This window comes from Vreelandella malpeensis, assembly GCF_020622355.1.
In the GTDB taxonomy this organism is placed as follows: Bacteria; Pseudomonadota; Gammaproteobacteria; order Pseudomonadales; family Halomonadaceae; genus Vreelandella; species Vreelandella malpeensis.
Genome location: NZ_WHVL01000003.1, coordinates 282,232 through 338,343, shown reverse-complemented (window position 1 = coordinate 338,343; position 56,112 = coordinate 282,232). Strand labels below are relative to the sequence as shown.

The 56,112-nt window shown below is 65.3% G+C and carries 53 protein-coding genes (2 of these 53 cut by a window edge); 29 read left to right on the top strand and 24 right to left on the bottom strand.

What is annotated here, in order from left to right; genetic code table 11:
- The 4 genes in view from GEV37_RS09815 to glyA are tightly spaced (at most 46 nt apart) and all read right to left on the bottom strand, a layout consistent with a single transcriptional unit that may run on beyond the window.
- Positions 1-2,779 carry the 5' portion of a sarcosine oxidase subunit alpha family protein gene (locus GEV37_RS09815; RefSeq protein WP_227390055.1) on the bottom strand. 275 nt of this gene lie to the left of the window's left edge, so the window shows 2,779 of its 3,054 coding nt (coding positions 1-2,779); its start codon is at positions 2,777-2,779; its stop codon lies beyond the left edge, outside the window.
- Positions 2,776-3,165 (bottom strand): sarcosine oxidase subunit delta, encoded by a 390-nt coding sequence (locus GEV37_RS09810; protein ID WP_227390054.1) that lies wholly within the window; start codon positions 3,163-3,165, stop codon positions 2,776-2,778. Before GEV37_RS09810 ends, GEV37_RS09815 begins: the two co-directional genes overlap by 4 nt.
- 11 nt (positions 3,166-3,176) lie before the next feature.
- The gene (locus tag GEV37_RS09805; protein WP_227390053.1) at positions 3,177-4,427 is read right to left on the bottom strand and encodes a sarcosine oxidase subunit beta family protein; all 1,251 of its coding nucleotides are present in this window, start codon (positions 4,425-4,427) and stop codon (positions 3,177-3,179) included.
- A gap of 46 nt (positions 4,428-4,473) precedes the next feature.
- Positions 4,474-5,799, bottom strand: coding sequence for a serine hydroxymethyltransferase (glyA, locus tag GEV37_RS09800; RefSeq protein WP_227390052.1), 1,326 nt, complete (start codon positions 5,797-5,799; stop codon positions 4,474-4,476).
- Positions 5,800-6,176: 377 nt separating this feature from the next.
- Here glyA and fdhA point away from each other — a divergent pair, with 377 nt between their 5' ends.
- Positions 6,177-7,364 (top strand): formaldehyde dehydrogenase, glutathione-independent, encoded by a 1,188-nt coding sequence (gene fdhA, locus GEV37_RS09795; protein WP_227390051.1) that lies wholly within the window; start codon positions 6,177-6,179, stop codon positions 7,362-7,364.
- 197 nt (positions 7,365-7,561) lie between these two features.
- Here the strand turns inward: fdhA and GEV37_RS09790 are convergent, their stop codons facing one another.
- Positions 7,562-8,668, bottom strand: coding sequence for an FAD-binding oxidoreductase (locus GEV37_RS09790; RefSeq protein ID WP_227390050.1), 1,107 nt, complete (start codon positions 8,666-8,668; stop codon positions 7,562-7,564).
- Between the two features lie 365 nt (positions 8,669-9,033).
- Between GEV37_RS09790 and GEV37_RS09785 the strand changes: the two genes are divergently transcribed.
- A complete protein-coding gene (locus tag GEV37_RS09785; RefSeq protein WP_227390049.1) occupies positions 9,034-10,326 on the top strand; it encodes an aromatic ring-hydroxylating oxygenase subunit alpha in 1,293 nt (430 codons plus the stop codon).
- 55 nt (positions 10,327-10,381) lie between these two features.
- Here the strand turns inward: GEV37_RS09785 and GEV37_RS09780 are convergent, their stop codons facing one another.
- Complete coding sequence (locus GEV37_RS09780) at positions 10,382-10,621, bottom strand: hypothetical protein (RefSeq protein WP_227390048.1); 240 nt, start codon at positions 10,619-10,621, stop codon at positions 10,382-10,384.
- A 195-nt stretch (positions 10,622-10,816) separates the two neighbouring features.
- Here GEV37_RS09780 and GEV37_RS09775 point away from each other — a divergent pair, with 195 nt between their 5' ends.
- Both GEV37_RS09775 and GEV37_RS09770 read left to right on the top strand, forming a co-directional pair.
- Positions 10,817-12,394 (top strand): BCCT family transporter, encoded by a 1,578-nt coding sequence (locus GEV37_RS09775; RefSeq protein WP_227390047.1) that lies wholly within the window; start codon positions 10,817-10,819, stop codon positions 12,392-12,394.
- A 120-nt stretch (positions 12,395-12,514) separates the two neighbouring features.
- Positions 12,515-13,399 (top strand): DMT family transporter, encoded by an 885-nt coding sequence (locus tag GEV37_RS09770; RefSeq protein WP_227390046.1) that lies wholly within the window; start codon positions 12,515-12,517, stop codon positions 13,397-13,399.
- A 58-nt stretch (positions 13,400-13,457) separates the two neighbouring features.
- On the opposite strand, the gene etfB is transcribed toward GEV37_RS09770, so the two are convergent.
- The 7 genes from etfB to gbdR form a co-directional block, all read right to left on the bottom strand.
- Positions 13,458-14,267 (bottom strand): electron transfer flavoprotein subunit beta, encoded by an 810-nt coding sequence (gene etfB / locus GEV37_RS09765; RefSeq protein ID WP_227390045.1) that lies wholly within the window; start codon positions 14,265-14,267, stop codon positions 13,458-13,460.
- Complete coding sequence (etfA, locus tag GEV37_RS09760; RefSeq protein ID WP_227390044.1) at positions 14,257-15,537, bottom strand: electron transfer flavoprotein subunit alpha; 1,281 nt, start codon at positions 15,535-15,537, stop codon at positions 14,257-14,259. The genes etfB and etfA overlap by 11 nt, the downstream gene beginning before the upstream one ends.
- On the bottom strand, positions 15,534-17,546 hold the full coding sequence (locus GEV37_RS09755) for a (Fe-S)-binding protein (protein ID WP_227390043.1): 2,013 nt from the start codon (positions 17,544-17,546) through the stop codon (positions 15,534-15,536). The genes etfA and GEV37_RS09755 overlap by 4 nt, the downstream gene beginning before the upstream one ends.
- Positions 17,547-17,628: 82 nt before the next feature.
- The gene (dgcA, locus tag GEV37_RS09750; RefSeq protein ID WP_227390042.1) at positions 17,629-19,701 is read right to left on the bottom strand and encodes a dimethylglycine demethylation protein DgcA; all 2,073 of its coding nucleotides are present in this window, start codon (positions 19,699-19,701) and stop codon (positions 17,629-17,631) included.
- 10 nt (positions 19,702-19,711) lie between these two features.
- Complete coding sequence (locus tag GEV37_RS09745) at positions 19,712-20,245, bottom strand: DUF5943 domain-containing protein (RefSeq protein ID WP_227390041.1); 534 nt, start codon at positions 20,243-20,245, stop codon at positions 19,712-19,714.
- A gap of 65 nt (positions 20,246-20,310) precedes the next feature.
- The gene (locus GEV37_RS09740) at positions 20,311-21,288 is read right to left on the bottom strand and encodes a dipeptidase (protein WP_227390040.1); all 978 of its coding nucleotides are present in this window, start codon (positions 21,286-21,288) and stop codon (positions 20,311-20,313) included.
- A gap of 212 nt (positions 21,289-21,500) precedes the next feature.
- Complete coding sequence (gene gbdR, locus GEV37_RS09735) at positions 21,501-22,640, bottom strand: choline metabolism transcriptional regulator GbdR (RefSeq protein WP_227390039.1); 1,140 nt, start codon at positions 22,638-22,640, stop codon at positions 21,501-21,503.
- Between the two features lie 343 nt (positions 22,641-22,983).
- Between gbdR and mscL the strand changes: the two genes are divergently transcribed.
- Entirely contained in the window at positions 22,984-23,493 is a 510-nt protein-coding gene (mscL, locus tag GEV37_RS09730; protein ID WP_227390038.1) for a large-conductance mechanosensitive channel protein MscL, read from the top strand.
- Positions 23,494-23,581: 88 nt separating this feature from the next.
- Here mscL and GEV37_RS09725 read toward each other — a convergent pair whose 3' ends face one another.
- From GEV37_RS09725 to hemC, 5 genes are all read right to left on the bottom strand, one after another.
- Entirely contained in the window at positions 23,582-23,896 is a 315-nt protein-coding gene (locus GEV37_RS09725; RefSeq protein WP_227390037.1) for a hypothetical protein, read from the bottom strand.
- Positions 23,897-24,244: 348 nt separating this feature from the next.
- Positions 24,245-25,504: a heme biosynthesis HemY N-terminal domain-containing protein gene (locus GEV37_RS09720; RefSeq protein WP_227390036.1), complete on the bottom strand. Its 1,260-nt coding sequence runs from the start codon at positions 25,502-25,504 to the stop codon at positions 24,245-24,247.
- On the bottom strand, positions 25,501-26,922 hold the full coding sequence (locus GEV37_RS09715; protein WP_227390035.1) for a uroporphyrinogen-III C-methyltransferase: 1,422 nt from the start codon (positions 26,920-26,922) through the stop codon (positions 25,501-25,503). Before GEV37_RS09715 ends, GEV37_RS09720 begins: the two co-directional genes overlap by 4 nt.
- Before the next feature lie 13 nt (positions 26,923-26,935).
- Positions 26,936-27,730 (bottom strand): uroporphyrinogen-III synthase, encoded by a 795-nt coding sequence (locus tag GEV37_RS09710; RefSeq protein WP_227390034.1) that lies wholly within the window; start codon positions 27,728-27,730, stop codon positions 26,936-26,938.
- A gap of 1 nt (position 27,731) precedes the next feature.
- A complete protein-coding gene (gene hemC / locus GEV37_RS09705; protein WP_227390033.1) occupies positions 27,732-28,676 on the bottom strand; it encodes a hydroxymethylbilane synthase in 945 nt (314 codons plus the stop codon).
- Between the two features lie 127 nt (positions 28,677-28,803).
- Here hemC and GEV37_RS09700 point away from each other — a divergent pair, with 127 nt between their 5' ends.
- The 8 genes from GEV37_RS09700 (at position 28,804) to GEV37_RS09665 (ending at position 36,977) form a co-directional block, all read left to right on the top strand.
- Positions 28,804-30,873: a putative bifunctional diguanylate cyclase/phosphodiesterase gene (locus GEV37_RS09700; RefSeq protein WP_227390032.1), complete on the top strand. Its 2,070-nt coding sequence runs from the start codon at positions 28,804-28,806 to the stop codon at positions 30,871-30,873.
- Between the two features lie 115 nt (positions 30,874-30,988).
- Positions 30,989-32,392 (top strand): argininosuccinate lyase, encoded by a 1,404-nt coding sequence (gene argH / locus GEV37_RS09695; protein WP_227390031.1) that lies wholly within the window; start codon positions 30,989-30,991, stop codon positions 32,390-32,392.
- Positions 32,389-32,502, top strand: coding sequence for an LPS translocon maturation chaperone LptM (gene lptM / locus GEV37_RS09690; protein ID WP_227390030.1), 114 nt, complete (start codon positions 32,389-32,391; stop codon positions 32,500-32,502). Before argH ends, lptM begins: the two co-directional genes overlap by 4 nt.
- Positions 32,502-33,773, top strand: a complete 1,272-nt coding sequence (gene lysA / locus GEV37_RS09685; RefSeq protein ID WP_227390029.1) for a diaminopimelate decarboxylase — start codon at positions 32,502-32,504, stop codon at positions 33,771-33,773. Before lptM ends, lysA begins: the two co-directional genes overlap by 1 nt.
- Positions 33,773-34,606, top strand: coding sequence for a diaminopimelate epimerase (gene dapF / locus GEV37_RS09680; protein WP_227390028.1), 834 nt, complete (start codon positions 33,773-33,775; stop codon positions 34,604-34,606). Before lysA ends, dapF begins: the two co-directional genes overlap by 1 nt.
- 16 nt (positions 34,607-34,622) lie before the next feature.
- The gene (locus tag GEV37_RS09675) at positions 34,623-35,333 is read left to right on the top strand and encodes a DUF484 family protein (protein WP_227390027.1); all 711 of its coding nucleotides are present in this window, start codon (positions 34,623-34,625) and stop codon (positions 35,331-35,333) included.
- The gene (locus GEV37_RS09670) at positions 35,326-36,234 is read left to right on the top strand and encodes a tyrosine recombinase XerC (protein WP_227390026.1); all 909 of its coding nucleotides are present in this window, start codon (positions 35,326-35,328) and stop codon (positions 36,232-36,234) included. Before GEV37_RS09675 ends, GEV37_RS09670 begins: the two co-directional genes overlap by 8 nt.
- The gene (locus GEV37_RS09665) at positions 36,231-36,977 is read left to right on the top strand and encodes an HAD family hydrolase (protein WP_227390025.1); all 747 of its coding nucleotides are present in this window, start codon (positions 36,231-36,233) and stop codon (positions 36,975-36,977) included. The genes GEV37_RS09670 and GEV37_RS09665 overlap by 4 nt, the downstream gene beginning before the upstream one ends.
- Here GEV37_RS09665 and yihA read toward each other — a convergent pair.
- The gene (gene yihA, locus GEV37_RS09660; RefSeq protein WP_227390024.1) at positions 36,974-37,609 is read right to left on the bottom strand and encodes a ribosome biogenesis GTP-binding protein YihA/YsxC; all 636 of its coding nucleotides are present in this window, start codon (positions 37,607-37,609) and stop codon (positions 36,974-36,976) included. The genes GEV37_RS09665 and yihA overlap by 4 nt on opposite strands.
- A 323-nt stretch (positions 37,610-37,932) precedes the next feature.
- Between yihA and GEV37_RS09655 the strand changes: the two genes are divergently transcribed.
- The 6 genes from GEV37_RS09655 (at position 37,933) to dtd (ending at position 42,759) form a co-directional block, all read left to right on the top strand.
- Positions 37,933-38,565, top strand: coding sequence for a thiol:disulfide interchange protein DsbA/DsbL (locus GEV37_RS09655; protein ID WP_227390023.1), 633 nt, complete (start codon positions 37,933-37,935; stop codon positions 38,563-38,565).
- A 14-nt stretch (positions 38,566-38,579) separates the two neighbouring features.
- Positions 38,580-39,395: an endonuclease/exonuclease/phosphatase family protein gene (locus GEV37_RS09650; RefSeq protein WP_227390139.1), complete on the top strand. Its 816-nt coding sequence runs from the start codon at positions 38,580-38,582 to the stop codon at positions 39,393-39,395.
- A gap of 127 nt (positions 39,396-39,522) precedes the next feature.
- Positions 39,523-40,071: a TRAP transporter small permease subunit gene (locus tag GEV37_RS09645; protein WP_227390022.1), complete on the top strand. Its 549-nt coding sequence runs from the start codon at positions 39,523-39,525 to the stop codon at positions 40,069-40,071.
- Between the two features lie 20 nt (positions 40,072-40,091).
- Positions 40,092-41,483 (top strand): TRAP transporter large permease, encoded by a 1,392-nt coding sequence (locus GEV37_RS09640; RefSeq protein WP_227390138.1) that lies wholly within the window; start codon positions 40,092-40,094, stop codon positions 41,481-41,483.
- 9 nt (positions 41,484-41,492) lie between these two features.
- Complete coding sequence (gene thiD, locus GEV37_RS09635) at positions 41,493-42,314, top strand: bifunctional hydroxymethylpyrimidine kinase/phosphomethylpyrimidine kinase (RefSeq protein WP_227390021.1); 822 nt, start codon at positions 41,493-41,495, stop codon at positions 42,312-42,314.
- A gap of 4 nt (positions 42,315-42,318) precedes the next feature.
- On the top strand, positions 42,319-42,759 hold the full coding sequence (gene dtd, locus GEV37_RS09630) for a D-aminoacyl-tRNA deacylase (protein ID WP_227390020.1): 441 nt from the start codon (positions 42,319-42,321) through the stop codon (positions 42,757-42,759).
- Positions 42,760-42,785: 26 nt separating this feature from the next.
- Here dtd and GEV37_RS09625 read toward each other — a convergent pair whose 3' ends face one another.
- Positions 42,786-44,729 (bottom strand): ABC-F family ATP-binding cassette domain-containing protein, encoded by a 1,944-nt coding sequence (locus GEV37_RS09625; protein WP_227390019.1) that lies wholly within the window; start codon positions 44,727-44,729, stop codon positions 42,786-42,788.
- A 29-nt stretch (positions 44,730-44,758) separates the two neighbouring features.
- Between GEV37_RS09625 and GEV37_RS09620 the strand changes: the two genes are divergently transcribed.
- The 6 genes from GEV37_RS09620 (at position 44,759) to GEV37_RS09595 (ending at position 50,618) form a co-directional block, all read left to right on the top strand.
- Positions 44,759-45,328 carry a TIGR02444 family protein gene (locus tag GEV37_RS09620; protein WP_227390137.1) on the top strand — a complete coding sequence of 190 codons (570 nt, stop codon included), beginning with the start codon at positions 44,759-44,761 and terminating at the stop codon, positions 45,326-45,328.
- Positions 45,329-45,487: 159 nt separating this feature from the next.
- Positions 45,488-46,549: a TRAP transporter substrate-binding protein gene (locus GEV37_RS09615; protein WP_227390018.1), complete on the top strand. Its 1,062-nt coding sequence runs from the start codon at positions 45,488-45,490 to the stop codon at positions 46,547-46,549.
- Positions 46,550-46,755: 206 nt separating this feature from the next.
- Positions 46,756-47,334, top strand: a complete 579-nt coding sequence (locus GEV37_RS09610; RefSeq protein WP_227390017.1) for a TRAP transporter small permease — start codon at positions 46,756-46,758, stop codon at positions 47,332-47,334.
- A gap of 29 nt (positions 47,335-47,363) precedes the next feature.
- Positions 47,364-48,647 carry a TRAP transporter large permease gene (locus GEV37_RS09605; RefSeq protein WP_227390016.1) on the top strand — a complete coding sequence of 428 codons (1,284 nt, stop codon included), beginning with the start codon at positions 47,364-47,366 and terminating at the stop codon, positions 48,645-48,647.
- Positions 48,648-48,870: 223 nt separating this feature from the next.
- Entirely contained in the window at positions 48,871-49,581 is a 711-nt protein-coding gene (locus GEV37_RS09600; RefSeq protein WP_227390015.1) for a BamJ family beta-barrel-assembly machinery protein, read from the top strand.
- 8 nt (positions 49,582-49,589) lie between these two features.
- Positions 49,590-50,618 (top strand): alpha/beta hydrolase family protein, encoded by a 1,029-nt coding sequence (locus GEV37_RS09595; RefSeq protein WP_227390014.1) that lies wholly within the window; start codon positions 49,590-49,592, stop codon positions 50,616-50,618.
- Between the two features lie 9 nt (positions 50,619-50,627).
- Here GEV37_RS09595 and GEV37_RS09590 read toward each other — a convergent pair whose 3' ends face one another.
- Entirely contained in the window at positions 50,628-51,242 is a 615-nt protein-coding gene (locus tag GEV37_RS09590; protein WP_227390013.1) for an SCO family protein, read from the bottom strand.
- 3 nt (positions 51,243-51,245) lie between these two features.
- Positions 51,246-51,746: a hypothetical protein gene (locus GEV37_RS09585; protein ID WP_227390012.1), complete on the bottom strand. Its 501-nt coding sequence runs from the start codon at positions 51,744-51,746 to the stop codon at positions 51,246-51,248.
- 127 nt (positions 51,747-51,873) lie between these two features.
- On the opposite strand from GEV37_RS09585, the gene GEV37_RS09580 reads away from it, so the two are divergent.
- The 4 genes from GEV37_RS09580 to GEV37_RS09565 all read left to right on the top strand — a co-directional run bounded on the left by GEV37_RS09580 (position 51,874) and on the right by GEV37_RS09565 (position 55,020).
- Complete coding sequence (locus tag GEV37_RS09580) at positions 51,874-52,791, top strand: AEC family transporter (RefSeq protein ID WP_227390011.1); 918 nt, start codon at positions 51,874-51,876, stop codon at positions 52,789-52,791.
- A 274-nt stretch (positions 52,792-53,065) separates the two neighbouring features.
- Complete coding sequence (locus tag GEV37_RS09575) at positions 53,066-53,203, top strand: DUF2256 domain-containing protein (RefSeq protein ID WP_227390010.1); 138 nt, start codon at positions 53,066-53,068, stop codon at positions 53,201-53,203.
- A 183-nt stretch (positions 53,204-53,386) separates the two neighbouring features.
- Positions 53,387-53,911 (top strand): TetR/AcrR family transcriptional regulator, encoded by a 525-nt coding sequence (locus GEV37_RS09570; protein ID WP_227390009.1) that lies wholly within the window; start codon positions 53,387-53,389, stop codon positions 53,909-53,911.
- Positions 53,908-55,020, top strand: a complete 1,113-nt coding sequence (locus tag GEV37_RS09565; protein WP_227390008.1) for an MFS transporter — start codon at positions 53,908-53,910, stop codon at positions 55,018-55,020. Before GEV37_RS09570 ends, GEV37_RS09565 begins: the two co-directional genes overlap by 4 nt.
- On the opposite strand, the gene trmB is transcribed toward GEV37_RS09565, so the two are convergent.
- Positions 55,017-55,769: a tRNA (guanosine(46)-N7)-methyltransferase TrmB gene (trmB, locus tag GEV37_RS09560; protein WP_227390007.1), complete on the bottom strand. Its 753-nt coding sequence runs from the start codon at positions 55,767-55,769 to the stop codon at positions 55,017-55,019. The two genes, GEV37_RS09565 and trmB, sit on opposite strands and share 4 nt — an antisense overlap.
- Positions 55,770-55,845: 76 nt before the next feature.
- Positions 55,846-56,112 carry the end of a thiazole synthase gene (locus GEV37_RS09555; protein WP_227390006.1) on the bottom strand. The gene runs 528 nt beyond the window's last position, so the window shows 267 of its 795 coding nt (coding positions 529-795); the start codon falls outside the window, past its right edge — the gene reads right to left on this strand; it ends in the stop codon at positions 55,846-55,848.

Here is a 56,112-nt window from a genome sequence, read left to right as displayed (position 1 = left end):
CAACGAACTGCTTGCGATCGCCACGCAGGGTGTCGGGGCGGCTCAGCGCGCGCTTGCCGATCCACGGGAAGGGCTTGTCGTAGCCGATCGCCCACTGCATGCCCAGATCTTCCGGGGTGACCGAACCGTCGGTGTCCTGACCGACGATGATCAGACCCTTCTCGGCGCGCAGCACGTGCATGGTTTCGGTGCCGTAGGGCGTGAGATCGTACTTCTCGCCGTGCTCGAAGAGCTTTTTCCAGACGTGCAGCGCGTAGTTGGCCTGCACGTTGATCTCGAAGGCAAGCTCCCCGGTGAACGAGATGCGGAAGATGCGCGCCGGCACGTCAGCCACGGTGGCGTCGCGCCAGTCCATGAACTTGAACGACTCTTTATCCAGATCCAGGTCGGTCAGCTCGGACAACAGCTTGCGCGCGTCCGGGCCGGTCACGGTCATGGTCGCCCAGTGATCGGTCACGGAGTTGAAGTAGACCTGAAGCTCCGGCCACTCGGTCTGGTGCCAAAGCTCCAGCCATTCCAGCACGCCCGCCGCACCGCCGGTGGTGGTGGTCATCAAGAAGTGGTTGTCGGCGAGGCAACTGGTCGTGCCGTCGTCCATCAGCATGCCGTCGTCCTTGCACATCAGCCCATAACGCACGCGGCCCGGGGCGAGCTGGGCCCACTTGTTGGTGTAGACGCGGCCCAGAAACTCCCGCGCATCCGGCCCCTGAATGTCGATCTTGCCCAGCGTCGAGGCGTCCAGAATGCCGACCTTCTCGCGCACTGCCAGACACTCGCGGGCGACGGCTTCATGCATCGTCTCCATACGCTCTTGACCATTGTCGCGGCGCTTTTTTGGAAAGTACCAGGGGCGCTTCCACTGACCCACGTCCTCGAACTCGGCGCCGTTTTCCATGTGCCACTGGTGAAGCGCGGTGTAGCGTTTCGGGTCGAACAGCTCGCCGCAGTGGCGGCCAACGATGGCGCCAAAGGTGATCGGCGTGTAGTTGGGGCGGAACACCGTGGTGCCGACGTCCGGAATCGAGCGGTCGAGGCAGCGCGCGGCGATGGCCATGCCGTTGATGTTGCCAAGCTTGCCCTGGTCGGTACCGAAACCGAGCGCGGTGTAGCGCTTGACATGCTCGATGGACTCGAAGCCCTCGCGAGTGGCGAGTTCGATACCGGCGGCGGTCACGTCGTTTTGCAAATCGACGAACTGCTTCGGTGCGCGCAGCGCGGTTTTTTCGTGCGGTACCTGGTAAAGCGCGCAAGCCTTGCCGTCGCGGCGAGCGCGGGTGGCGGGCAGGGTGATCGCCTGGGCGTTCTCGAAACCCGTGGCCTTGGCGGCCTGGCGGCCGGCGCGTTCGCCGTCGGCCAGCGTCTCATCAAGCCCGAAATGACCGGCCACACCGCCGGCCGAGATCATGCCTTTCACCTCGCCGGGCAGAAAGCACAGCAGCTCCTCGTTCCACTGCGGCCGCGTGCCGGTGTGCGAAGAAAGATGCACCACCGGGCTGTAGCCGCCGGAGCTTGCGATGGTGTCGCACTCGAGCTCCTCGGTCTTGCCGGTGACCACGAAGCGCTCGAGGTCGATCGCGCAGACCCGGGCACCGGTGACGCGCTGGCCGCCGCGCGCTTCGACCACGGCGCTACCCGTGATCACGCGAATGCCGCTGTCGCGGGCCTGACGCACCAGGTCACCGTCCGGGTTGGCGCGCGCATCGACGATGGCGATCACTTCACGGCCGGCCTCTTTCCAGTCAAGCGCAGCGCGGTAGGCATGGTCGTTGCTGGGGGAGAGCACCAGCTTCTTGCCCGGCACCACCGCGTAGCGGCGGATATAGGTCGAGACCGCCCCGGCGAGCATGTTGCCCGGAAGGTCGTTGTTGGCGTAGACCAGCGGGCGCTCGTGGGTGCCGCTGGCGAGAATCACGGTGCCTGCGCGCACGCGGTGCAGCCGCGCCCGCGCCTGACCGGCAAAGCCGGCCTCACTGGCGGTATCGGCCAGGTGCTCGGTGCGGCGTTCGTGCAGGGTGACGAAGTTGTGATCGTGGTAGCCGTTGGCGGTGGTGCGCGGCAGAAGCGTCACGTTTTCAAGGCTTGCAAGCTCCTTGACGCTCGCCTCGACCCAGCGCGCCGCCAAGACGCCGTCCAGCGTCTCGCGGCTGTCGAGCAGCGACCCGCCCATCTCTTCCTGTTCGTCGCAGAGGATCACGCGGGCGCCGGCGCGGGCCGCCGACAGCGCGGCAGCCAGGCCCGCCGGACCCGCGCCCACGACCATCACATCGCAGTGGTGGTGCATGTGGTCGTAGATGTCCGGGTCGGACTCGTGGGGGGCGCGGCCAAGACCCGCGCCCTTGCGGATGTATTTCTCATACGTCATCCACATCGAGGCCGGGGCCATGAAGGTCTTGTAGTAGAAGCCTGGCGGCATGAAGCCGCCACCCAGCCGGCCGACCCAGCTCATCACGTCGCGCTGAACGTTCGGCCAGCCGTTGGTGCTGCGCGCGACCAGGCCCTTGTAGAGCGCCTGCTGGGTGGCGCGCACGTTGGGCACCTGGGTCTCTTCCCGGGCGCCGAGCTGGACCACCGCGTTGGGTTCCTCGGCGCCGGCGGCGACGATGCCGCGGGCGCGCGAGTACTTGAAGCTGCGGTTGACGATGTCCACGCCGTTGGCAAGCAGAGCCGAGGCCAGGGTATCGCCCTTGAAGCCCTGGTAGCGCTGACCGTTGAAGGTGAATTCGAGCGTCTGAGAGCGATCGACATGTCCGCCGGCATTGATACGATGGGTCTGCGTCATGACGAGGTCTCCTCGTTCAAGGCTCTGGAGTCCGGCTGGGCACCGATGGTCTGCCAGCCGCCGTCGGCGGTTTGTACGCCCTGTTCCTTGCGAAGCTTCTCCGTTTCGGCGGTGATGCTCGGCTGCTCGCCCATCCGGTAGGTTTCGAGGATTTCGTAGGTCACCGTGTTGCGGGTGATGTTGAAGAACTTGCGACAACCCACGGAGTGGACCCACAGCTCGTGGTGGATACCGCGCGGGTTCTGGCGAAAGAACAGGTAGTCGCCCCACTCCTCGTCGGTGGCGTTGTCCGGATCGGTCGGGCGCATCAGGTGAGCCTCGCCGCGCGGATGGAACTCCTCTTCCTCGCGGTGCTCCTGGCAGTAGGGGCAGTGGATATAGAACATGTCAGCTCTCCTCAGTGCGCAACGCCGGCGGCGCCGTGTTCGTCGATCAGCGCACCGGTGTGGAAACGGTCGATGGAGAACGGCGCGGCGATCGGGTGCATCTCGCCCTTGGCCAGACTCGCCGCGAACACGTGGCCGGAGCCCGGGGTGGCCTTGAAGCCGCCGGTGCCCCAGCCGCAGTTGAAGTAAAGGCCCTTGACCTTCGTTTTCGAGAGGATCGGGCAGGCGTCCGGGCAGGTATCGACGATGCCGCCCCACTGGCGGTTCATGCGCACCCGCGAGAACATCGGGAACATCTCGACGATCGCCTGCAGCGTGTGCTCGATGGTCGGGTAGCTGCCGCGCTGGCCGTAGCCCAGATAACCGTCGATGCCCGCGCCGATGACCAGGTCACCCTTGTCGGACTGGCTGATGTAGCCGTGCACGTGGTTGGACATGGTGACGGTGTTGAGTACCGGCTTGAGCGGCTCGGAGACGAGCGCCTGCAGGGGGTGGGACTCGAGCGGAAGCCGGATACCCGCCATCTTCGCCAGCACCCCGGAGTTGCCTGCCGCCACGCAACCCACCGTATTGGCTTCGATGTCACCACGGTTGGTGTGAACGCCAAGCACCTTGCCGTCGCGAATCTTGAAGCCGGTGACCTCGGTGTTCTGCAGAAGGTCGACGCCGAGGGCGTCAGCGCCGCGGGCAAAGCCCCAGGCCACCGCGTCGTGGCGGGCCACACCGGCGCTCTTCTGCCAGGAAGCGCCCATGATCGGATAGCGCGCGCGGCTGGAGATATCCAGCGCCGGCTCGATCGCCTTGATCTGCTGCGGCGTGACCACTTCGCTGTCGATGCCGTTCAGGCGGTTGGCGTGAACGCGGCGCTGGATGTCGCGCATGTCCTGCAGCGTGTGGCCCAGATTCAATACGCCGCGCTGGGAGAACATGACGTTGTAGTTCAGATCCTGTGAGAGCCCCTTCCACAGGTCCAGCGAGTGGTTGTAAAGGCGAGCAGCCTCGTCCCACAGGTAGTTGGAGCGCACGATGGTGGTGTTGCGCGCCGTGTTGCCGCCGCCGAGCCAGCCCTTCTCGACCACGGCGACGTTCTTGACGCCAAACTCCTTGGCCAGATAGTAGGCGGTGGCGAGCCCGTGGCCGCCGCCGCCGACGATGATGACGTCGTAGCGCTTCTTGGGCGTGGGATTGCGCCACTGGCGCTCCCAGTTCTCGTGATGCCCGAGCGCGTGTTTGACCAGTCCGAAGCCGGAATAACGTTGCATGAAATCTCTCCTGAATCGGCGCCGCAAAGCCCGCAGGCGGCGCTGGTTACGCGACGGTGGCGTTTTCGACTGGCGTGGCCTGGGTGTGGGCCTGACCGTAAACCGGGTAGTGCGCACACAGATCAGCGACGTGGTCGCGCACCCGGTTTTCGATCTCGGTGGTGTCCTGCTTATCGGCCAGCACGTCGAGAATGTCGCAGATCCAGCCGGCGAGCTGCTCGCAGTCCGCCTCGACCAGCCCGCGCGTGGTTACCGCCGGGGTGCCGATGCGAAGGCCAGAGGTGACGAACGGGCTCTGCGGGTCGTTGGGCACGCTGTTCTTGTTGACCGTGATGTGAGCGCGGCCAAGGGCGGCATCCGCATCCTTGCCGGTCACGCCTTGCTTGATCAGGGAGAGCAGGAACAAATGGTCGTCGGTGCCGCCGGAGACAACGTCGAAGCCTCGCTCGACGAACACGCTTGCCATGGCGCGCGCGTTCGCGATCACCTGGCGCTGGTAGTTGACGAAGTCCTGGTTCATCGCTTCCTTGAAGGCCACGGCCTTGGCGGCGATGACGTGCATCAAGGGGCCACCCTGCTGGCCCGGGAACACCGCGCCGTTGAGCTTCTTGTAGAGCGTCTCGTCGCCATCGGCGGAAAGGATCAGGCCGCCTCTAGGTCCGCGCAGGGTCTTGTGGGTAGTGGTGGTGACCACGTGGGCGTAGGGCAGCGGGCTCGGGTAGAGGCCGGCGGCGACCAGCCCCGCGACGTGGGCCATATCGACCATGAAGTAGGCGCCCACTTCGTCGGCGATGGTACGAAAGCGCCGCCAGTCGACCACCCGCGAGTAGGCGGAGAAGCCGGCGATGATTATCTTCGGCTTGTGCTCGCGGGCCAGCCGCTCGACTTCCTCGTAGTCGATCTCGCCGGTGTCCTCCACCAGGCCGTACTGAACGGCGTTGTAGTGCTTGCCGGAGAAGTTCGGCGCCGCACCATGGGTCAGGTGGCCGCCGTGGGCCAGGCTCATGCCGAGAATGGTATCGCCGGGGCGGACCAGCGCCATGAACACCGCCGCGTTGGCCTGGGCGCCGGAGTGCGGCTGCACGTTGGCGTAGTTGGCGCCGAACAGGCTGCAGGCGCGCTCGATGGCGAGTGCCTCGACCTTGTCGACGAATTCGCAGCCGCCATAGTAGCGCTTGCCCGGGTAGCCTTCGGCGTACTTGTTGGTCAGTTGCGACCCCTGGGCTTCCATCACCAGTTGACTGGTGTAGTTCTCCGAGGCGATCAGCTCGATGTGGGCTTCCTGGCGCGTGGTTTCCTCGGCGATGGCCGAGGCGAGCGCCGTGTCGTAGTCGGCCAGGCGGGCGTTGGATGAAAAATTGTTGTGAGCCATCTGCTTCTCCAGGCTAGTCGCGTTGTTGGATGTCTTCGAGCGCCGGTCGCACTACGGAATGGACGCTATCTTGTCGCGATAGTATCGCCGTGCCTGCCCCCCAAGATGCTTGCTGGCGTCATCGCTCGGCGTATTTGCGACATCCGATGGCGATTCGTCTCGCTCCGTCAAACAGGTCGCTCCTTTACTGTTGGGTGTCGCCCATGGGCAATTTCATGCGCGCGTTATCGACCATGCTGGGCAGCGGGTCTATGCCTGTCCGGCGACATCGCTTGCCGGGCAGCGCCTCTATCGAGCGCCCGCTCGCGCCAGTTCATTCAAGAATAACGACGCGGCGCGACCCGCCGGGTCACGCCGCCAGCCAGAGAGGATGTCGCATGTCAAACAATCGTGGTGTCGTATACATCGGTGACGGCAAGGTCGAGGTTCAGGACATCGCCTACCCGAAAATGGAAACGCCCAATGGCAAGCCCATCGATCACGGCGTGATCCTGAAGGTGGTCTCCACCAACATCTGCGGCTCCGACCAGCACATGGTGCGCGGTCGCACCACGGCGCCCACCGGCATGGTGCTGGGACACGAGATCACCGGCGAGGTGATCGAGAAGGGCAAGGGCGTCGAGTTCCTGCAGATCGGTGACATCGTCTCGGTGCCGTTCAACGTCGCCTGCGGGCGCTGCCGTACCTGCAAGGAGGGCCACACCGGCCTTTGCCTGCACGTCAACGACGACCGCGCCGGCGGCGCCTACGGCTACGTCGACATGGGCGGCTGGGTCGGCGGTCAGGCGCACTACGTCATGGTGCCTTACGCCGACTTCAACCTGCTGAAGTTCCCGGACCGCGACCAGGCGATGAGCCAGATTCGCGATCTGACCATGCTGAGCGACATCCTGCCCACGGGCTTTCACGGCGCGCTGAAAGCCGGCGTCGGCGCGGGCTCCACGGTCTACGTCGCCGGTGCCGGCCCGGTGGGCCTGGCGGCGGCGGCCTCGGCACGCCTGCTCGGCGCGGCGGTCGTGATGATCGGCGACTTCAACCAGGCGCGCCTCGAGCACGCCCGCAAGATGGGGTTCGTGCCAATCGATCTCTCCCAGCATGACCGCCTGGGCGAGATGATCGCCGCCGTGGTGGGCGAGCCGAGCGTGGACAGCGCCATCGACGCGGTGGGCTTCGAGGCGATCGGTCACGGCGGCAAGGAGCAGCCGGCGGTGGTGCTCAACCAGATGATGGACATCACCCGCGAAGGTGGCTCGATCGGCATTCCCGGCCTTTACGTCACCGAGGACCCGGGGGCGGCGGAAAAAGCGGCGCAGACCGGCAGTCTCAGCCTGCGCTTTGGCAAGGGCTGGGCGAAGGGGCTCTCCTTTCACACCGGCCAGACCCCGGTGGTGCAGTACAACCGCCAGCTGATGCAGGCGATCCTGCACGGGCGGCTGAACATCGCCGAGATCGTCAACGCCCAGGTGATCTCGCTCGAGGACGCCCCGACAGGGTACGAGCAGTTCGATCAGGGCGTGGCGAGCAAGTTCGTCCTCGATCCGCACGGGCTGCTCGGCGCCGCCTGATGCGCCCGCCCGCGTGAACACGCGATGCCAACGACGCCCAGGGCTTTCGCCCCGGGCGTTTTTTCGCTGCGTTGACGCGTTTTCGGACAGCGTCCGGGTTTGAAAGAGTCCGGGGTTGAAAGAGGGGCCGGAAATGCGACACGAAAAAGCGGATACCGCGTGGCGGTATCCGCTCGAAAGGCCGGTCCGGTCAATGTCTAGAAATCGACCACCAGGCTACTCTTGGGCCGGCTGCAGCAGGTCAGGATGTAGCCCTCTTCGATATCCTCGTCGGTGATGCCGCCGTTGTGCTCCATTTCCACTTCGCCGGATTTCAGCGCCACCCGGCAGGTGCCGCAGATGCCCATGCCGCAGGCCTTGGGAATGTGCAGACCGAGTTTGGCGGCCGCGGCGTGCACGGTTTCGCCAGCCTGGATGCGCACGCTCTTGTTCGACTGGGCGAACTCGATGTTGAGCAGCTCTTCGGGCTCGGCGAGCTCCGCCTCCACTTCGGCCTGCTCGGCCAGCTCCAGCACGTCCTCACGCACCTCCACCGGCGTCGCCCCGAACAGCTCTTCATGGTAGTGATCCATGTTGAAGCCGTTGGCCTTGAGGATCGCCTTGATGGCGTTCATGTAGGGCACCGGGCCACAGCAGAAGATTTCCCGCTCGAGGAAGTCCGGGGCCATCATCTCGAGCATGGGCTGGGTCAGAAAGCCGCGATAGCCTGCCCAGGCCTCGCCGATGTCGTCCTTCTTCTCGCAGACGATGTGCAGCTTGAACTCGGGGATGCGCGAGAACATGTGCACGAGTTCGCGGTGGTAGATGACGTCGCGCGGCGCCCGGGCGCTGTGGATGAACTCGACGTCGACGCTTGCATTGGTGTCGAAGAACCAGCGCGTCATCGACATCAAGGGCGTGATGCCCACGCCCCCGGAGAGAAACAGCACCTTCTCGGCGGGAAAGTCGATGGAGTTGAAGTTGCCCACCGGGCCGTGAACCACCAGCTCGTCACCCACCTTCAGGTTGGCGTGCAGCCAGTTGGAGACCTGGCCGCCGGGGACCTGCTTGACCGTGATCGAGAAGCTGTATGGGATCGAGGGCGAGCTCGAGATGGTGTAGGAGCGCATCATTGGCTGGCCGTCTATCTCGAGCTCCAGGGTCACGAACTGGCCCGGCTTGAAGAAGAACATCACCGGCTGCTCCGCCATGAAGCAGAAAGTGCGAACGTCCCAGGTCTCCTGGATCACCTTGACGCAACGCACGTGGTGGCGGCCGTTGGTCCAGGTCTGGGTCGTGACGGGGTTGAAGAAGTTCGTGGTCATCGTTGTCTCTTTTATGGCCGTGCTCGCGTTGCCCTCACCGGTCCGCCGCTTGCCTGGTCGGTCCAGCACCGTTACCTGCATTCTGGGTACGCGCTATGGCGGCGACTTACCTGTCAGCGACACGCGCTTGTCTTGCGCCACCTCCTGCGGCGCGCAAATCCCTTCTTGCGTCGTCGATGCGTTATCCGGTGTCGCCGGTAGACAATTGAGGGCGCCCCCCCTGGACCACAATCCATCCACTACAAGCACGCGCTGCGCGCCTGCCAGTCGCCAGGTCATGCAAATCGATGACAAGACAATCTCGTTTGGTCACTGACTGTGTCGCCGTCTCGTCTCGGGAGGGCGGGTTTAAAAGGATATCTGGTATGAACAAGACGTCGGACTACCCCTGCAACGATCCCCTGGCCGCCATGCGTGAAGAGACGCTTCAGATGCTCCAGTCCCGGGCGCGCACCTACTCCCTGCCGCAGCCGTTCTACAACGATGCGCGGCTGTTCGCGCTGGACATGGAAGAGATCTTCGAGAAGGAGTGGCTGTTCGCCGGCATGAGCTGCGAGATCCCGGCCAAGGGCAACTTCATGACCCTGGAGATCGGTGACAACCCGGTGGTGATCGTGCGCGGTGGCGAAGGCCAGATCCACGCCTTCCACAACGTCTGCCGCCACCGCGGGTCACGGCTCTGCACCACCGGCAAGGGCAAGGTCGCCAAGCTCGTCTGCCCCTACCACCAGTGGACCTACGAGCTCGACGGACGGCTCTTGTTCGCCGGCAGCGACATGGGCACCGACTTCGATCTCAACCAGTTCGGCCTGAAGCCGGTGCACGTGCGCACCGCCGGCGGCTTCATGTTCATCAACCTCGCCGACAACCCGCCGGCCATCGACGACTTTCTGGTCACGCTCGAGCACTACCTCGAGCCCTACCAGATGGACAACGTCAAGGTCGCGGTGGAGTCGAGCATCGTCGAGCAGGCGAACTGGAAGCTGGTGATCGAGAACAACCGCGAGTGCTATCACTGCAACGGCTCGCATCCGGAGCTTCTGAACTCGCTGATGGAGTTCGACGACACCGAGGATCCGCGCGCTACCGACAAGTACAAGGACCTGGTCGCGCGCAAGCAGTCGGATTGGAACGGCGAGCAGGTGCCGTGGCAGCTCAAGCGCTTCGGCAAGCGCAACCGCGTGACCCGCACGCCGCTGCTCGATGGCGTGGTCTCCATGACCATGGACGGCAAGCCCGCCTGCAACAAGCTGATGGGCCGGCTGACCAGCCCGGACATGGGGTCGCTGCGCATTCTTCACCTGCCCAACTCCTGGAACCACTTCATGGGCGATCACGCCATCGTGTTCCGGGTGCTGCCGCTGGGCCCGCAGCAGACCGTGGTGACCACCAAGTGGCTGGTGCACAAGGATGCGGTGGAAGGTGTGGATTACGACACCGAGAACATGCGCCTGGTGTGGGACGCCACCAACGACCAGGACCGTCGCCTGGCCGAGGAGAACCAGCGCGGCATCAACTCCAAGGCCTACCAGCCGGGGCCGTACTCCAAAACCTACGAGTTCGGCGTGATCGACTTCATCGACTGGTACGCCGAGCGCATGCTGCAAAACCTCGAAGGCGAGGGCGTGTCGCTCTCCCTGGCCTCCTCCCAGGGGTAGTTCGCCGCTCCCGGGCCGCCGCCCCGTCGATTCGCTCGCCGGGGCGGCGGCATTTTCAGGCTGGAATCACGCCGCCCAGATGCCGGGCGATCGCCTGGCGAACCTCGGGCAGCACCACATCCTGGCGGTCGAGCTCGCGAAGGTACGCTTCGAGCCCTTCGACCGGGCGCGCGCGGTGGGCTTCCAAGGCGCGGCAAGCGCACTCGTCCGGCGTTGCCCCCTCCGCGATCTCGATACCCAGCCCGCGCAGCCCGGCGCGAAAATCGTCTCCATCGACCAGTTCGACGATCATCATGACGGCATCCTCTCTCGTGTGGATCCAGAAGCGCTCAGTGTATCCATAACCGCGTGACGATACGCCCATCGACGCGGCGATAGCTATGCGGGTGTCGGTTTCAAGCAACTGCCGCGACACGACTCGCCTAAGAATTTCAGAGGCCGTGTCCGTTCTTTCGGCACGTCGCGTCTAAAAAAACAACGAGGACAACCTATGGACCACGAGGATCCTATCCTGACCCCGGGCCAGGATAACAAGCAGGTCATGGGGCTGGATTTTCATAACCCCGTTTTCCCCCTCTCTGCACTCGCTATCTTGCTGTTCATTCTCTACGCGCTGGTCTACCCGGACGCGGCCAACACCCAGCTGAACCTAGCCAAGAACTGGTCGATCGAGCACTTCGACTGGCTGTTCATGATCGCGGGCAACGTGTTCGTGGTCTTCTGTCTGGTGCTGATCTGCCTGCCGATGGGCCGGATCCGGCTGGGGGGCAGTGATGCCCGGCCCGAGTACTCGCGCACCTCCTGGTTCGCGATGCTGTTCGCGGCGGGCATGGGCATCGGGCTTATGTTCTGGAGCGTGGCGGAGCCGGTGGCCTACTACACCGACTGGTACGGCACGCCTCTGAATACGCCGGCCAACACGCCGGAGGGCGCGAGTGCCGCGATGGGCGCGACCATGTTCCACTGGGGGCTCCACCCCTGGGCGATCTACGCGGTGGTCGGGCTGTCGCTTTCGTTCTTCGCCTACAACCGGGGGCTGCCGCTGACGCTGCGCTCGGCGTTCTACCCGGTCCTTGGCGAGCGCACCCGCGGCTGGGCGGGGCACATCATCGATATCCTGGCGGTGTTGGCGACCATCTTCGGCCTTGCCACCTCGCTTGGCCTTGGCGCCACCCAGGCGGCCAGCGGCATGGCCTACCTGTTCGATACGCCCAATACCATCGGCACCCAGCTCGCCATCATCGTGGTGGTGACGGTGATCGCGCTGATCTCGGTCTGGCGCGGGCTCGACGGCGGGGTGAAGCTGTTTTCGAACATCAATATGGTGCTCGCCGCCATCCTCCTGATCTTCGTGATCGCCGCCGGGCCGTCGCTGCTGATTCTGGCCGGCATCGGCACCACGGCGATGGATTACGCCAGCCACCTGTTGCCGCTGTCGAACTGGATCGGCCGCGACGACGATACCTGGTACCACGGCTGGACCATCTTCTACTGGGCCTGGTGGATCTCCTGGTCACCCTTCGTCGGCATGTTCATCGCCCGGGTCTCCAGGGGGCGCACGGTGCGTGAATTCCTGGTCGCGGTCCTGCTGGTACCGACGCTGGTCACGCTGGTATGGATGAGCGCCTTCGGCGGTGCGGCGCTGTTCCAGACCGAAAACGGCATAGGCGAGCTCTCCAATGGTATTTCGGACGTCTCGCTTGCCATGTTCCACATGCTCGAGCAGCTGCCGCTGACCGGTATCACCTCCACGCTCGCCATCGTGCTGGTGCTGGTGTTCTTCATCACCTCATCCGACTCCGGCTCCTTGGTGATCGACAGCATCACCGCCGGCGGCAAGACCGACGCGCCGAAGGGCCAGCGAGTGTTCTGGGCCGCGCTCGAAGGCGTGATCGCGGGCGCTTTGCTCTACGGCGGCGGCAGTGCCGCGCTCGGCGCCCTGCAGGCCGGAGCGGTGGCCACGGGCTTGCCCTTCACCTTGGTGCTGCTATTGATGTGCGCAAGCCTCTTTCTGGGGCTGCAACGGGAGTGGCGCGAGCTCAGCGCGGTGCCTGGCCTGGCCCGATGAGCTGGGAATGATCGTGACAGCGCAGGGATGCTCTGGAAGGCGCCCCTTCGCGTTTGGCTGGTATGCTTGGTTACCCGCCCGCTGGCGGGTGTCTTGCGTTCATCGATCAGGAGTCAATACATGCAGCTCAGTACTTACCAACGCGGTCTGGTGATCGTGCTGCTCGGCGTGGTGTTTCTCAGCTTCGACGGGCTGTTGATCCGTCTGGCGGATACCGACGGCTGGACGATCGTCTTCTGGCGCGGTTTCCTGATGTTCTGTGTGCTGGGGGCGGTCGCCGCCAGCCGCCGGCGGTTGAGGCTGGTACGCCTGCATCCCGTGGCCTCGCTGGGCTCGGCGATGATGCTGGGGCTGACGTCGGCACTGTTCGTGCTGGCGGTGATGAAGGCAAGCGTGGCCAACGTGGTGGTCATCCTGAGCACCGCCCCCATGTTCGCAGCGCTTTTGTCGCGGCTGTTTCTCGGCGAGCAGGTTGCGCTTCGCACGCTCGTGGCCATCGTGCTCTGCACGTTCGGCATGAGTCTGGTCTTTCTGGGCAAGGGGGCACTCGGCATGCTGGAGGGCAACCTCTACGCGCTCGCCGCCGCCGCCGCCATCGGCGCCAATCTGACCCTGCTGCGCCGCTATCCCCGCATCGATCGCGTCAGCGTGATCGCTGGCGGCGGGCTGCTGTCGGCGGCCATCGCGCTGCCTTTGGCCGCCCCCCTGGCGCTGGATGCGCCGCGCTTCGCGACCCTGGCGCTGATGGGGCTCGTGCAGATGCCTCTGGCCACCGTGTTGATCAACACCGCGACCCGCTACCTGCCCTCCACCGAGGTGGCGCTTTTCTATCTCGTGGAGACGGCGCTGGGCACGCTCTGGGTGTGGTGGCTTCTGGGTGAGCAGCCGGGCGTCTCGACGCTCGTCGGCGGCGCGATCGTGATCGCGGTGCTGGTGCTGCACGCCTGGCGCGGGCTGCATCTGGAGCGCCAGCGTTTGCGGCTCTACCCCGGTATCGTGCGTTAGACCGCTCAACGCAACGACCCGCCACATGGGCGGGTCGGGCTGTTGGCCAGCAGGTGCCCTAGCGCAGCACGCCTTCCTCCTTGAGCAGCTTGAAGATCGCCTCGGCGCCCTGTTCGGGGGTGACGTCAGCAAGCGTCTGCCCGCCGCCGCCTTCCGCCTTGGCGGCGGCGGCCTTGAAGCGATCCCGCGCCGAGGACGCCTTGACGATCTTGAGGCGTTTGGGACGCTTGCGCGCCTCCTGGAACTGCCAGCCGCTCAAGGGTTCGTCCACCTCGCTCGGCCGCGTCTGGTGCTCGAACTTGCCGCGCCGGGCCGGGCCGAAGGCGCTCTGGCGGGCGGGCGGGGCGCTGGCATCCACCGTGGCCAGCGCCGGCAGGCGAACGCGCAGGCGTCGACGCTTGCCGCGCGGCAGCGCCTGGAGCATCACCGCCGTGCCGTTCTCCACCTTTTCCACCGCCGCCAGGCTGGTGACGATCGGCCAGCCCAGCGCCTCGGCGAGCAGAAACGGCAGCGCGCCGGACGCCTCGCCGGCCTCGGCGCGGCTGCCGGTCAGAATCAATTGAGGCGCGCGGTGGCGAACCTCCTCCTCCAGCACCGAGATCACGTCGGCGTCGGCGCTCTGCTCGAGCAGGTCGAGTGTGTCGAGCCCCATGCCCAGGTAGCCGCGCAGCGCCTGCTGGCGCTCGGGATCGGCGGGGCCTGCGTGAAGCAGGCTGATCGCGGCGTTCTCGAGCGTCAGCGCCATCTCCACCGCCCGAGCATCCTGGTCGGCGCGGCGCGTGCCCGCGGTGAGTGGATGGCGGCCGACGGACACCAGAACGGCCACGTTCAGTCCGGCATTCGCCCGTGCGTTGGCATCATGCGGCATCGCGGTTCTCCTGCTGTTCAAGACGGTATTGCTCGACGCGCGCCACCAGGGCAGCGAGCACGGCGCTGGCATCGCCGATCACGGTCAGATCGGCCCGCTTGGCCATGTCGCAGCCCGGGTCGAGGTTGATGGCCACCACCTTCTCGCAGCTCTGGATACCCTGAAGGTGCTGGATGGCGCCGGAAATGCCCACTGCCACGTACACCTTGGCACAGACCCAGGTGCCGGTGGCGCCGACCTGGCGATCACGCGGCATGAAGCCGTCGTCCACCGCCACGCGCGAGGCGCCCTTGGTCGCGCCGAGCACCTCGGCGGCGTGATGATAGCCGTCCCAATCCTTGACGCCGTTGCCGGCGGAGAGGATGAACTCGGCCTCGGCAAGCGACACGCCGGCCGGGTCCACCGCTACCTCGCCCAGGTCCTCGATGCGCCCGAGCACGTCCAGGCTCGGCTGGGCAAGGGTAATGGCTTCGGCGGCGTGGCGTGTCTCGCTGACCGGATCGGCACACTCCGCCAGCGCCAGCACGACGCGCGGCAGAGCGCGCTGCACGTCCTGGCGGCCCGCTCCGGCCCGGGCGGTGGCGCGCCAGCCCGTCGCACTTTGGGCGTCGGCTTCCACCTGCCAGACCTGTGTCGCCGGGCGCTCGCCCAGGCGCGCCGCCAGGCGCCGGCCGAGCTCGCCGCCGCCGATGACCGAGTCGGGCAGCAGCCAGAAGCGCGGGTCGAGCTCGCGCTCCACGCTCTGCAGCACCGCCACCCTGCGCTCCGGCGTGTAGCCTGCGAGGCGCTCGTCCTCCAGGTGCAGGAGGCGGTCGATGCCGGCCTCACCGAAGGCGCTCTCCTTGTGCTCGCCGAACACCACCGCCAGCACCGCGCCCGGGCTTGCCGGGTCGGCGTCGGCGAGCTGGCGGGCCAGGCCCAGCAGATCACGGTCGTGGGCCGACAGGCGTCCGCCGGACATGTCCGGCACCACGGCCACGATGAAGGCCGGGGCGTCGATGGTGACGTTCTGGCGGGTATCCTTGGTCGCCGCGCTGTGCGCCGGGGCCTGAGCGGCCTGCTGGACGCCGCTTCTATCGATACGGCGTATGCCGCTCGGGCCGAGGAAGCCGACCGCGCGCGGGTCGCGGCGCATCACGCCGTTGGGGCCCATCCACTCGGTGGCTTTTGCACCGCCGCCGAGTTCGGCCATCACGCTCAGGTGCTGAGGGTGCAGGCGGTTACGGGCGACCCACTCCTTGCGGGGATCGCGGCGCAGAATGTCGCTCATGAGGTTTCCTCCAGCGCGAGGGCGGGGGCGGCCCGGGTCGAGTCGGCTTTCCCGACGGGGGCGTCGATGACCAGCGCGTCGGCGACCAGCTCGGCGATGTCCTTGATCTCGGCGCGCGGCTCCACCACGCCTTCGAGCATGGCGGTACACTGCGGGCAGCCCACGGCGACCAGGTCCGCGCCGGTGTCGCGCACGTCTTCCATGCGCATATCAGGAATCCGCTGCTTGCCGGGAATATCGGTGATCGGCGCGCCGCCGCCACCGCCGCAGCAGCGCGAGCGGTAGCCGGAGCGAGCCATTTCCTTGATCTCGATACCGAGTGCCTTCAACACGTCGCGCGGTGCCTCGTACTCGCCGTTGTAACGGCCCAGATAGCACGGGTCGTGGTAGGTGACGCTGCCGCCTTTCCACGCCTTGAAGCTGAGCTTGTTGGCGCTGACCAGTTCGCTGATGTAGGTACTGTGGTGCTGCACGTGATAGGTCGCCGGAGTCTCGCTGGTGCCCAGCTCGCCGTACTCGTTCTTGAGCACGTGGAAACTGTGCGGGTCGCAGGTCACGATGCGCGAGAAGCGGTATTGAGCAAGCGTCTTGATGTTGCGGCGGGCCAGCGTCTGAAAGGTGGCCTCGTCGCCCAGGCGCCGCGCCACGTCGCCGCTGTCGCGCTCCTCATTACCCAGCACGGCGAAGTCGACGCCTGCCGCGCGCATCACGCTGATGAAGGCGCGCAGGGTGCGCTGGTTGCGCATGTCGAACACGCCGTCGCCGAGCCACAAGAGCACGTCGGCCTCTTTCTTGTCCGCCATCAGCGGCAGGTTCAAATCCGCCGCCCAGTGCAGGCGCGAGCCGGGGTCGAAGCCGCCGGGGTTGTCGGTGGCGATCAGGTTGTCGAGCACCTCGGCGCCCTTGTTGGGGGTGTTGCCGTGCTCCAGGGTCAGAAAGCGGCGCATGTCGACGATGGCGTCGACATGCTCGATCATCATCGGGCACTCCTCGACGCAGGCGCGGCACGTGGTGCAGGACCAGAGCGTCTCGGCATCCACGAGTGAGGTGCCTTCGCGGGCGACGATCGGCCCGAAGGGTGAGCCCGCGTGCTCGCCCACCGGCTTGCCGGGGTAGGGCGAGCCGTAGTATCTGGCATCGCTGCCGCCGGCCATGCCGACGACCATGTCCTGAATCAGCTTTTTCGGGTTGAGCGGCTGGCCGGCGGCAAATGCCGGGCACATCGCCTCGCAGCGCCCGCACTGCACGCAGGCATCGAAGCCGAGCAGCTGGTTCCAGGTGAAGTCCGCAGGCGTCTCGACGCCGAGCTTGGCGTCGGGCTCATCGAGTCTGAGCGCTTTCAGACCGGTCGAGCGGTGCTCACCGCCGGTTTTATCCGAGAAGCGCTCCGGGCGGCGGTGCCAGGCCAGGTGCAGGGCACCGGCGAAGGCGTGCTTCATCGGCCCGCCCCAGGTCATGCCGAAGAACATCTCGCCCAGGCCCCAGACGATGATCGCCGCGAGCACGAGTGCCGCGATCCACCCCAGTCCTTGCTGGAAAACGCCCTCCGGCAGAATGCCGGCGGTGGGCAGCGTGACCACGAACATGCCGATCGAGAACGCCATCAGGCTTTTCGGCAGGCGCATCCACGGGCCCTTGGAGAGCCGCGAGGGCGGCGGGCGGCGGCGCTTGGCGACCAGCAGGCTGCCGATGAACATGCTGGTGGTCGCTGCCAGCAGCACCCAGCCGAGCATCGCGCTTTGCAGGCCAAAGCCGTGAACCACGATGGCAAGCAAAGCCGCCAGCACGAAGCCGCCGGCGGTGGCGACGTGGGTGTGGGAGATGTACTTGTCGCGTTCGACGACGTGGTGCAGGTCGACCAGATAGCGCCGGGGCACCCGCAAGAGCCCCTTGAGCACGGGCACGGACGAGGACCGGCCCTGGCGCCACAGGCGCACGCGGCGCACCGCGCCGAGGGCGGCGAGCGCGAGCGCGGTGAACAGCAGAACGGGTAGAAGCGTATCGAGCATGGCGTCTCTCCTCTCGGAGACACCGTAAGGACTTTGCCGCGGGCCAAAGGGCCCGCGGCGGTCGGCTTACAGCGTTATTGTGTCAGAAGTCCTTGCACAACCGCAGCGCATCATAGATGGCCGCATGCGTGTTGCGTGGCGCGGTGCAATCCCCCAGGCGGAACAGTGCGAAGCCGTCGCCGCTCTCTTGCAGGCAGGGCTGGGGCGCGATCGCATAGAGCGCTTCCAGGTCCATCTGGCCCTTGTTGCGCGACTGCTCCTTGAGCGCGTAATAGAGGGTTTCGTCCGGGCGCACGCCGTTCTCGACCACGACCTGGTCGACCACGCGCTCCTCCAGGGCACCCGTGTACTCGTTCTCGAGCACCGCGACCAGGGAGTCGCCTTCGCGATACACCTTATGCAGGGCGAGATCCGAGGTCATGATGACCTCCTTCTCGTAGAGGCTTCGGTAGTAGGTCGGGAAGGTGGTGCCGCCCACCGCCGCACCGGGCTTGATGTCGTCGGTGACGATCTCGACCTTGGCACCCTTGTCCGCCAGGAAGTCCGCCGCCGAGACACCGGAAAACTCACAGATGGTGTCGAAGACCAGCACGTTATTGCCGGGCGCGACGCGGCCCTCGAGGATGTCCCAGGTGCTGACGACCAGGCTCTTGTCGGACTCGGCGTCATAGCCCCACTCGGGTACCTGGGAGAGAAACGGCTGGCCGCCGGTGGCGAGGATCACCACGTTTGGACGCAGGTCAGTAATGGTCGCTTCGTCCGCCCTGGTGCCCAGACGCAGGTCGACGTTCAGGCGCGCGAGTTCGAGCTGGTACCAGCGAGTGATGCCCGCGATCTGGTCGCGCTGAGGCGCCTTGGAGGCGATGGTGATCTGCCCGCCGATCTGCTCCTTGGCTTCGAACAGCGTGACGTCGTGGCCACGCTCGGCGCACACCCTGGCCGCCTCCATGCCCGCAGGGCCACCGCCGACGATGACCACCTTGCGCTTGGGCCCGTCGCTCTTCTCGATGATATGCGGAAGCCCCATGTACTCCCGGGAGGTCGCGGCGTTCTGGATGCACAGCACATCCAGGCCCTGGTACTGGCGGTCGATGCAGTAGTTGGCACCCACGCACTGCTTGATCTGGTCGACCTGGTTGTTCTTGATCTTGGCGATGATGTGGGGGTCGGCGATGTGGGCACGGGTCATGCCGACCAGGTCCACGTAGCCGCCTTCCAGAATCCGCTGGGCCTGGTTGGGGTCCTTGATGTTCTGGGCGTGAATGACCGGCACGCTGACCACTTCCTTGATACCCGCTGCCAGGTGCAGAAACGGCTCCGGCGGGTAGGACATGTTGGGAATGACGTTGGCCAGGGTGTTGTGGGTATCGCAGCCCGAGCCCACCACGCCGAAGTAGTCGACCTTGCCGGTGGCGTCATAGTAGGCGGCGATGCGCTTCATTTCCTCGTGGTCGAGGCCGTCCGGGTGGAACTCGTCGCCGGTGATGCGCATGCCCACCACGAAGTCGTCGCCGACCTCGGCGCGCACCGCCTTGAGCACTTCCATGCCGAAGCGCATGCGGTTCTCGAAGCTGCCGCCCCATTCGTCGGTGCGCTTGTTGACCCGCGGGCTCCAGAACTGGTCGATCAGGTGCTGGTGCACGGCGGAGAGCTCGACGCCGTCGAGACCGCCTTCCTTCGCCCGGCGCGCGGCCTGGGCGAAGTCTTTGATGATGCGCCAGATCTCCTCGACCTCGATGGTCTTGCAGGTCGAGCGGTGGACCGGCTCGCGGATGCCGGAGGGCGAGAGCAGCGTCGACCAGTCGTAGCCGTCCCAACGCGAGCGCCGCCCCATGTGGGTGATCTGGATCATGATCTTGCCACCGTGCTTGTGCACGGCATCCGCCAGGTTCTGGAAGTGGGGGATGATGCGGTCGGTGGAAAGATTCACCGAGCTCCACCAGCCCTGGGGGCTGTCGATCGAGACAATCGACGAGCCGCCGCAGATGCACAGCCCGCAGCCCCCCTTGGCTTTCTCCTCGTAGTACTTGACGTAGCGCTCGGTGGTCATGCCGCCGTCGGTGGCGTACACCTCGGCATGCGCCGTGCTCACCACGCGGTTACGAATCGTCTGCTTGCCGATCTGGATCGGCTTGAACAGTGCCTCGAATGCCATGGCGCGATCCTCAGTTCAGGGGCGTGACGACGAACAGGCCGTGATCATGGCCCTCTTCGGCACCGCTTTGGGTCTGCTTTGCCACCGTGCGCCGCGAGCTGCCCCGCGCGCTCAGGATCTGGTCCATGGCGCCGGCGAACCAGCCGGTGAACATGTACTCGATCTTGCGGTTCACCTTGCCTATCTGGTAGACGAAGGCGCTATGCTCCAGGCGCACCCGGGCGGTGCCGGCGTCGAGGTCGATCTCTTCGGTGATGAACACCCCCCAGCCGCGCTGTGAAAGCCGCTTCATGTAGTGCTCGAACACTTCCTCGCCTTCGAGGCCGTGCAACTCGGCCTCCTTCTCGCACCAGTGCCAGGCGCTCTTGTAGCCGGCGTGGTAGAGGATCTCGGCGTACTTCGCCGGCCCCAGGGCATCTTCGACGGCCATGTGGTTGTTGACGAAGAAGTGGCGCGGCACGTACAGCATCGGCAGCGCATCGGTCGTCCAGACGCCGGTCTCGCTGTCGACTTCGATCGGAAGTTCGGGAGTCATCTTGGTCACGGTTTCATTCCTTCCACTTATCGTTGTTCTCGCGTGTTCGCCCACGGGGCCGGGGCGAGCGTCATTCATTCGCCCCAGACATCCTTCAGGGTGCGCACCCAGTTCTCGCCCATGATCTTTCTGACCTGCTGCTCGCTCATGCCGCGCCGCAGCAGCGCCTCGGTCAGGTTGGGGAACTCGCCGATGGTGCGGATGCCTTCGGGGTTGATGATCTTGCCGAAGTTGGTCAGACGGCGGGCGTAGCCCTTGTCGTGGGTCAGCCACTCGAAGAAGTTCTGGTCGTGGCCCTGAGTGAAGTCGGTGCCAATGCCGATGGCATCCTCGCCGACGATGTTCATGATGTACTCGATGGCCTCGACGTAGTCGTCGATGGTGGAGTCGACCCCTTTCTTGAGAAACGGGGTGAACATGGTCACGCCGACAAAGCCGCCGTGGTCGGCGATGAACTTGAGCTCCTTGTCGGACTTGTTGCGCGGGTGCTCCTTGAGCCCCGACGGCAGGCAGTGGGAGTAGCACACCGGCTTTTTGGACTCGAGGATGACCTCCTCGGAGGTCTTGGCGCCGACGTGGGAGAGGTCACACAGCATCCCCACCCGGTTCATCTCGGCGACGATCTCGCGCCCGAAGCCGGAAAGACCGCCATCGCGCTCGTAACAGCCGGTGCCGACCAGGTTCTGGGTGTTGTAGCACATCTGCACGATGCCCACGCCGAGCTGCTTGAAGATCTCGACGTAGCCGATCTGGTCTTCGAAGGCGTGGGCGTTCTGGAAGCCGAAGATGATGCCGGTCTTGCCCTCTTCCTTGGCGCGGGTGATGTCGGCCGTGGTGCGCACCGGGCGCACCAGGTCGCTGCACTCGGCCATCAGCTGGTTGGAGGCGACGATGTTGTCGACGGTGGCCTTGAACCCTTCCCACACCGAGACGGTGCAGTTGGCTGCGGTCAAGCCCCCGCGGCGCATGTCCTCGAGAAGCTCGCGGTTCCACTTGGCGATGATCAGGCCGTCGATGACGATGGCGTCTTGATGCAGTTCAGAAGGACTCATAGGGGGCTCCATAATTGTTCATAGGGTGGAGCATACCGCCGCGATGGCCCCGCTCTGCGCTTGGAAACGACGGCGGAAATTCCAAAAACGTCATCGTGGCGACCCGTCGACGTCCGGCAGTGGCGACGCGCCGCGCCAGGCGTGACAAGGCAAAAGGCTGCGGCCACAACGCAAGAAGCCGCCCGCAGGCGGCTTCTTGGATGAGGCAACGCTCAGTTGATCAACGGGACGCTGGCGAAGGTCGGCTCGCCCTGGGCGTAGGCCAGGGCCTGCAGCGCGCTCGAGGCGGGCTCGCCGCTGGCAGGCTCCATGCCCCAGTGCTTGATCAGGGTCGAAGACGAGATCTTCGGCGCCTGGCGCGACTGGCAGCCCATGCGCTCGTCGCGCGGGGGGATGCCGAAGCACTCGCGGTAGCACTTGGAGAAGTGCGGGGTGGAGACGAAGCCGCAGATCGAGGCGATCTCTATGATCGAGAGCGAGGTCTGCTTCAACAGCTGACGCGCCCGCACAAGGCGCAGTTTCAGGTAGTAGCGCGACGGCGAGCAGTGCAGGTAGCGTTGGAAGAGCCGCTCGAGCTGGCGCCTGGAGACGTCCACGTAGCTTGCCAGCTCGTTGAGCTCCAAAGGCTCCTCGAGGTTGGACTCCATCAGCGCGACGATATCCAGAAGCTTGGGCTGGGTAGTGCCCAGCACGTGCTTGAGCGGCACGCGCTGCTGGTCTTGTTCGTTGCGCATGTGCTCGTAGATGAACATCTCGGAAATGCCTGCCGACAGCGCCTTGCCGTGGTCGTGGGCGATCAGGTTGAGCATCATGTCGAGCGGCGCGGTGCCGCCGGAGGCGGTGAAACGGTCGCGGTCGATGGAGAAGAGCTTGGTGGTGAGCACGATTTTCGGGAAGGCTTCCTGAACCGAGGCCAGACACTCCCAGTGGATGCTGGTCTCGTAGTGATCCAGAAGCCCCGCCTTGGCCAGCGCCCAGCTGCCGGTACAGATGGCGCCCAGGTGGCGCAGCTGGCGCGACTGGGACTGCAGCCAGTGGATGTGCTCGCGGCTGACGCTGTGCTGCGGGGCGACGCCGCCGCAGACGATCACCCAGTCGAGCGCGAGCGGCGCCTGCATGGCAGCGTCCGGCGTCACGTTGAGCCCGTCGCTGGCGCGCACCGGCGAGCCGTCCTGGGTCAGCGTGTACCAACGGTAGAGCTCGCGGCCGGCCAGCTGATTGGCCATGCGCAAAGGTTCAATTGCCGAGGCAAGGGAAATCAGGGTGAAGTTGTCCAACAGAAGAAAACCGAGGGTCTGCGGAGCGCTGGAGCGCGAGGTGGTCGCGCTGGGTGTTGCTTGATCGGGTGTCATGGCCTGTACCTCTATCACCTGAACGTCATGGGTATTCTTCTTGTAGTTTTCGTCTGTCGCTGGCGTGTTGTTGTAATCCCTGCCTGAGCTGCTCGCTGCCTTTCTGCATATTGGCACGAATGCCACTTATACTGACAAAGCAAACTCGAGCGTAATGCACGTCGTGTCGTTATTGAGACACTCGAGGTCGCCTTGGGGTTGCTTCAATGAGGTTTTCTCCCGTTGGCGAGAGAAAGAAAATGTTTTTTGAACGCCCCAAGTTGCTTTGGTAAGTCTTTGACAAGACTGGTATTAAGCTTAAAACGTTATATGCTAATAAACCATTTCTATGAGGGAAGGTGAGATGTCGAAATTTATCAAGGAGTTTCGCGAGTTTGCCGTCAAGGGCAATGTGATCGACATGGCGGTGGGGATCATCATCGGTGGGGCCTTCACGCTGATCGTGCAGAGCATGGTGAAGGACGTCATGAACCCGGTGATCGGCCTGCTGGTGGGCGGTATCGATTTCTCCAACTTTTTCATTGTGTTGCGCGAAGGCGCGGTGGCCGGCCCTTATCTGACCCTGGGCGCCGCCCAGGCGGCGGGGGCGGTAACGCTCAATATCGGCCTGTTCCTGAACGCCGTGATCAGCTTCACCATCGTCGCCTTCGTGGTGTTCATGCTGGTGCGCAGCATCAACCGGCTCAAGCGCGAGGAGGTGGTCGCGCCCAAGAGCCCCGTCGAGAAACCCTGCCCGCACTGCCTGATGGCCGTGCCGATCAAGGCCACCCGCTGCGGGCACTGCACCTCGGTGATCGAGCCTGTGGAACCCGCTCCGGCTGCGAGTACGGCTTCACCCACCTCGTCGGTATGACCCGACCAGCCACGAAAAAGGGGTACCCGGTCGGGTACCCCTTTTTCATTGGCGTTCCAGCGCCCCATCGCAGTGGGGCGTATCACGATCAGCCTTGGGCGTCAGCGTTGGAGGTCTGTTCGCCGGTGGCACCGTTCTTGGCGGTCAGCTGGCTCAGCGAGGCCTTGCGATCGCTCTGAGCGTGGTCGCGCTTGACATGAGAGTGAGCGGGAGTGATCTGCTCACCGGAGGCGCTGTTGCGCGCGATGACCTGCTCGACGGAGGCCTGAGTGCCGGTGCTCTGGTGCGCGATCGTGGAGCTCGGCTGGCTGATGGCGTTGAGTTCGGCAGAGCCGCGCTCGGCGAAAGCGGAGCCGGAAACGAGAGCAAGAGCGATGGCAGCAGTAGCGGTCAATTTTTTCATGGTGGCGTACCTTTACATTTGAGTATTTTCATATGGTTATAAGGTTCTTTTCGCGGTGCCCGCTCGAGAACATGCGACTATAGTAGTATTGAAAAAATAGAATAAAAAGCGCTTAAAATCGACTAGACCGTTCGCTTATTTTGTATATTTTTCATGCTATCTATCTTGACGGTTCATAGAGACAAGGCGTAGCGCGCCATCAACCTCAAGAAAAGGCGTATAAGGTTGGCCGGGAAGATTGGGTGCGAGCAGATAGGCCTTATCAGACAGCCAGCCGAGGGCGTCGATCAGGTGCCCATGAAAAAAGGGTGCCCGAGAGGGCACCCTTTCATCGTTGCGACGCTGTTGTCAGCGGCGTTTTCTGCCGGCCTTGCCGGGGCCATCGCTGTCGCGTTCGTCGCTGGGTTGGGGGAGCGACGGCAGCGACTGCGCCATCATCTCCACGCTTTGACGATAGTAGAGCTGGCTTTTGTTATGCTCGCCAAGGCTTGCGTAGAGGCGCGCAAGCTCGGCGCACACCTCGCCGCTCGGACGCTGGCGCTGGCTCGCCTCGAAGTACTCGAGCGCCTTCTCCCACTGGCCGGTACGCAGCGATAGCCGTGCGCAAGCGAGCAGCAGCTCCGGATCGTTGGGACGCTCCTGCAACCACTTCTCGGCGCGAGTGCGCTGGCGCGCGGCATCGACGCCCAAAAGCCCGAAGCGCTTGACCAGCCGCGCATCCCAGTGGCTGTCCAGCGACTGGCTCAAGAGGCGCTCGGCGAGCGCTTCTTCGCCAGCCTGCAACAACGCCTCGACGTAGAGCACGATCAGCTCGGTATTGCCGCGCAGGTAGTCCGGCATGTCCGCCCACAGCCCGCGTACCCGTTCGATGTTGGCCGGATTGCCGGCTTCGAACACGATCAGCTCGCGGTAGGCCTTGAACTCGAGCTGCTCACGCTCCTGCTGGGTGATCAACTTCTTGGCCACCAGGCGCGGCACCAGATGGCGCAGCCCCTCCCAGTCGCTGATGCTGAGGTACACCTGCTTGAGCATCTTGAGCACTTGCGGGTGGTTGGGCAGCTTCTGGTCGAGACGGGTGAGGATCGCCAGCGCCTCTTCCGGCTGCTGGCGGTCAATCATCAGCTGCGCCTGCATCAGGCCCACGGCGGTATCGGCACCGTCGGTGGTGAGCTGTGCCTGATTGAGATGCTCCTGGGCGCGCTCGTGATGGCCTTGGTAGTGAGCGGCGAGCGCGGCGGAGAGGTGGTTGACCATCGGCGTGCTGGAATCCTCCGCCGCCCCCGCCAGGGTACGCTCGGCACGCTTGAAGCGGCCCTCGGTCAGTGCCACCAGCCCGCGCACGGTGCGCTTGCTGGCGCGACGATTGCGCGCGCGGGCGTTCCAGGTGCGAAACCGCCCGACCGGGCGAATGATGCCAGCCAACAGGCGCAGCGCGAAATGCACCACGATGAAGGCGCCGAGCAGCAGTACCAAGCCGAACCAGAACGAGGTCTGCACCGAGGTATCGCCGACGCGGATCAGCCAGTAGCCGGGCACCGACATCATCAGGTGGCCGAACAGAGCGCCTACGGCAAGGCCGGCGACGATCAGCAGAAGGAGTTTTCTCATTGCTCACCTCCGCTCTGGCGCCGCGCCTGGAAGCGGTTGTCGATGAAGTCGGCCATGGCCTGCTGCGAGCCGCTGATATCGGGAAGCTCCGGCTCGATGTCGCTCTGCTTGAGCTCCTGAAGGCGCGCGATGACGCTCTGGGTCTCTTCGCGCTCGGTATCGTAGTAGCCGTCGAGCAGGCTCAGCGCCTTGTCGAGGCTCGCCTCATAAAGCGGCTGCTCCTCCTTGAGCAGGGCGAGCTGCGCCTGCTCGAGAATCAGGCGCAGGCTCTGGCGCAGGTAGGACTCCTGTTCCGGTGTCACCAGGGTCTCGAGGGCTTCGTCGTGGTGGCGAATCACCACCAGATCACGCAGCTCGGCGCCGAATTTCGCCAGCTGGCGCTCGAAGGAGCCGCTCGGCGGCTGCTCGATGCCGGAGGTCACGGCACGCTCCTCGATCTCTTGGGAGAGACGCAGGCCTGCCACGCGCTCCTGCTGGGCGTTGAGCGCAAGATAAAGGCCGGTGCGGTCGACACGCGGCACGGCGTCCAGCGCCGCCAGTTCGCTTGCGATCTCGCGGCGTACCGGCGTCAGCGCCGGGTTGTCGGCGTCGACCAGGCGGGCGTCGGCGGTGCGCAGCAGAGCAGAGGCGCCCTCGACATCACCTTCGAGCTGCAGGCGCTGGTTGGCCAGGCGCAGGAGGTAGGCGGCTTCGGCGTGGAGCCAGTCGCGCTCATCGGTGTCTTGGGCCTGCGAGAGCTGGTCGAGCACCTGGTTGATGGTCTCGTCGACGTTCGACTGCACGCTTTCGAGCTCGCCGCGCAGTTCGCTGACGGTGCTTTCGAGGGTGTCGTTGCGCTCGGTCTCGCCGCTCTCGAGGCGTGACTCGAGATCATTCAGGCTCTGCTGCGTGGCGCTGGCCTCGGTTTGCTGGGCGATCTCGTCCAGGCGCGCCTGCTGGCTCTCAAGGCGCTGCCAGAGCTGCCAGGCGACGACGCCGAGCACCAGCGCCAGGATCAGCACCAGCACGATGGCAAGTGTGCCGGCCTTGCCGCCGCGCCCGCCTGGAGGCGGCGACGCGGGAGGCGGGCTGCCGGGGGGCTTGGCGGCGCCGGGCTTGGTTTCTGCGGTGCCCTTGACGGAGCTCGTCGGAGCGGGCGCGGCAGTGGCGGCGGGCGTCGTGGCCTTGGGCGCATCACTCGTCGAGGCGGCGCTGGCAGAGGCGTTCGGCGTCGAGGGCGTGCTGCCGCCGCTCCCCCCCTTGTTGCGACGTCGCGAGCGGCTGTTCTTGGCGACGTAGGCGTCGGCAGCGCGCTGGCTGTCCGCCGACGACGGGGTGCTGGCGGTATCGCTGCCCGAAGCCTTTTCCACCGGGCGGTCCTGAGAGGCGGCATCGGACGACTTGTCGGCGCCGGTCTGATCAAATGGTTCTTTGCTCATCTGTCGCTAGCCCTTATTGAGTTCTTTCATCGACATCGGCACCCCGTACGTTGCAGGACTCGTTCAACGCCGCTGCCAGCGCGGCCGGCGATGCACCCGACGCCACCTTGATGGCACGAAATCCCAGCCGGCCGGCCAGCAGGGCCAAGCGGTGGCTGGAGACGATTAATGGTTGGTTCAGCGCTTTTTCATGGCACCATCTTGCCAGATATTGCAGCAGCTCGCCGCTGGTCACGACCAATGCATGAAAACTGCCAGCCGCCAGCTGCCTTTGCAACTCGGCCTCCGGCGGCTGGTAACGCCGCCGGTAGACCTCGACCCGGGTCACCTCGGCGCCACGCTCGGCAAGCGTCTCCCCGAGCAGGGCGCGACCACCTTCGCCGGCCACCAGCAGCACGCGCTGGTGGGATAGGTCCGCAAGCGAGGCCAATGACAGCAGCGCTTCGCTCGACTCCTCGCCGGCGCCGGGGGGCGGCGTATGGGCACGCACGCCAAGCGTCTGATCGAGCACCTCGGCGGTGCCGCGCCCCAGGGTGTAGAAGTCGATGCCCACCGGCAGCTGCGGCCAGTAGCGATCGATCGCCTCACCCAGGCAGAGCGCCGCGAAGGGGCTGGCTACGATTATCTTAGGGTAGTGGTCGAGATCGAGCCACACGCCTCGCGTCGCGGCGTCCTCGTCGAGCGCCTCGAGGGTCATGACATCGAGACGCGCGACCACGAAACCCTTGTCGCGCAGCGCGCCCGCCAGGGTCTCGCCGCGCTCGCCGGGGCGGGCGATCAGTACCGGCGCCTGGTTCACCGTGGGCATCTCATACGTTGTCGCCGTACACCTCGGCGAGAATCTCGCCGGCGCCCTGGTCGAGCAGGTCCTCGGCCACGCGAATGCCCAGCGCCTCCGGCTCGTGGATCGAGCCGCGCCCTTCGGCGCGCAGCACCTCGGTCCCCTCGGGATTGCCGACCAGACCGCGCAGCCAGATCGTCTCGTTGGCCTTGTCGAGCACCGCGTGGCCGGCGATCGGCACCTGGCAGCCGCCTTCCAGACGCGTGTTCATGGCGCGCTCGGCGCGCACGCGGGTGGCGGTATCGGCGTGATCGAGCGGAGCGAGCAGGCTGATCAGCTCCGGGTCGTGCAGCCGGCACTCGACGCCCAGCGCCCCCTGGCCGCAGGCGGGCAGGCAGAGCTCCGGGGGCAGCTCCTGGGCGATACGCGCGCCAAGCCCCAGGCGCTTGAGCCCGGAGGTGGCGAGGATGATGGCGTCGAACTCGTCGGCGTCGAGCTTGGCCAGGCGAGTCTGCACGTTGCCGCGCAGGTTGAGTATCTCGAGATCCGGGCGCAGTTCGCGCAGTTGCAGACCACGGCGCAGGCTGGCGGTGCCGATGCGCGCGCCGTCGGGCAGCGCGTCGACGCTTTGAAAACGGTTGGAGACGAAGGCATCAGTGGGCTCGGCGCCCTCGAGGATGATGGAGAGCCCCAGACCTTCGGGGAAGTGCATCGGCACGTCCTTCATGGAGTGCACGGCGATGTCCGCCCGGCCGTCGAGCATGGCATCCTCCAGCTCTTTGACGAACAGCCCTTTTCCGCCAATCTTGGAAAGCGGGGTATCGAGGATCTTGTCGCCCTTGGTGGACAGCGCCACCAGCTCGACCTCCAGACCACTATGCGCCGCCATCAGTCGTTCCCGGACGTACTCGGCCTGCCACATGGCCAGTTGGCTCTTGCGCGTGGCGATGCGCAGTTTGGTGATGGATGACACGTTATTCTCCCTTTGCCGCTGACACGGCGCGTCGAACTATGATAAGTCTCATCATAAAGCACCCGGTCACGCAGTAAAAATAACCAGCCATAATTGGTTGATGGACCCTTTGTTCAGGTAACGCCCTATGTCCCCTGCCAAGCCGCAAGGCGAGCTAGATCAATTTTTCCTGCTGTCGCAGGACTTGTTCTGCTGCATCGATTTCATGGGGACGCTGTTGAACGTCAATCCCACCTTCGAGCACCTGCTGGGGTATTCCGCCCAGGAACTGATCGGTCGGCCCTGCGGGGTGATCATCGACCCGCAGGATTACGCGGTGATCGAGCACGCCCTGATGCGCCTTCGCGACGGCCGGAAGATCGAGGCATTCGACGTGCGCGCGCGCAGCTGGCAAGGCGAGCTCTTCTGGCTCGAGGTGAGCGCCTGTGCCAACGACGATGTCATCTACGTGATCGCTCGCGACATCACCCGGCGCAAGACCGCCGACCAGCAATTGGCGCTTTTGCAGCGCAGTGTGGAGTCGAGCACCAACGGCGTGGTGATCGTCGATGCCCAGGCCGACGACCTGCCGATGGTCTACGTCAATCGCGCCTTCGAGCAGATCACAGGCTACGCCCGGGACGACGTGATGGGACTCAACTGCCGCTTTCTGCAGGGTGAGGAGACCGACGCCGCCACGCTTAAGCAGCTGCGCCGCGCCATTCAGGAGCGGCGCGACGTGCACGTCATGCTGCGCAACTATCGCCGCGACGGCACGCTGTTCTGGAACGATCTCTACATCTCGCCGGTGCGCGACGAGCAGGGCGTGGTCACCCACTTCATCGGCGTGCAGAATGACGTCACCGCCCAGCGCGAGTATCAGGCGCAGCTCAGGCACAACGCCCACCACGATGCCCTGACAGGCCTGCCCAATCGCCAGCTCCTGCATCAGCGCCTGGCCCAGGGCTGCGTGCTGGCCAAGCGCTACCAGCGCTACCTGGCGGTACTGTTCATCGACCTGGACGACTTCAAGCCGATCAACGATTCCCTCGGCCACGACGTAGGCGATTTCATTCTGATCAGCGTGGCGCGGCGCCTCGAGGAGGAGCTGCGCCCCTGGGATACCGTGGCGCGCATCGGCGGCGACGAGTTCATCGTGCTGCTGCCGGATCTGGCCCACGAGCAGGATGTGATGCAGGTGGTCGAGCGCCTGCTGGCCAGACTGTCGGCGCCTTACTGGTACCAGGGCGAGGAGCTTCACATCACCGCCAGCATCGGTATCGGCACCGACGATGGCAGCATCACCAAGCCCCGGACGCTGATCCAGCAGGCGGATCTCGCCATGTACAAGGCCAAAGGGCGCGGGCGCAATACCTACCAGTGGTATACCGACGAGCTCAACCGGCGGGTCACCGAGCGGGTCAACCTGCGTCACGCCCTGGCCCAGGCCATCGAGCAGGAGCAGTTCGAGCTGCACTACCAGCCCCAGATCGATAGCGTCAGCGGGCGGGTGGTCGGGGTCGAGGCGCTGCTGCGCTGGCAGCACCCGCAGCAGGGCAACATCCCGCCGATCGACTTCATCGGGCTCTCCGAGGAGACCGGGCAGATCATCCCGATCAGCGACTGGGTGCTCAGACGCGCCTGCCTCGACGCGGTGGCCCTCAATCGCGGCGAACACGCCCCGCTGACCATGGCCGTCAACGTGTCGCCCATGCAGGTCCAGCGTCCGGGGTTCGTCGCCTCGATCGAGCGAGTGCTGGCCGAGACCGGCCTCTCGGCGGAGCTTCTGGAGATCGAGATCACCGAAGGCGTGCTGATGGATAGCACGGAGCATGCCATCGACGCCATCGAGGGGCTGCGCGCGCTGGGCGTGAACATCGCGCTGGACGACTTCGGCACCGGCTTCTCGAGTTTGAGCTACTTGAAGCGCCTGCCCATCCAGAAGCTCAAGATCGACCGCTCCTTCATTCGCGACGTGACCTGCGACGAGAACGACGCCGCCATCGTCGAGGGGGTGATCACCCTGGCGGAGAAGCTCGGCCTCACCGTGCTGATCGAAGGGGTGGAGACACGCGAGCAGTTTCTCTACCTGCGCGAGCGCCATCCGACCTACCTGCAGGGCTACTATTTCGCCCGCCCGATCCCGCTGGACGCGCTCATCGACTATCTGGATCGCTTCGACCAGCACGCCGTGCTGCGAGACCTCGCCGGGGCCTGAGGCCCGCCCTCGAACTCGCGCAAACCCCGTGCCGCGAAGGCGGCCGACTCTGGTACACTCTGGGCCAACGACTTCCTTGTTTTGCCAACCTTCGTTTTGCCAACAGGTACCCTTGATGAGCCACGCTACGAATCAATCCTGGGGCGGCCGCTTCAGCGAACCCACCGACGCCTTCGTCGCCCGCTTCACTGCCTCCGTGAACTTCGACCAGCGCCTGGCCGGCCAGGACATTCAAGGCTCGATTGCTCACGCCACGATGCTGGCCCGCGTCGGCGTGCTCAGCGACGCCGAGCGCGACGCGATCATCGAAGGCCTGACCGAGATCAAAGGCGAGATCGAACGCGGCGAGTTCGAGTGGTCGGTGCCGCTCGAGGACGTGCACATGAACATCGAGGCGCGCCTGACCCAGAAGATCGGCATCACCGGCAAGAAGCTGCACACCGGCCGCTCGCGTAACGACCAGGTGGCCACGGATATCCGGCTTTTCATGCGCGATGCCATCGACTCGATCGACTCAGAGCTTGCGCGCCTGCGTGAAGGCATGATCACACTCGCCGAGCGCGAGGCGGATACCATCATGCCGGGCTTTACCCACCTGCAGACCGCCCAGCCGGTCACCTTCGGCCACCACCTGCTGGCCTGGCAGGAGATGCTCGCCCGCGACCACGAGCGGCTTCTGGATACCCGCAAGCGGGTCAACGTGATGCCGCTGGGGGCCGCTGCCCTGGCCGGCACCACCTACCCGATCGACCGCCACGTCACCGCCGAGCTTCTGGGCTTCTCCCGCCCGGCGGAGAACTCGCTGGACGCGGTGTCCGATCGCGACTTCGCCATCGAATTCGCCAGCTTCGCCAGCATCCTCCTGATGCACCTGTCACGCATGAGCGAGGAGCTCGTGCTCTGGACCAGCGCCCAGTTCGACTTCATCGACTTGCCGGATCGCTTCTGCACCGGCTCCTCGATCATGCCGCAGAAGAAGAACCCCGACGTGCCGGAGCTCGTGCGCGGCAAGACCGGTCGCGTCTACGGCCACCTGATGAGCCTCCTCACGCTGATGAAGTCTCAGCCGCTGGCCTACAACAAGGACAACCAGGAGGACAAGGAGCCCTTGTTCGACGCCGTCGACACGGTGCTGGACTGTCTCAAGGCCTTTGCCGACATGGTGCCCGCCATCGAGCCGAAAAAAGAGAGCATGTTCGAGGCGGCGCGGCGCGGTTTCTCCACCGCGACGGACCTGGCGGATTACCTGGTGCGCAAGGGCGTGGCCTTCCGCGATGCCCACGAGATCGTCGGCCAGTCGGTAGCCTTCGGCCTGAAGGAGAAGAAGGATCTGTCCGAGATGACCCTCGAGGAGCTCAAGCAGTTCTCCGACATCATCGAGGCAGACGTTTTCGAGGTGCTCACACTCGAAGGCTCGGTCGCCGCGCGTAATCATATCGGCGGGACCGCGCCGGATCAGGTCCGCGCCGCGGCGAGCCGCGCCCGCGAGGCGCTCAAGGCGCACCGGGAGGCGAAATGAAGGCGCTGGCCGCGATCGCGCTGATCGCCTTCGTGCTTGCCGGCTGCGGGCAGAAGGGCCCGCTCTACCTGCCGGACGATAACGCCCAGACCGCCGCCGAGGAGTCCTGATGGATCACTTCAACTACCGTGACGGCGTACTGTTCGCCGAGGACGTGCCGCTCACGCGTCTTGCCGACGAGATCGGCACGCCCTGCTACGTCTACTCGAAGACCACCTTCACGCGCCACTTTCGCGCCTACACCGAGGCGCTGGGCGGCCACCCGCACCTGATCTGCTACGCGGTGAAGGCCAACTCGAACCTCGCGGTGCTGGGACTTCTGGCGAAGCTCGGCGCGGGCTTCGACATCGTCTCCATTGGCGAGCTCGAGCGCGTACTCAAAGCCGGTGGCGACCCGGGCAAGGTAGTCTTCTCGGGCGTGGCCAAGCGGCGTGACGAGATGGTTCGCGCGCTTGAGGTCGGCATCAAGTGTTTCAACGTCGAGTCCGTTCCGGAGCTCGAGCGGCTCAACGCCGTGGCCGCGGAGCTCGGCGTCGTCGCGCCGGTGTCGCTGCGCGTCAACCCGGACGTCGACGCAGGTACCCATCCGTACATCTCCACCGGGCTCAAGGACAACAAGTTCGGCATCGCCGTGGATGAGGCGCTTGAAGCCTACGCGCTCGCTTCCGATCTGCCGAACCTGGCGATCAAGGGGCTCGATTGCCACATCGGCTCGCAGCTCACCGAGACCGCGCCGTTTCTCGACGCCCTCGAGCGGCTTCTGGTACTGATGGAGCGGCTGCGCGAGCGCGGTATCGAGATCGAGCACCTGGATCTCGGTGGCGGCCTCGGCGTGCCCTACCGCGACGAGACTCCGCCGCAGCCCTTCGACTACGCAAGCCAGCTGCTCGCACGCCTGTCACGCTGGGAAGGCGGCGAGAATCTCACGCTTCTGTTCGAGCCTGGCCGTTCCATCGCCGCCAACGCCGGAGTGATGCTCACCCGGGTCGAGTTTTTGAAGCCCGGCGAGACCAAGAACTTCGCCATCGTCGATGCGGCGATGAACGATCTCATCCGCCCAGCGCTCTATCAGGCCTGGCAGATGATCGTGCGCGTCGACACCCGCGAGGCGCGCGAAAGCGCCATGTACGACGTGGTCGGCCCGGTGTGCGAAACCGGCGATTTTCTCGGCAAGGAGCGCGAACTCGCCATTGCCGCAAACGACTTGCTGGCGGTGCGCTCGGCCGGTGCCTACGGTTTCGTCATGGCGTCGAACTACAATAGCCGCCCGCGGCCTGCCGAAGTGATGGTCGACGGTGACCGCGTCCACGTGGTGCGTGCCCGGGAAACCCTCGAGCAGCTCTGGGCCGGCGAGGCGCTCTTGCCGGACGAGGCGAACTGATGCTTCTGCACTTCACCAAGATGCACGGGCTGGGCAACGATTTCATGGTGGTCGACCTGGTCACCCAGCGCGCTCGGCTGACCGACGAGGTGATCGCTCAGCTCGCCGACCGGCGCTTCGGCATCGGCTTCGATCAGCTTCTGGTGGTCGAGCCGCCCCGCGACCCGGACATGGACTTTCGCTACCGCATCTTCAACGCCGACGGCAGCGAAGTGGAGAACTGCGGCAACGGTGCGCGCTGCTTCGCTCGCTTCGTGCGCGAGCAGCGCCTGACCCACAAGCACGAGATCCACGTGGAAACCGCCGGCGGGCCGCTCATCCTGCACGTACAAAACGATGGCGAGGTACGCGTCGACATGGGCCGGCCGCGCTTCGAGCCGGCTGCGCTGCCTTTCGATGCCCAAGAGGATGCGGTGTGCCACGCCATCGAGGTCGACGGCGAGCAGCTCGAAATCGGCGCGGTATCGATGGGCAACCCGCACGCGGTGCTCACGGTCGAAAGCGTCGACAGCGCGCCGGTCGAGCGACTGGGGCCGCTGCTGGAAGCCCATCCGCGCTTTCCCCGCCGGGTCAACGTCGGCTTCATGCAGGTGGTGTCCAAAAGCGAGATTCGCCTGCGCGTGTTCGAGCGCGGCAGCGGCGAGACGCTCGCCTGCGGCACCGGCGCCTGCGCGGCGGTGGCCAGCGGCATTCGCCAGGGGCTTCTGCAAAGTCCGGTGACGGTGCACCTGCCCGGAGGGAAGCTTACCATCGAGTGGCCCGGCGAAGACGCCGCGCTGATCATGATCGGTCCCGCCACGCGCGTGTTCGACGGCCGCGTGACGCTCAACTAATCCAAGGAGAATGGCGATGTCGCAAGCCCCGGAGCCCCGCAAGACGCTCGACCCGGACCAGGTCGCGTTCTGGCTGGCCCGTCACCCGGACTTCTTCGTTGGCCGGGAAGGACTTCTGCAGCAGCTCAAGGTGCCGCACCCGCACATCGACGGCGCCGTATCGCTGCTGGAGCGGCTGGTGATCGACCTGCGCCAGCGCGCCGACAGCGCCGAAGGGCGCCTCGAGCACCTGCTCGAGACCGCTCGCCACAACGAGGCGCAGTACCGGCGCCTGCGCGAGACGCTGCTGGCGCTGATCGAGGCCGAGGACCGCGACGCCCTGGCCCAGGCGCTGGCCGTTCAGCTCGGCGAGCGCTTCGATACGCCCGCCATGGCGCTGTGGTGCCCCGCAAGCCTCAGCGATGACGAGCCCGCGCCGCCGCAGCCGCCGCGCCACGTGCTGGACCAGCACGCGACGGCCCGATTGACGGCGCTGCTCGATGGCCGCACCAGCCGCTGTGCCAAGCTCAGCGTGAGCGACTGGAAGTGCCTGCTGCCCCACACCAAACCGCCGCGCAAGGCCGGCTCCTGCGCCGTCTCGCGACTGGCGGCGGGCGAGCCCGTGGGCTACCTGCTGCTGGCGAGCCCCGACCCGCAGTGCTATCGCGCCAGCATGGACACGCTGTTCACCGAGTACCTGGGCGATATCGTCGCTCGCCTGCTCCAGCGCCTGGACGGGCATGGCTAGTTCGATACTCCAGGCAGCCATCGAGCGCTACCTGGACGCGCTCGCCCGGCGGGCCAGCCCCGCCACGGTCACGGGCTACCGGCAGGATTTGAGGGCCTTCGCGGCCTTCGCCGACGACGCGCAACTGCCTGGGTTTGACGCGCTCGACACGTCCCGGGCGCGTGCCTTTCTGGGGCGTGAGCGCAGCCGAGGGCTTGCGCCGCGCAGCCTGGCGCGGCGCCGCGCAGCGCTGTCCGGCTTCGCCGATCACCTGGTCGGCGAAGGGGCACTGGCGGACAATCCGGTGAAGCTTCTGCGCACGCCAAAGAAACCCGCCCACCTGCCCCGGCCGCTGGACGTCGACCAGCTGGCGCGCTTTCTGGACACGCCTCACGACGACTCGACCCAGGCCGTGCGCGACCAGGCGATGCTGGAGCTTTTCTACTCCAGCGGCCTGCGCCTGGCAGAGCTTGCCGCGCTCGATGTCGACCACCTGCACGAGCGCTTCGTGCGCGTGCTCGGCAAGGGTGGCAAGCCCCGTCAGGTACCGCTGGGCCGCCGCGCCCGCCAGGCGCTGGACGCGTGGCTCGCCCGGCGCCGTGACTTTGCAGCGGCCGACGAGCGGGCACTGTTCGTCGGCCGCCGCGGCGCGCGGCTCGGGCATCGCGCCATCCAGAAGCGCCTCGCCCAGCTCAGCGTCGAGCGCGGCCTTCCCGAACACCTGCACCCGCACCGGCTGCGCCACTCCTTCGCCAGCCACCTGCTCGAGTCGAGCCAGGATCTGCGCGCGGTGCAGGAGCTTCTCGGCCATGCCAACCTTTCCACCACCCAAGTCTACACCCGGCTCGACTGGCAGCATCTGGCCCAGAGCTACGACGCCTCCCATCCGCGCGCCCGGCGCCGCCCAAGGAGCGACTCATGAGCGAGCTTCACGCCATCACCTTCGATCTCGACGACACGCTGTGGGACAACCACGGCGTGATGCTCGCCACCGAGCAGGGCCACTACGGCTGGCTTCTGGAAGAACTCGCCGCCTGGCACCGGGCACGCGGCGAGGCGACGCTTTCGCTGTCGCGGGAGGAGGGGCTTGCCGACTACCTCGAACGCCGCCAGGCGCTCGCCCGGGCCACGCCCGAGCGGCGCGGCGATTTCACCTGGCTGCGGCTGCGCGCCCTGGAGGGGCAGCTCGAGGCGGTGGGGCTCGATCGCAGTACGGCGATTCTCTGGGCGGCGGCGGCGATGAACGAGTTTCACCGCCTGCGCGTACAGGTCACCCCGCACCCGGAGGCTTTTGATCTGCTCGAGACGCTCGGCCGGCGCTATCACCTTGCCGCCATCACCAATGGCAACATCCACCTCAAGCGCCAGCCCCTGGCGGCGTACTTCCCCGTCGCCGTGGCCGCCGGCGAGCTGTTCACCCCGAAGCCCGACCCGAATGCCTTCTTGAACGTGCTAGAGCGTTTGGCGGTAGCACCGAGTAACGCCATGCACGTGGGCGATTCCTGGGAGGAGGACGTGCTGCCCGCCCAGCGGCTGGGCATGCACGCGGTGTGGATCTCCGGCGTAGAGGATCGCGCACTGCCGCCGCGGGTCTACCGGATCGACCACGTCCGCCAGCTGCCGGAGGTGATCGCGCGCCTGGAGCGCGGGGTCGACGGCGCCTAGTCGGGTTCCGGGGCGTCGAGCCAGCGGTCGAGCGTCTGGGACAGAGGCGTGACGCCGTCGCGCTTGAGCGACGAGAAGAGCTGTACCGTGACCAGGTCCTCCCATTCGACCAGCTGCGAGCGCACCTTCTGCAGCGCCGCGCTCGCCGGTCCCTTCTTCAGCTTGTCCGCCTTGGTGAGCAGGATGTGCACCGGCAGGCCGCGCTGGTCGGCGACGTCGAGCATGGTCAGGTCGAACTCGGTGAGCGGATGGCGCACGTCCATCAACAGCACCACGCCCTTCAGGCTGAAGCGGTGCAACAGGTATTCGGAGAGGTGGCGCTGCCACTCGAGCTTGACCGACTCCGGCACCTTGGCGTAGCCGTAGCCGGGCAGGTCGACCATGCGCGTGGCGGGGTTGTTCATCAGGCTGAAGAAGTTGATCAGCTGGGTGCGTCCGGGCGTGCGCGAGGTGCGCGCCAGCGCCTTTTGCTGGGTCAGCGCGTTGATCGCGCTGGACTTGCCCGCGTTGGAGCGCCCGGCGAAGGCGACTTCCGCCCCCGTGTCGTCCGGGCACAGCGCAAGCGTGGGCGCGCTGACCATGAACTGGGCGGTGGCGTAGTTGAGACGCGGGTGTTGGCGGTCTGTCGACATGGCAAGGATCCTGAGCGCGTGAAGCATGCCAGCAAGGCGGCCGGCGCAACGCATCCACCGCTGGCGGCGGGCCGTTGGGGCGGCTTTAGGGATTCGATATAGTGGCGGCCTGGGCCAGCTTGCTGAAAGGCGCTAGTGTAACACCGTGGCGAGGCGAAAGAGCCGTGCCGCGCACGCAACCATTGATATTGGCCCGTCGCGCCGTATAGTGCGAAGAGCCGATGCGTGAAATCGATGCTCGCCCCGGGCGTGCATTGGGGGGCGGGAACCGGCGAATCCCTTTCATGGTCATAGGCTTCGCTCATTCTTGGAGAATTTCTGACATGCTCAAAGTATTCGTGGCTGCGCTGGCCGGTCTCACCCTCTCTGCCGCCGCCAGTGCGCAGACCGTTGTCGAAGGCCAGGACTACACCCTGCTCGAGACGCCCGTGGCCACCGTCGCCGACGACGATCATATCGAGGTCACCGAGGTCTTCTGGTTCGGTTGCCCGCACTGCTACGCGCTGCAGGACACCGTCGACGAGTGGTACGAGACCCTCGACGACGACGTCGAGGTCGTCAAGATGCCCGCCACCATGGGCGGCAACTGGAACACCCACGCCACGGCCTTCTACGCCGCCCAGTCGCTGGGCATCGAGGAGGAGCTGCACAAGGACTTCTTCGACGCGATTCACCAGGATGGCCAGCGCCTGACTGACGAGGACGACATCGCCGCGTTCTTCGCCAACTACGGCGTGAGCGAAGACGACGCCAAGAAGGCGCTCAACTCCTTCCCGGTCCGCAGCGAGACCAACAAGGCCAACAGCCGCATGCGCGCCATGCGCCTGATGGGCGTGCCGGCGCTGGTGGTCGACGGTCGCTACGTGATCACGCCGAGCACCGCCGGCGGCCTCGAGAACATGCCGGTGATCGCCGAGGCGCTCATCGAACAGGTGCGCAGCGAGCGCGACGAGTAACCGTGCAGGACCCCATGGACGGCAAGACCTCGCGCGACGAGCGGCCGCTGCTCGAAAGCGGAACGCTCAGGCTGATGACCTTCAACCTGCAGGTGGGCATCCAGACCTCGGCGTACCACCACTACCTGACGCGCAGCTGGCAGCACTTTCTGCCGCACCCGCGTCGCGTCAAGCGGCTCGACGTGATGGGTCAGGTACTGGGCCAGTTCGACGTGGTGGGACTGCAGGAGGTCGACGGCGGAAGCTTTCGCTCGAGCCGCATCAACCAGGTGGAGTACCTGGCCGCTCAGGCCGGGTTTCCCCACTATTTCCAGCAGCTCAACCGCAACCTGGGGCGCATCGCCCAGCACAGCAACGGCCTGCTTTCCCGCCTCACGCCCAGTCAGATCGAAGAGCATCGCCTGCCTGGCGCGCTTCCCGGACGCGGAGCGATCCACGTGCGCTACGGCCATGGCCCGGACGCGCTGCACATCTTCGTTGCCCATCTGGCGCTGAGCCATCGCGGGCGGGTACGCCAGCTCGACTACCTCAGCGAGATCATCGCACCGCTGCGCCATGTGGTGGTGATGGGCGATCTCAACTGCACCCCGGATCAGCTCCACGCCCACGAGCGCTTCAGCGCCTCGCTTCCGCTGCATCCGGTCAAGCCGCTTCTGAGCTACCCCTCCTGGCAGCCGCGCCGGGCGCTGGATCACATCCTGCTGTCCCAGACGCTGGAGGCCGCTGAGGTGAGCGTGCTCGATCATCTGTTCTCGGATCACCTGCCGGTGGCGGTGGAGCTGCCGCTGCCCGGCGCCTGCCTGGAGGCGCTGCGCGCCGCCGTCGACTGAACCCGGAAGAAACCGTGGCCGGACGCTGAAAAATGCCTCTCGTGCGGTGTACCGTGCCTGCGGGGGATGACGCGAGCCTTAGAATCAGCGATGATTCGGAGCCGTTTCACCAACGCAGGACACCCCAATGCGTGCAAATTCTCACGAGCCCCGTTTGTTGCGCTGGCTCGACAGCCTGACCGAAGGCGTCGGGCGAGCGATCGCGTGGCTCGTGATCGTCATGATGCTGGTGCAGTTCGCCATCGTGGTACTGCGCTATTTTCTGGGCGTCAACAGCATCGTCATGCAGGAGTCGGTGATGTACATGCACGCGACGGTATTCATGCTCGGCGCCGCCTGGACGCTCAAGCAGGACGGCCACGTGCGGGTCGACATCTTCTACCGCAAGCTGTCGAGCCGGGCGCGTGCCTGGGTCGACCTGCTGGGTACGCTGTTTCTGCTCGTTCCCGTGGCGCTGTTCATCGCCATCGGCAGCTACCACTACGTATTGACCAGCTGGACGATCATGGAGCGCTCGCCCAATGGTGGTATTCCGGCGGTGTACCTGCTCAAGACCCTGATTCTGGTGATGATGGCGCTTTTACTGCTGCAGGCGGTGGCGCAACTCGTTCGCCAGGCGCTGATCATTCGCGGGGCGCTGCCCAACCCCACCCATGAGCACGAGGAGATCGTCTAGTGGCCGTGTTACTCGATTTCATGCCGCTGGTGCTCTTCGCCGCCGTGTGCGGGGTGCTGATGCTGGGCTACCCGGTGGCGCTGTCGCTGGCCGGCACGGCGCTGGCCTTCGCAGGCGTCGGCCTGCTCTTGCAGCACCTGGGCGTGGCGGTACCGTTCGAGGCGCGCATGATGGGCGCGATGCCCAATCGCCTCTACGGCATCATGACCAACGAGACCCTGCTGGCGGTGCCGCTGTTCGTCCTGATGGGCGTGCTGCTGGAAAAGTCCCGGGTGGCGGAGACGCTCCTGGACGCCATGGCGATGGCCTTCGGGTCCTTGCGCGGCGGGCTGGGGCTTTCGGTGGTCATCGTCGGCATGCTGCTGGCGGCGTCCACCGGTATCGTCGGGGCCACCGTCGTCACCATGGGGCTTCTGTCACTGCCGACCATGCTCAAGCGCGGCTATTCACCGGCGCTCGCCACCGGCACCATCTGTGCCACGGGGACGCTGGGTCAGATCATCCCGCCGTCGATCGCGCTGGTGCTCCTGGGCGACGTGCTCTCCAACGCCTACCAGCAGGCCCAGCTGTCCATGGGCGTGTGGAGCCCGAAGACGCTCTCCATCGGTGACTTGTTCATCGGTGCGCTGGTACCGGGTCTTTTGCTGGTCGTCGCTTATATCGTCTACCTGTTGGTGCTTGCATGGCTCAAGCCGTCCTCGGCACCGGCGGTGGACCGCGAAGCGCTCAAGGCAGAACTGGGTCACAAAGGCTCGATCTGGCCGCTGATGCTCAAGGGGCTGGTGCCGCCGGTGCTTCTGATCGTCGCAGTGCTGGGTTCGATTCTCGGCGGCTTCGCCACGCCCACCGAGGCCTCTGCCGTGGGTGCCTTCGGTGCACTCTGTCTGGCGGCGGCGAGCCGGCGGCTGAGCTTCACCATGCTCAAGGAGACGCTCTACTCCACTGCCCAGGTCACCAGCATGGTGTTTCTGATCCTGATCGGTGCAGCGCTCTTTTCGCTGGTATTTCGCGCCTACGGCGGCGAGGAGCTGGTGACGCATCTGTTCGATTCGATGCCGGGCGGGGTGGTCGGCGCGACGATCATCGTCATGCTGGTGATCTTCCTGCTCGGTTTCATCCTCGATTTCATCGAGATCACCTTCGTGGTGGTGCCGATCGTCGGGCCGGTACTGCTGGCCATGGGGCTCGACCCGATCTGGCTCGGCATCATGATCGCGGTGAACCTGCAGACCTCGTTTTTGACGCCGCCGTTCGGTTTTGCGCTGTTCTACCTGCGCGGCGTCACCCCGCCGAGCGTTACCACTTCGACCATCTACAAGGGCGTCATTCCCTTCATTCTCATCCAGCTTTGCATGCTGCTGGCGCTGGCGCTGTTCCCGGGGATCGCCACCTGGCTCCCCTCGGTCATGTAGGAGGCGGACATGGATACGATCGCGAAGGTACTGACCATCGCCGGCTCCGACCCCTCCGGCGGGGCGGGGCTGCAGGGCGACATCAAGACGTTCTCGGCGCTCGGTGTCTACGCCACCAACGTGATCACCGCGGTGATCGCCCAGAACACCCGGGGTGTTGCCCGGGTGGAGCCGGTCTCTGCTGAAATGATCGGCGTGCAGCTCGAGAACCTGCTCGAGGACGTCGAGATCGACGCGGTGAAGATCGGTATGGTGGCCAGCCGCGAGGTGGCCGAGGTGATTGCCCGGGTGCTTGGCCGGCATCGCCCGCGCTGGATCGTGCTCGACCCGGTGATGGTGGCCAAGAGTGGCGACATCCTGGTCGATGACGAAGGCATTCGCGCGGTGCGCGATGTGCTGGTACCGCTGGCCCATGTGATCACTCCCAACCTGCCCGAGGCGGCGGTACTGCTCGACACTGCCTCACCCAAAACGCCGGGCGAGATGGAGGCAATGCTGCCGGGACTCACCGCGCTGGGCGCGCCCTACGCGGTGCTCAAGGGGGGCCACCTGACCGGCGAGAGCTGCCCGGATCTGCTGGCCACGCCCTCCGAGCACGCCTGGCTTCCCGCTTCGCGCATCGAGACCGACAATCTGCATGGCACCGGCTGCGCGCTCTCCTCGGCGATCACCGCTTGCCTTGCGAAGCTTCCGGTGGATGCCGACGAGCATGCCCCGGTCGAGGCGATTCGCGAGGCCAAGTCCTGGCTGCACGAGGCGCTGGCCGCCAGCGAGCGCCTGCAGGTCGGGCGTGGTCGCGGGCCGGTCCATCATTTTCACCGTTGGTGGTAGCGCCATGAAGGCCTTGATACAGCGCGTCAGTCATGCCGAGGTGCGGGTCGCGGGCGAGTGCATCGGCGCCATCGATCACGGGCTTCTGGCACTGATCGGCGTGGAGCGCGGCGATGGCGAGGCGGATGCGGACAAGCTTCTGCACAAGCTCTTGCACTACCGCGTGTTCAGCGACGGCGAGGGCAAGATGAACGACGACCTGCGAAAGGCCGAAGGCGGGCTCCTGCTGGTGTCGCAATTCACCCTGGCCGCCGAGACCCGCAAGGGGCTGCGCCCGGGGTTCTCCAGCGCCGCCGCCCCGGACGAGGGCGCGCGGCTGTTCGACTACCTGGTCGGCCAGGCGAAAGCGGCTTGGCCGAAGGTCGAGACCGGGCGCTTCGGCGCCGACATGCAGGTGTCGCTCACCAACGACGGCCCGGTGACCTTTCTGCTCGAAAGCCACTGAGTTGCTGAGCCGCTGAGCCGCTTGCGCTAGCGCTCGCTTTCGAGAATCTCCGCTTCCATCGCCTCGAGCGCCTCTTCGGCGGCGAGCCACTGCTGCTCGGCACGCTCCACGCGCTCCTTCTCGCGCGCCTGCTCGGCGAGCGCCTCGGTCAGTTCGGCCTTGCGTGCCGGGTCGGTATAGAGCTCGGCATCGGCCAGGCGCTCCTCCACCTTCTGCAGTGCCGCCTGAGCGGTTTCCATCGCCTTTTCCGCCTGGTCGCGAGCCTTCTTCTGCGGACGCAATTTCTCGCGAAGCTGAGCGGCGGCCTGGCGCATGGCCTTGCGATCCACGCTCGGTAACTGGCCCTGGCGCTCGCTCTTCTCGCTGCGCTCCTCGCGGCGGCTCTCCTCCAGGCGGGTCTTGAGCCAGGCGCGGTAGTCGTCCAGGTCGCCGTCGAAGGGCTCGACCCGGTGATCTGCCACGCGCCAGAACTCGTCCACCGTAGCGCGCAAGAGATGGCGGTCGTGGGAAACCAGGATCACCGTGCCCTCGAAGGCCGATAGCGCCTGGGTCAGCGCCTCGCGCATCTCCAGATCCAGGTGGTTGGTCGGCTCGTCAAGCAGCAGAAGGTTGGGCTTTTGCCAGGCCACCAATGACAGCGCCAGCCGCGCTTTCTCGCCGCCGGAGAAGTTCGCCACCTCGGCAAAGGCGTCGTCGCCCTTGAAACCGAAACCGCCGAGGAAGTTGCGGATCTCCTGGTCGCTGGCGGTGGGGGAGAGGCGCTGCACGTGCACGAAAGGCGTGGCGCTGACGTCGAGTCCTTCGAGCTGGTGCTGGGCGAAGTAGCCGATCGCCAGGTGCTCGCCGGGTACGCGCTTGCCGGCCAGCAGGGCGAGCTCCCCGGTCAACGACTTGATCAGCGTCGACTTACCCGCGCCGTTGGGCCCCAGCAGGCCGATGCGGCTGCCCGGCAGCAGCGTGATGTCGACCCGGTCGAGCTGGACGGTGTCACCGGCCTCGCCCCGGTAGCCAAGCGCTGCCTCGTCGAGCACCAGCAGCGGGTGCGATGTCTTGTCGGCGGCGGGCAGGCTGAAGTGGAAGGGCGAATCGACGTGGGCCACGGCGATCTCCTCCATGCGCTCGAGCATCTTCACCCGGCTCTGGGCCTGGCGCGCCTTGGTGGCCTTGGCCTTGAAGCGGGCGACGAAGCGCTCGATCTCCTCGCGCCGCGCCTGCTGCTTGGCGGCCTGGGCCTGCTGCAAGGCAAGCTTTTCGGCGCGGGTACGCTCGAAGCGCGAGTAGTTGCCGCGATAAAGCTCCAGCGTCTGGTGGTGCATGTGAACGATGTGATCGCACACCGCATCCAGGAAGTCCCGATCGTGGGAGATCAACAGCAGCGTGCCCGGGTAACGGGTCAGCCAATTCTCGAGCCACAGCAGCGCGTCGAGGTCCAGGTGGTTGGTGGGCTCGTCGAGCAGAAGCAGATCAGAAGGCATGAACAGCGTGCGCGCCAGGTTCACGCGCATGCGCCAGCCGCCGGAGAAGCTCGACAGCGGCTGCGACAGGTTGGCCTGCACGAAGCCAAGGCCAACCAGCAACTGCGCGGCGCGAGACTCGGCGCTGTAGCCGTCCAAGGTCTCGATCACGCCGTGCAGTTCCGCTTCGCGGTGAGCGTTGCCCCCTTGCTGGGCGGCGGCCAGATCCGCCTGGGCCTGGCGCAGGGCGCTATCGCCATCGAGCACGTATTCGATGATCGGCCGATCCAGCGCCTCCACTTCCTGGGCCATGTGGGCCACGCGCTGGCCGCCGCTCATTTCGATATCGCCCTGGTCCGGGCCGAGCTCGCCCAGCAGGAGCTTGAAAAGACTCGACTTGCCGGCGCCGTTGGCGCCGATGATGCCGGCCTTGACGCCATTGTGCAGCGTGAGGTCGGCGCCGTTCAGCAGCGTTTGCGTGCCCCGTTGCAGGGCGACTTGGCGCAGTGCGATCATGCTTTCTCCGAAATGAGGCGAAGGTGACGATGGATTCTAACCGATCGCAGCGCTTGCAGCAGGCACCGCTCTGGGATTTTGCCTGCGCGTTCTACGCCGACGAACAGGTCGCCACTGCCTGCCTGATGCTGCAGGACGAGGCGGGCGTCGATGTCTGCGAGCTGTTGTTTCACGCCTGGCTCTATCACCATGGGCTCGAGGCCTGCCGCCAGGCGGTGGAGCGGCAGCGCCCGCAGCGTGAGGCCTGGCAGCGCGAGGTGACTTTTCCGCTTCGCTCGCTGCGCCGTGAATTGAAGCGACAGGCGGCGTCCAGCCCCTCGATCGCCGCGCTGCGGGAGATGATCAAGCGTGCCGAACTCGCCGCCGAAAAAGAAAATCTCGCTGCCTGGCAGGCCTTCGCCGAAACCTCGAACGACGCAGTGAACCGCTTGAGAAAAAGGCCTGGAACGCGACTGGAGGCTGCTTTTTGGTTGCAGAATCAGGTTTTTTCAATACGGATTGATGGTTTTTATTCTTTTGACGTCAGCCGTCGTGCGCGCCTTGAAAACGCCTGGGGTGTCTTGGGAAGCCGCCTTGACCCTGCCGATCCAGCGCGCTAGCCTCGAGATAAGCTATTTTTGAATAACGCGTGGCTTTCAAGCCGAGCGTACCCGTTTTCAAACCTAGCCGGTAAGGCTTCGATCGAGTGCCAGGCGTTATACAAAACTAGATGATCGCGCACTTTCATGACGCGCTTACCACTTCAAGGGGAACACTGCATGAAGGCAAGCAAGACTCAGTTGACACAATCTCTGTCGACCCGTTCGGTCGCTTCCAAACTCCTGACTACCGCAAGCGTCGGCGCGCTGCTGTTCGGTCTGAGTGCCACTGCACAGGCGGACAACTGGCGCTACGCCCACGAGGAGTACGAAGACGACGTCCAAGATGTCTTCGCCCAGGAGTTCAAAAACTATATCGAAGAGAACTCCGATCATACCGTCCAGGTCTACCGCTTCGGTGAGCTGGGCGAGTCCGACGACATCATGGAGCAGACGCAAAACGGCATCCTCCAGTTCGTCAACCAGTCGCCCGGCTTTACCGGCGCCTTGATTCCCGAAGCCCAGATCTTCTTCATTCCCTATCTGCTGCCCACCGACGAGCAGACCGTCCTGAATTTCTTCGACGAGAGCCGGGCGATCAACGAGATGTTCCCGGAGCTCTACGCCGAGCAGGGCCTCGAGCTTCTCAAGATGTATCCTGAAGGCGAAATGGTCATCACCACCGACGAGCCGATCAGCTCGCCGGAGGACATGCGCAACAAGAAGATCCGCACCATGACCAACCCGCTGCTCTCTGAGACCTACAGCGCGTTCGGGGCGACGCCCACGCCGCTGCCTTGGGGCGAGGTGTACGGGGGCCTGCAGACCGGTATCCTCGACGGTCAGGAGAACCCGATCTTCTGGATCGAGTCCGGTGGTCTCTACGAGGTCTCGCCGCACCTGACCTTCACCGGGCATGGCTGGTTCACCACCGCGATGATGGCTAACCAGGACTTCTATGACGGCCTCTCGGAAGAGGACCAGCAGCTGGTTCAAGATGCCACCGAAGCCGCCTACGCGCACACCATGGAGCACATCCAAGGGCTTGCCGAGGAGTCGCTCGAGAAGATCCAGGAAGCGTCCGACGAGGTGACCGTGACGCGCCTCGACGAAGAGCAGATCGAAGCCTTCCGCGAGCGCGCGCCGCAAGTGGAGGAGCGGTTCCTGGAGATGACCGGCGAGCGCGGTGCCGAGCTTCTGGAGCTGTTCAAGGAAGACCTTGCCAACGTGACCAACGAGTAAGCATGCGTCGCGCCGTTCATGACGATGTCTATCGTTTCAAGCATTCGGCGGCGGTAACGTATCGCGCGGCAAGCCGCGCGTGACGCAAGGGGCAGCCACGGCTGCCCCTTTTGCGTGAAGTACGACGGTACTTTTCTCGCCAACCGGCTCAAGGCCATCCTCTTGCCCGCATCATGGGGCGAGAGGCGCTCAAGGAGACGCTCTTCATGACTGAAGACGAATCAGAGATCAACTACCACTCGGGGCTTCCGGGTGTGCTCGGCGTGATCGACACCGCAATTAGCAAAATCGAATCAGTGATTCTGGCACTGGGGGTTTTGCTAATGGCGTTGAATACGGTCATCAACGTCATCGCCCGCTTCGTGTTCGGGAACAGCATCATGTTCTCGGGCGAGCTCAACCGCATCCTGATCATCATGATCACCTTCGCCGGCATCGGCTATGCCGCCCGGCACGGTCGTCACATCCGCATGTCGGCGATCTACGACGCGCTGCCGATGGGCGGACGCCGCGCGCTGATGGTCTTCATCTCGCTGTTCACCTCGCTGGTGATGTTCTTTCTGCTCTACTACTCGGTGGTCTACATCCAGGACCTCTACGGCAAGGGGCGGGTGCTGCCGGCGCTGAGCCTTCCGGTCTGGATGATCTACGTCTGGGTCCCGATGGGGTTTTTCATCACCGCCCTGCAGTACCTGCTCACGGCGGTTAAGAACCTCACCAGTCGCAAGGTGTATCTCTCGACCGGCGTGGTCGATGGCTACAAAGAGACCAATACAGAAGTCTGACAAGGGCATCGTACGCTTAGGGGAACACTATGACGACGATAATGGTAGTGACCATGATCGCCCTGCTCTTGCTGGGCTTTCCCATGATGATCCCGTTGATCACTGCGGCGATCATCGGTTTTTACATGATGTTCAACGGCTTCGGCCAGATGGACACGCTGATCCAGCAGATGATGGCGGGCATTCGTCCCGCCTCGCTGATCGCCGTGCCAATGTTCATCCTCGCCGCCGACATCATGACCCGGGGCCAGTCCGCCAATCGCTTGATTGACATGGTCATGGCCTTCATCGGCCACATCAAGGGCGGACTTGCGGTGAGCACCGCCGCCTCCTGTACCCTGTTCGGTGCTGTCTCCGGCTCCACTCAGGCCACGGTGGTGGCGGTGGGCTCGCCGCTGCGACCCAAGATGCTCAAGGCGGGCTACTCCGACTCCTTCACGCTGGCCTTGATCATCAACGCAAGCGACATCGCGTTTTTGATCCCGCCGAGCATCGGAATGATCATCTACGGGGTCATTTCCGGTACCTCCATTGGCGAACTCTTCATCGCGGGGATCGGGCCGGGGCTTCTGATCCTGGTGCTGTTCTCGGCCTACTGCATTGCCTATGCCATCATCAAGGACGTGCCGACGGAGCCGCGCTCGAGCTGGAAGGCCCGGGCGGCGGCGGTGAAGGATGCGCTCTGGCCGCTGGGCTTTCCGGTCCTCATCGTCGGCGGTATCTATGGCGGCGTATTCAGCCCTACCGAGGCGGCGGCGGCCTGCGTGCTCTATGCGGTGCTGCTGGAATTCGTGGTGTTTCGTTCGCTGAAGATGGGCGATATCTACGCCATCGCCAAGTCGACCGGCTTGATCACGGCGGTGGTGTTCATTCTGGTGGCGGTGGGCAACAGCTTCTCCTGGATCATCTCCTTCGCCCAGATTCCCCAGACCATCCTTGAAGCCGTGGGCGTCAACGAGGCCGGCCCCACCGGCGTTCTGATCGCGATCTGCGTGTCGTTCTTCATCGCCTGCATGTTCGTCGACCCGATCGTCGTGATCCTGGTGCTGACCCCGATCTTCGCCCCGGCCGTGGCCGCCACCGGCCTCGATCCGGTGCTGGTGGGCATCCTGATCACCCTGCAGGTGGCGATCGGTTCGGCGACACCGCCGTTCGGCTGCGATATCTTCACCGCCATCGCGATCTTCAAGCGTCCCTACTGGGACGTGATCAAGGGAACGCCGCCGTTCATCTTGATCTTGATTCTGGTCGCGGCGCTTCTGATCATGTTCCCGCAGATCGCGCTGTTTCTGCGCGACGTGGCGTTTCGCTAGCCATGAAAGCGCAGACGACGGCTGTGCGTCTGCGCTTTCCGACTGGCGCCCTGAGGGGCAGCGTTTCACAGCGGGTCGCGGGAGCGTCGCTTTGTCCTACACTGGTGGCATAGCGCTAAACCTTTGACCCGAAAGATGGTCCTAGCATTAGCGTCACTAAATGCTATAACGTGAACAGCGACTCAACCCGTCGGCGCGAAGCGTCCTTGATAAAGGTTTCAACATGAAAGCACTGGTTACGCACACCTCGAAGACCACCCTGTTCAAAACTGCGGCGCTCACCGGCCTTCTACTGGCAGCGCCGTTCGCCGCCGCTCAGCCGGAAACCGACGAGCAGCGCCTGGCCTACAGCCTCGGCGTGACCTTGGGCGAGAGCATGCAGGCCGACGTCGAGGATCTCGACATCGACACCTTCTCCGAGGGCATGCGCGACGTGTTCGAGGGCAACGAGCTGGCCCTGAGCGAAGAGGAGATGATGGAGACGCTTGTCGCCTTCCAGCAGCGCTCCATGCAGGAGCGTGAAGAGCAGGCCGCCGAGATCGCCGAGATGAACAAGGAAGAGGGCGAGGCCTACCTCGAGGAGAACGCTGAACGTGAAGGCGTGGAGGTCACCGAATCGGGGCTGCAGTACGAGGTGCTCGAGTCCGGCGACGGCGAGACCTCACCGGGGCCGGAGGACACCGTCGAGGTGAACTACGAAGGCATGCTGCTCGACGGCACCGTGTTCGACAGCTCCTTCGAGCGCGGCGAGTCGGTCACCTTCCAGGTCAACCAGGTGATCGAAGGCTGGCAGGAGGCGCTGCAGATGATGAGCGTCGGCGACAGCTGGATGATCTACATCCCTTCCGAGCTCGCCTACGGCGAAAACGGCCAGGGCCCGATCGGCCCCAACGAAATGCTCACCTTCCGGGTCGAGCTTCTGGGTATCGAGTGATCACGGCCTTGCGCCCAGCCTTCACCCTGCGCCGCTTGATAGCGGCGCTTTTGTTGCTGGGTAGCGCAGATGCCTTCGCCGAGACGCCCGCGCTGCCGGCCCTGGGCGCCGCCCAAGAAGCGAGCGTGGTCGGCGTCTCCTCCGGAGGCTACATGGCAGCCCAGCTCGCCGTGGCCTGGCCCGAGCGCTTCACCGGGCTCGGGCTGGTGGCCGCCGGCCCCTGGGGCTGCGCCCAGGGGGCGCTGAGTCTGGCGCTGCGCCAATGCATGAGCACGCGCCAGGGTCTTCCTTCCCTCGAGACGCTCGACGAACGGTTGGCGAGCTACCGGACCCAGGGGCTTGCCGGTGACGAAGCGGCGCTGGAAAGCGTGCGGGTTTACGTTCGTCACGGCGATGGCGACGAGGTCGTCTCGCCGGAGCTCGGCGCACTGGCAGCCCGGCAGTGGCGACACTGGGTGGATCGGGAGGCGGTTCGCTTCACCTCCGCCGCGCACGGCCACGGCTGGCCCGTGCGCCTGGACGACGAGGAGAGCCTTGGCCCCTACGCCCTGGGCGGCTGTCGCCAGGGCGGGGGCAGCTACATGCTCGCTTGCGATGACGACATGGCCGGTGAGATGCTCGATTGGCTCTATCCGGAGCGCCCATCGGCGCCTTCGGAGGGAGCGCTCGTGCCCTTTGACCAGGCCGAGTTCGCCGTGAAGGGGCTGGCCGACACTGGCTATCTGTTCGTGCCCGAGCAGTGTCGCGACCAGCCCTGCCCGGTGACGCTCGCGCTGCACGGTTGCCAGATGAGCGCGAACGACATCGGTGACGTGTTCGTGCGCTACAGCGGCCTCAACCGCTGGGCCGCCGAGCACGCCCAGCTCGTGCTCTACCCTCAGGCCCAGGCAAGCCTCGCCAACCCGCAAGGGTGCTGGGACTGGTGGGGGTTCGCCGAAAGCGCCTGGCAGCCCAACCCGCATCACGATACTCGTGACGGCGTCCAGGCCCGCGCGCTGATGGCCATGCTCGACCGGCTCGAAACACCCGGGGACTGAGCCGATGCGTCACCCTTCGCGGCGGGCGAGCTCTCGGTCGAGGGTCGACACCAGCGCGGCCGGGGTGGGCGAGTAGAGCACCTGCTCGAGAATCTCGCCTTCCCGGTCAACCACGTAGAGCGCCGAGGTGTGATCCACCGTGTATTGCATCCGCGAGTCTTCCGCCTCGGTGCGCTGCCACGCCACGCCGTAACGCTCGGTGACGTCGGCAAGCTCGCCCGGGGTTCCCACCAGACCCACGAACTCGCTGCCGAAGGCTTCCATGTACTCGCGCATGCGCGCCAGGGTATCGCGCTCGAGATCCACCGTGATCATCACCGGCACCACTCGCGTGCGCTGCGCGTCATCCAGCTGGGAAAGCGCCTGGCGCTTGACGGCCTGGGTGATCGGGCACACGTCGGGGCAGGAGGTATAGCCGAACGAGATCACGGCCAACTGGTCCTCCTCCAGCTGGGAAAGCGAGAAGGCGCCTTGGGTGGAGGCCATGCTGATCGGGCCGCCCTGAACGCTCTCGTCGCGCTTGCCCGAATGCCATAAGTGAAACGCCAGGGCGGCCAGGGCGACCAGTAGTCCCAGCAGCGCGCCTACCTTCAAGGGCCAGCGCTTGTCGAGCGATGCTTGCATTGATTAACTCCGGGTAACGTCGAAATCGAACCAGCTGCCGATTTTACCCTCAGGCGTACTCAGTATGACACGGGCGCGCCAGGGCATGACGCGCTGAGTGCACAGGCCGACCTGACCCTGTCCGTTGAAATGCCCCGGCGCGGTGGCCACCAGGGTGAAGCGATGAAGTCCCATCTCCATGTCGCGGCCGACGAACTCGACGCTGACCTGGCTCGCCTCCACACCTTCCACCTTGACCTCCAGCGGCAGCGCGGTGAGCGCCTCGATGGCGCCATCGGCATCCACGCTGAACGTGAAACCCGCGTCGCCGAGCGAGGCGTGGCAGGTGGCTGCGTGCAAGTCGCAGCCGGGGTCGGGCGCGACCCAGCGGATGTTCTCCTCGCCGCGCAACCAGCTGTTCAGCCCATAACCCAGGCACACCATCAGCGCTATGGCCGTGATCAGGATGAGCACGTTGAGCAGCGGAAAACCCAGAAAGTATCCCGAAGACGTGGTTTTTTTCATGGCAGAATGGTCCTGCACGGCCAGGCGGCGAAAGATAGCCGCATGGTAGCAGCAAACGCGACCCGGCCGGGCAGGCCAGGATGTCGCATGGGGCCTTCGGGCGAGCTCACGATAACAAGGAATTGCCATGCAGAGCATCACGGCGGCGCTGGGACCGCTTTTCCTGCTGATTCTGCTGGGAGCAGCCATCGGCTACCGGCGCTGGCCGAGCGTCGAGTTCTGGGCGCAGATGGAAAAGCTCATCTACTTCGTGCTGTTTCCCGCCATGCTGGTGGCGACACTGGCCACGGCGGACGTGAGCCAAGTGCCGGTGGGGCGGTTGACCGGCGTGCTGCTGGGCGCCATTGCGATCCTCACGCTGCTGCTGTGGCGCCTGCGCGACTGGCTGGCGCTGCCCTCGCCGGCGTTCACCTCCGTGTTCCAGGGGGCGATTCGCTTCAACACCTACGTGGGCGTGGCTGGCGCCGGCGCTCTGCACGGCGAGCTCGGCGTGACCACGGCGGCGGTAGCCGTGGCGGTGATGGTGCCGGTAGTCAACGTGCTGTGCGTGGCAAGCTTCATCAAGGCGGGAACGCTTGGGACATCGAGCTTGCGTTCGAGCGTGCTGGCGCTGGTCAAGAATCCCCTGATCCTGGCGTGCCTGGCGGGGATCTTTCTGAACCTGACCGGCATCGGCCTGCCCGGCTGGAGCGAAAGCGCTTTTGATCTTCTCGGCCGCGCGGCGCTGCCGCTGGGGCTGGTGGCGGTCGGCGTGGCGCTGCGCCCGGCGGCGCTTTTTCGCCTGGATCGTGGCACCCTGACCACCAACGTCGCCAAGCTCGCGCTGATGCCGGTCATCGTGCTGGCACTCGCCTGGGCGTTCGGGCTGGACCCGCTGAGCCGCGACGTGGCGCTGCTGTTCGCCGCACTCCCCACCGCGACCTCCGCCTACATCCTTGCCCGCCAGCTCGGCGGCGACGCGGAGCTGATGGCGGCGATCATCACCGGTCAGACCTTGCTCGCCATGCTGACCCTACCGTTCTGGCTGAAGCTGGTGAGCGGCTAGGAAAAAAATAAATAAAAACTATTCGCATTCGTGTTGACGAATTAAATGAGAATGATTATATTGTTCTTGCTGGCGTTTGATGAGACGTCACAACCAGGACAGCAGGGCTTTTTCTGTCATGGTTTCTCCCTCTCATTGCTAGTCACGGTCTTTTGCCACTCCCTTGGAGTGGCTTTCTTTTTTGTGCCTTCCGAAAATTTTAAGCGCTGACCGCCCCGTCGGCGGGGGCAGCGTGTCTAGACTGAGCAATATTCCGTACGCGAGCCCACTCCTCATGGTCCATAAAAAGCCCCATCTGCCGACCAAAACCTGCCCCGTTTGCCAGAAGCCCTTTGCCTGGCGCAAGAAGTGGGCGCGGGACTGGGACAACGTCGTCTACTGCTCCGAGCGCTGCCGCCGCCAGGGACGGTAAGCGTTTACCTGCGCCTTGTGCGAGATCTTTTTCATGTTGCGCTCTCTCCCACGATAACGCTTCCACTTAAAACCTTTATGAAGCAAAGACACCGTGAGTGCTTGCGCCGACACAAGTGCTATTTGACGAAGTAAAGCGATCGTTTTACAGTAAAGTGATCGTTTTACTTGATGAGATGTTAATATGACCACAATGGACAAGATCCTGAGCTCGTCCGAAACACTTTTCGACCGCCACGGCTTCACTGCCACGGGCATGGACAAGCTCACCCAGGGCGCGGGCGTTTCGAGTCGTACGCTTTACAAGCATGTCGGCAGCAAGAATGCCCTGATCGCCCGGGTACTCGACGAGCGCGATCGGCGCTTTGCGCAGTTTATGGAGGACGACACCATCGAGGCGCTGTTCAACGCGCTGGAGGAGTGGGGGCGCGTGGAAGGGCGACGCGGCTGCCTGTTCCTGCGGGCGCTGAGCGAGACCGGAGGCGATACGCCGGAAATCAAGGAGGCGGTACTGGCACACAAGATGCGGATGGCAAAGCGGATCGCCCGGCTGGTCGAGCAAGAAACCGGAGATAGCGATGCCGCGTTGACCGAGCAGATCATCGTGCTGTTCGAGGGCGCCGCCGCCGCCGCGGCCTATCGCGGCGAACAGGCGGTCGCCGCCGCCCGTCAGGCGGCGGTCGCGCTGTTGGCGGGGGCGTGCTCATGAGCCCCGCCCTGTATCTTGGCGGTTTCGGCTTTGGGTTGATCGCAGTGTGCTACGGCTTCGCGCGCTTCGCCTTCGGGCTTTTCCTGCCGCAGATCGACGCGACGCTTTCGCTCTCGTCGACCCTGAGCGGGCTGATCTCCGGCGGCTCCTTTCTGGGCTACTGTGTGGCCATCCTGCTGTCGGCCTACCTTACCGAGCGGGCAGGGCCGCGGTTCGTGGCGCTGCTGGCAGCGCTGGTGGCGGCCTTCGGTATGGTGGGTATCGCCTTTGCAAACTCGCCCTGGTGGCTGGCGGCGGCGGTGATGCTGGCGGGCTCGAGCACCGGGCTTGCCTCGCCGCCGATGGCTGCGGCAGTCGCCGCCATCGTCGAGAGGCATCGCCAGAGCGCCACCAACACCGTGATCAACGCAGGTACCGGCGCCGGGGTGGTGCTCTCCGGGCCGGTAGCGCTGCTGATGGGCGAGCAGTGGCGCCTCGCCTTCGCCGGCTTCGCCGCGATCGCCTTCGCTTTCGCGCTGCTGACATTTTTCTGCGTGCCGGCCTCGGCGAACCGCTCCCGCGACGCCGCCCGCCTGCCGCCGTTGACCGGGGCACTCAAGCGCCTGATCGCGGCGTCGTTTCTGTTGGGGGCGGCGAGTACGGCGGTGTGGTCCTTCGGCGGGCAGCTGGTGGCGCTGAGCCTCGACTGGGGTAGTTTCGGGGCAGGGCTTTTATGGATCGCCATCGGCGCTGCGGGCATGGCTGGCGCCGCAGCGGGGAGTCTGGTCGAGCGCTTTGGCATCAATCGCGTGCATCGGGTGTTTCTCGCCGCATTGGTCGCCGGCACGCTGATGGTGGGTATGGTCAATACCACGCCCATGCTTGCGCTGCTTGGTGGGGCGCTGTTCGGGGTCGCCTACATCACGGTGACCGGGGTCTATCTGGTGTGGGGCGTGAAGGCGCTTTCCCACCGCCCGGCCACCGGGCTGATGGTCGGCTTTCTGACCATTGCTATCGGCCAGACCGCTGGCGCCCCGGTGTTCGGCTTGCTGATGGATCAGTTCTCGGCCACGGTAGCGGTGGCAAGCTTTGCTGCACTTGCCGCCGTCGCTGGCCTGGCGCGGGCCTAATCCGCGCGGCGGTAGATCAGATCCCACACGCCGTGGCCGAGCTTCTCGCCGCGGGCCTCGAACTTGGTCAGCGGGCGAAAGCTCGGGCGTGGTACGAACGGCGCGGTGTCGGCGTCTGCGGTGTTTTCGTAGCCAGGCGCTGCCTCCATCACCTCGGCCATCCATTCGGCGTAGGCTTCCCAGTCGGTGGCCATGTGGAACACCCCGTTCGGCGCCAGACGGGTACGGATCAGCTCGACGAAGGCGGGCTGGACGATGCGCCGCTTGTGGTGCTTCTTCTTCGGCCAGGGGTCGGGGAAGAAGAGCTGCACGGTGTCGATCGCGCCCTCCGGCAGGCACTCCTCCAGCACCCTGAGCGCATCCTCGCGGTAGACGCGCAGGTTGGTGAGCCCGTGCTTGTCGGCTTCGTCGAGCAGCTTGCCCACGCCCGGGGCGTGTACCTCGATGCCGATGAAGTCGGTGTCCGGGTGGGCCTTGGCCTGCTCGATCAGCGAGGTGCCCATGCCGAAGCCGATCTCGACCACACACGGCGCTCGGCGGCCGAACAGCGCCTGCAGATCCTGCGGGCCATCCTCAAGGCTCAAGCCCAGGCGTGGCCAGACGTCCTCGAGGCCGCGGGTCTGGGCCGGGGTCATGCGCCCGGCGCGAATCACGTAGCTCTTGATGCCGCGGCGGTGCAGCGGCGCGTCCGGACTTTCCGGGCCGGTGGTGGCGGCGCTTTCGGGCGGGGTGGCGTTGTTCTCGGTCATGGTATCCTGACAGGGTGTCTCGAAGTGGATCATTGAAGCAGGTCGATGGAACGGATCGTTGTAACGGGGCGTCGCATCAGCCGTTGATGCGCCCGGCAAAGGGCGAGGAGGGCTCGGCACTCGCCCGGCGAGCCATGCGTCCGGCCAGGAAGGCCTCTCGGCCGGCTTCGACCGCGAGCTTCATGGCGCGGGCCATGCGCAGCGGCTCGCGGGCGTGGGCGATGGCTGAGTTGAGCAGCACGCCGTCGCAGCCGAGCTCCATGGCGATCGCCGCTTCCGAGGCGGTACCGATGCCGGCATCCACCAGCACCGGCACGTTCGACTGCTCGATGATCAGGCGCAC

Bases quoted from the DNA above. Each gene is read 5' to 3' on its own strand.
- GEV37_RS09810 (WP_227390054.1), bottom strand. From the start codon at position 3,165: ATGTTCTATATCCACTGCCCCTACTGCCAGGAGCACCGCGAGGAAGAG.
- GEV37_RS09805 (WP_227390053.1), bottom strand. From the start codon at position 4,427: ATGCAACGTTATTCCGGCTTCGGACTGGTCAAACACGCGCTCGGGCAT.
- glyA (WP_227390052.1), bottom strand. From the start codon at position 5,799: ATGGCTCACAACAATTTTTCATCCAACGCCCGCCTGGCCGACTACGAC.
- fdhA (WP_227390051.1), top strand. From the start codon at position 6,177: ATGTCAAACAATCGTGGTGTCGTATACATCGGTGACGGCAAGGTCGAG.
- GEV37_RS09790 (WP_227390050.1), bottom strand. From the start codon at position 8,668: ATGACCACGAACTTCTTCAACCCCGTCACGACCCAGACCTGGACCAAC.
- GEV37_RS09785 (WP_227390049.1), top strand. From the start codon at position 9,034: ATGAACAAGACGTCGGACTACCCCTGCAACGATCCCCTGGCCGCCATG.
- GEV37_RS09780 (WP_227390048.1), bottom strand. From the start codon at position 10,621: ATGATGATCGTCGAACTGGTCGATGGAGACGATTTTCGCGCCGGGCTG.
- GEV37_RS09775 (WP_227390047.1), top strand. From the start codon at position 10,817: ATGGACCACGAGGATCCTATCCTGACCCCGGGCCAGGATAACAAGCAG.
- GEV37_RS09770 (WP_227390046.1), top strand. From the start codon at position 12,515: ATGCAGCTCAGTACTTACCAACGCGGTCTGGTGATCGTGCTGCTCGGC.
- etfB (WP_227390045.1), bottom strand. From the start codon at position 14,267: ATGCCGCATGATGCCAACGCACGGGCGAATGCCGGACTGAACGTGGCC.
- etfA (WP_227390044.1), bottom strand. From the start codon at position 15,537: ATGAGCGACATTCTGCGCCGCGATCCCCGCAAGGAGTGGGTCGCCCGT.
- GEV37_RS09755 (WP_227390043.1), bottom strand. From the start codon at position 17,546: ATGCTCGATACGCTTCTACCCGTTCTGCTGTTCACCGCGCTCGCGCTC.
- dgcA (WP_227390042.1), bottom strand. From the start codon at position 19,701: ATGGCATTCGAGGCACTGTTCAAGCCGATCCAGATCGGCAAGCAGACG.
- GEV37_RS09740 (WP_227390040.1), bottom strand. From the start codon at position 21,288: ATGAGTCCTTCTGAACTGCATCAAGACGCCATCGTCATCGACGGCCTG.
- gbdR (WP_227390039.1), bottom strand. From the start codon at position 22,640: ATGACACCCGATCAAGCAACACCCAGCGCGACCACCTCGCGCTCCAGC.
- mscL (WP_227390038.1), top strand. From the start codon at position 22,984: ATGTCGAAATTTATCAAGGAGTTTCGCGAGTTTGCCGTCAAGGGCAAT.
- GEV37_RS09725 (WP_227390037.1), bottom strand. From the start codon at position 23,896: ATGAAAAAATTGACCGCTACTGCTGCCATCGCTCTTGCTCTCGTTTCC.
- GEV37_RS09720 (WP_227390036.1), bottom strand. From the start codon at position 25,504: ATGAGAAAACTCCTTCTGCTGATCGTCGCCGGCCTTGCCGTAGGCGCT.
- GEV37_RS09715 (WP_227390035.1), bottom strand. From the start codon at position 26,922: ATGAGCAAAGAACCATTTGATCAGACCGGCGCCGACAAGTCGTCCGAT.
- GEV37_RS09710 (WP_227390034.1), bottom strand. From the start codon at position 27,730: ATGCCCACGGTGAACCAGGCGCCGGTACTGATCGCCCGCCCCGGCGAG.
- GEV37_RS09700 (WP_227390032.1), top strand. From the start codon at position 28,804: ATGTCCCCTGCCAAGCCGCAAGGCGAGCTAGATCAATTTTTCCTGCTG.
- argH (WP_227390031.1), top strand. From the start codon at position 30,989: ATGAGCCACGCTACGAATCAATCCTGGGGCGGCCGCTTCAGCGAACCC.
- lptM (WP_227390030.1), top strand. From the start codon at position 32,389: ATGAAGGCGCTGGCCGCGATCGCGCTGATCGCCTTCGTGCTTGCCGGC.
- lysA (WP_227390029.1), top strand. From the start codon at position 32,502: ATGGATCACTTCAACTACCGTGACGGCGTACTGTTCGCCGAGGACGTG.
- dapF (WP_227390028.1), top strand. From the start codon at position 33,773: ATGCTTCTGCACTTCACCAAGATGCACGGGCTGGGCAACGATTTCATG.
- GEV37_RS09675 (WP_227390027.1), top strand. From the start codon at position 34,623: ATGTCGCAAGCCCCGGAGCCCCGCAAGACGCTCGACCCGGACCAGGTC.
- GEV37_RS09670 (WP_227390026.1), top strand. From the start codon at position 35,326: ATGGCTAGTTCGATACTCCAGGCAGCCATCGAGCGCTACCTGGACGCG.
- GEV37_RS09665 (WP_227390025.1), top strand. From the start codon at position 36,231: ATGAGCGAGCTTCACGCCATCACCTTCGATCTCGACGACACGCTGTGG.
- yihA (WP_227390024.1), bottom strand. From the start codon at position 37,609: ATGTCGACAGACCGCCAACACCCGCGTCTCAACTACGCCACCGCCCAG.
- GEV37_RS09655 (WP_227390023.1), top strand. From the start codon at position 37,933: ATGCTCAAAGTATTCGTGGCTGCGCTGGCCGGTCTCACCCTCTCTGCC.
- GEV37_RS09650 (WP_227390139.1), top strand. From the start codon at position 38,580: ATGGACGGCAAGACCTCGCGCGACGAGCGGCCGCTGCTCGAAAGCGGA.
- GEV37_RS09645 (WP_227390022.1), top strand. From the start codon at position 39,523: ATGCGTGCAAATTCTCACGAGCCCCGTTTGTTGCGCTGGCTCGACAGC.
- GEV37_RS09640 (WP_227390138.1), top strand. From the start codon at position 40,092: ATGCCGCTGGTGCTCTTCGCCGCCGTGTGCGGGGTGCTGATGCTGGGC.
- thiD (WP_227390021.1), top strand. From the start codon at position 41,493: ATGGATACGATCGCGAAGGTACTGACCATCGCCGGCTCCGACCCCTCC.
- dtd (WP_227390020.1), top strand. From the start codon at position 42,319: ATGAAGGCCTTGATACAGCGCGTCAGTCATGCCGAGGTGCGGGTCGCG.
- GEV37_RS09625 (WP_227390019.1), bottom strand. From the start codon at position 44,729: ATGATCGCACTGCGCCAAGTCGCCCTGCAACGGGGCACGCAAACGCTG.
- GEV37_RS09620 (WP_227390137.1), top strand. From the start codon at position 44,759: ATGGATTCTAACCGATCGCAGCGCTTGCAGCAGGCACCGCTCTGGGAT.
- GEV37_RS09615 (WP_227390018.1), top strand. From the start codon at position 45,488: ATGAAGGCAAGCAAGACTCAGTTGACACAATCTCTGTCGACCCGTTCG.
- GEV37_RS09610 (WP_227390017.1), top strand. From the start codon at position 46,756: ATGACTGAAGACGAATCAGAGATCAACTACCACTCGGGGCTTCCGGGT.
- GEV37_RS09605 (WP_227390016.1), top strand. From the start codon at position 47,364: ATGACGACGATAATGGTAGTGACCATGATCGCCCTGCTCTTGCTGGGC.
- GEV37_RS09600 (WP_227390015.1), top strand. From the start codon at position 48,871: ATGAAAGCACTGGTTACGCACACCTCGAAGACCACCCTGTTCAAAACT.
- GEV37_RS09590 (WP_227390013.1), bottom strand. From the start codon at position 51,242: ATGCAAGCATCGCTCGACAAGCGCTGGCCCTTGAAGGTAGGCGCGCTG.
- GEV37_RS09585 (WP_227390012.1), bottom strand. From the start codon at position 51,746: ATGAAAAAAACCACGTCTTCGGGATACTTTCTGGGTTTTCCGCTGCTC.
- GEV37_RS09580 (WP_227390011.1), top strand. From the start codon at position 51,874: ATGCAGAGCATCACGGCGGCGCTGGGACCGCTTTTCCTGCTGATTCTG.
- GEV37_RS09575 (WP_227390010.1), top strand. From the start codon at position 53,066: ATGGTCCATAAAAAGCCCCATCTGCCGACCAAAACCTGCCCCGTTTGC.
- GEV37_RS09570 (WP_227390009.1), top strand. From the start codon at position 53,387: ATGACCACAATGGACAAGATCCTGAGCTCGTCCGAAACACTTTTCGAC.
- GEV37_RS09565 (WP_227390008.1), top strand. From the start codon at position 53,908: ATGAGCCCCGCCCTGTATCTTGGCGGTTTCGGCTTTGGGTTGATCGCA.
- trmB (WP_227390007.1), bottom strand. From the start codon at position 55,769: ATGACCGAGAACAACGCCACCCCGCCCGAAAGCGCCGCCACCACCGGC.